Consider the following 53,499-nt stretch of genomic DNA (forward strand, 5'->3'; position numbering starts at 1 on the left):
TCGACTCCCTGGCCGCCGTCGAGCTGCGCAACCGGCTCACCGCCGCCACCGGCGTACGCCTGCCCGCCACCCTCGTGTTCGACCACCCCACCCCGCACGCCCTCGCCGACCTCCTGCTCGCCGAACTGGCGGCCGGCGGGCCGGAGGCGTCGCCGGACGCGCTGCTCGACGAGCTCGACCGGCTCGCCCGAGCCCTAGATGGCGACCCCGACCAGCAGTTGCGCAGCCGGGTCGCGGCCCGCCTGCGCACCCTCGCCGGGGCGTGGGAACCAGCCGGCGGCGTGGCCGTGCTCGACCCCGGCGTCGACCTCGACGCCGCCACCGACCAGGAGCTGTTCGACCTGCTGGACACCGAGTTCGGCCGGCCCGGAACCGCCGCGTGAGCCGAGGAGAAGCCATGTCCACCGATGAGCAGCTGCGCGACTATCTCAAACGCGCCGTCACGGAACTGCGTACCACGCAGGCCCGGCTGCGCGACACCGAGGCCGCGCGTACCGAACCGATCGCGATCGTCGGCATGGCCTGCCGCGCGCCCGGCGGGGTGAGCACCCCGGACGAGCTGTGGGACCTGGTCGCGGGCCGGGTCGACGCGATCACCGAGTTCCCGGCCGACCGCGGCTGGGACACCGCCGCCCTGCACGACCCGGACCCGGACCGGGCGGGGCACACGTACGTCACCCGGGGCGGTTTCCTGCACGACGCCGCCGCGTTCGACGCGGGGTTCTTCGGCATCGCGCCACGCGAGGCGCTGGCCATGAATCCGCAGCAGCGGCTGCTGCTGGAGACCTCGTGGGAGGCGTTCGAGCACGCCGGGATCGACCCGGCGCCGCTGCGCGGGGCGAAGGTCGGCGTGTTCGCCGGGGTGATGTACCACGACTACGCCCCGCACCTGCAGCCTGTGCCCGACGGCGTCGAGGGTTACCTGGGCATCGGCAACTCGGGCAGCGCCACCACCGGCCGGGTCTCGTACACGTTCGGGTTCGAGGGCCCCGCGGTCACCGTCGAGACGGCCTGCTCGTCGTCGCTGGTCGCGCTGCACCTGGCCGTGCAGGCGCTGCGGTCCGGCGAGTGCGAGCTGGCGCTCGCGGGCGGGGTGACGGTGATGGCGCTGCCGTCGGCCTTCGTCGAGTTCTCCCGGCAGCGCGGCCTGGCACCCGACGGCCGGTGCAAGGCGTTCGGGGCCGGGGCCGACGGCACCGCGTGGTCCGAGGGCGCAGGTGTGCTGCTGGTGGAGCGGCTGTCCGACGCGGTCGCGAAGGGACACCGCGTCCTGGCGGTGGTCCGCGGCACGGCGGTGAACCAGGACGGCGCGTCCAACGGGCTGACCGCCCCGAACGGGCCGTCGCAGCAGCGGGTCATCCGCGCGGCGCTCGCCTCCGGCGGGCTGAGCACAGGCGACGTCGACCTCGTCGAAGCGCACGGCACGGGGACCTCGCTGGGTGATCCGATCGAGGCGCAGGCGCTGCTGGCGACGTATGGGCAGGCCCGGTCTGCGGGCGATCCGGTGTGGCTGGGGTCGCTGAAGTCGAACATCGGGCACGCCCAGGCGGCGGCCGGGGTGCTCGGGGTGATCAAGGTGGTGGAGGCGCTGCGGCACGGGGTGCTGCCGGCGACGTTGCACGCGGATGTGCCGACCGGGCATGTGGACTGGTCGGCGGGGCAGGTGGAGTTGCTCCAGCAGGCCCGGCCGTGGCCGGAGCGGGACCGTCCGCGCCGGGGTGCGGTGTCGTCGTTCGGGGTCTCGGGCACCAATGCCCACGTCGTCATCGAGCAGGTCGCGGCAGCCGCCACCGGCCGGGCCGAGCCTGGCGGGCCACTGTCCTCCGCGCGGGTGCCGCTGCCCCTGGTGCTGTCGGCCAGGTCCCCGGAGGCACTGCGGGAGCAGGCCGCCCGGTGGAACCGGTGGCTGCACCGGGAAACGGTCGCCGGCCGGCGGCCCGCGTTGCGCGATGTCGCCTGGTCCGCGCTCGCCACCCGTGGCGCGCTGAGCCACCGTGCCGTGGTGAGCGCCATCGACCTGGGCGAGGTCTCCACCGGCCTGGCGGCGTTGCACGCGGGCGACCCGGGCCTGATCGCCGGGGAGGCGGTGCCCGGCGGCGTGGGTGTGCTGTTCACCGGGCAGGGCGCGCAGCGGGTGGGTATGGGCCGTGGCCTGTACGAGGCGTTTCCGGTGTTCGCGGCGGCGTTCGACGCGGCGGTGTCCGAGCTGGACGGGCACCTGGGCCGGTCGTTGAAGGAGATCGTGTTCGAGGAGTCGGCGGGTCTGCTGGACCGGACGGAGTTCACCCAGCCTGCGCTGTTCGCGATCGAGGTGGCGACGTTCCGGCTGCTGGAGTCGTGGGGTGTGCGGCCGGATGTGGTGGTCGGGCATTCGATCGGTGAGCTGGCGGCTGCGCATGTGGCCGGGGTGCTGTCGCTGGCGGATGCGGCGCGGCTGGTGGTGGCGCGGGGCCGGTTGATGCAGGCGCTGCCCGGGGGCGGGGCGATGGTCGCCGTGCAGGTGGGCGAAGCCGAAGCGCAGGCCGCGATCGACGCCGCGGGCCTGGCGGCGACCGTCGAGGTGGGCGCGGTCAACGCGCCGAACTCGGTGGTGCTGTCCGGTGCCGAGGCCGACGTGGCGGCGGTCGCCGAGAAGCTTGCCGCAGAGGGCCGGCGCACCCGCAGGCTTGCCGTCTCGCACGCGTTCCACTCGCCGCTGATGGAGCCGATCCTCGACGAGTTCGAGCAGGTCGTGCGATCGGTGACCCTGCACGAGCCCCGGTTCGGATTCGTGTCGACGGTGACCGGCGAGCCGGTGCGGCCGGGTGAGCTGAGGGACCCGGCGTACTGGCTGGGCAACGTGCGGCGGCCGGTGCGGTTCGCCGACGCGGTCGCCGCGGCGCACGCGCAGGGCGTGGTGACGTTCGTCGAGGTCGGGCCGGACGGGGTGCTGACCGGGCTCGCTCAGCAGACCATCGACGATCCGGTGGCCGGGTTCGCCGCCGCGCTGCGGCACGACGCCGACGAGGCGCGGACGGTGCTGGAGGCCGCGGCGCGGCTGCACGTACGCGGCCACGACGTGGACTGGTCGCCACTGGTGGCCGGCGGTGAACGGGTGGACCTGCCGACGTACGCCTTCCAGCGGCAGCGGTTCTGGCTGCGCGGCGGCGGGGCCTCCGACGCGTCCGCGCTGGGCCTGACCGGTGCGGGGCATCCGCTGCTGGGCGCGGTGGCGGTGCTGGCCGACGGCGCCGGAGTGCTGCTGACCGGCCGGATCTCGCCCGTGACGCAGCCGTGGCTGGCCGACCACGTGGTCGCCGGACGGGTGATCGTGCCCGGCGCGGCCCTGGTCGAGCTGGCTGTCCGGGCCGGCGACGAGATCGCGGCCGGTGCCCTCGACGAGCTGGTGGTCGAGGCTCCGCTGGCCCTGTCCGCGATCGCGGGGGCCGATGTGCAGGTCACGGTGAGCGCCGCCGAGGGCGGCCGGCGCTCGGTCGACGTGCACGCCCGCCCGGCCGGCAGCGACGCGCCGTGGACCCGCCACGCCAGCGGCTGGCTGGTCCCGGCAGCGAGCGGCACACCCTGGTCACCCGGTGCGGCCTGGCCCCCGCCGGGTGCGGCACCGGTGCCGGTGGACGGGGTCTACGCCGACCTCGCGGAGGCAGGCCTGGCCTACGGTCCGGCGTTCCGAGGGCTGCGCGCCGTGTGGGCACGCGACGGCGAGGTCTTCGCCGAGGTCGCCCTGCCTGACGGCGTACGCGACGAGGCGGGCCGGTTCGGCCTGCACCCGGCGCTGCTCGACGCCGCCCTGCACGCCACCGCGTTCCATCCCGGGGCGGAGCGGGACGGGACGGCGGTGCTGCCGTTCGCGTTCGCGGACGTGGCTCTGCACGCATCCGGTGCCGCCGCGCTGCGGGTAAGGGTGACCACCGGCGGAGGCGGTCTCTCCCTCGACCTGGCCGACGAGACCGGCGCGCCGGTGGCCACGGTCGGTCAGGTCATCCTGCGGCCGCAGGCGGCGGCTGCCCCGGCCACGGGACCGGACGGCCTCTATCACGTCAGCTGGGTCGAGACCGCTTTCGGCGACGCGGCCGGGCCGGCGGCTGAACTGCCAGCCGCGTCGGTCGTACTGGCGGTGACCGACCCGGACGGTGGGCTCGCGCCGCTGGCCGTCCTGGACGCCCCCGGCGAGAGCGGCCCACGCCGGCTTCGCGCGCTGACCGGCCTGACGCTGACCCACCTGCAGCGCTGCCTGGCCGCGTCGCCGCAGGACTCGACGCGGCTGGTGGTGCTGACCACGGCCGCGGTGCCGGCCGAACCGGGCGAGGAGGTGGACCCGGCGGCCGCGGCGGTGTGGGGGCTGGTCCGGGCAGCGCAGCTGGAGCACCCGGACCGGATCGTGCTCGCCGACCGCGCCCCGGCCGGCACGGCGGCGGCCGACCTGGCCGGCGCGATCGCCTCGGGTGAGCCGCAGCTCGCGATCCGCGACGGCCGCCTGCTGGTGCCCCGCCTGGTGGACGGCCGGTCCTCGACCACGACGCGCGATCCCGTGGCCGGCGACGCTCAGGTCCGGCCGCTCGACCCGGCGGGAACGGTGCTGGTCACCGGCGGCACCGGCGCGCTCGGCGGCCTCGTGGCCGAACACCTCGTACGCGCGCACGGGGTGCGCAGCCTGGTGCTCGCGTCCCGCCGCGGCGCCGCGGCCGAGGGTGTGCCGGAGCTGGTGGCGCGCCTGTCGGAGCTGGGTGCCGGGGTGTCGGTCGAGGCGGTCGACGTGTCCGATCGGGATGCCCTCGCCGGGGTGCTGGCGCGGGTTCCCGAGGATGCGCCACTGACAGCGGTGGTGCACGCGGCCGGGGTGCTCGACGACGGTGTGCTCGCAGCGCAGACCGAACAGCGGCTGGCACGGGTCTTCGGGCCGAAGGCGGACGCGGCGTGGCACCTGCACGAGCTGACCGCGGACCTGGACCTGGCCGCGTTCGTGCTGTTCTCGTCCGTGGCGGGCACCCTGGGCAGCGCCGGGCAGGCCAACTACGCGGCGGCGAACGCGTTCCTGGACGGGCTGGCCGCGCACCGGCGGGCCGGGGGACTGCCCGCGACCTCGGCGGCGTGGGGGTTGTGGGGCCAGTCCGGCGGCATGGCCGGCGGGCTCGACTCCGCCGACGCGGGGCGCGCCCGCCGGTCCGGCCTGGTCCCGATCACGCCGCAGGAGGGCCTGGCGCTGCTCGACGCCGCGCTCGGCAGCGGCGACCCGGTCCCGGTGCCGGTGCGGCTGGACCTGTCGGCATTCCGTGCCGTCGACCCGGGCGAGGTGCCGGTGCTGCTCCGGGGGCTGGTCCGCCCGGCGCGGCGGGCCGCACGCGGCGCAGGCCCGGCCGGGTTCGGTTCGCGGCTGGCCGCGGCGCCCGCCGCCGAACGCCGCGCACTGGTCGTGGACCTGGTCCGGGCCGAGGCCGCCGCCGTGCTCGGCGCGGCAGGCGCGAGCGCGGTACGCGCCGACCAGGCGTTCAAGGACCTGGGCTTCGACTCCCTGGCCGCCGTCGAGCTGCGCAACCGGCTCACCGCCGCCACCGGCGTACGCCTGCCCGCCACCCTCGTGTTCGACCACCCCACCCCGCACGCCCTCGCCGACCTCCTGCTCGCCGAACTCGCCCCGCCCGACGCGGCCGACCTCCCCGACGTGCCCGAGGAACGGCTGCGCCAAGCCCTGGCCGAGGTGCCGCTGCAGCGGCTGCGCGAACTGGGCGTGCTCGACTCCCTGCTGACACTCGTCGCCGTGCCGCCTGCGAGTGCGGCCGAGGTGCCACGGCAGCGCGCCGACGAGACCGACCTGATCGCCGGGATGGACGTGGACGACCTGGTCGCCCGCGCCCTCGGCGGCAGCCGGAACTGACCCGGAGGACCGTGATGTCGACATCGGACGTGAAACTGGTCGAGGCGCTGCGTGCGTCGCTGATCGAGAACGAACGGCTGCGCCGGGAACAAGACCGGCTGGTGGCCGTCGCCGCCGAGCCGATCGCGATCGTGGGCATGGCCTGCCGCGCTCCGGGCGGGGTGGCCTCGCCCGGGGCGCTCTGGGACCTGGTCGCGGGAGGCGTGGACGCGATCTCGGACTTCCCCGCGGACCGGGGCTGGGACGTGGACGCGCTGTACGACGCGGACCCGGACGCCGCAGGCCGCACCTACCTGACCCGGGGCGGCTTTCTGCATGAGGCGGGGGAATTCGATGCGGGATTCTTCGGGATCTCGCCGCGGGAGGCCCTGGCGACCGACCCGCAGCAGCGGTTGCTGCTGGAGGTGGCGTGGGAGGCGTTCGAGCACGCCGGGATCGACCCGGCCACGCTGAAGGGCGCGCCCGTCGGAGTCTTCGCCGGAGCGATGTACCACGACTACGCCTCCCGGCTTCCCGTCGCGCCCCGCGACCTCGAAGGGTTCCTCGGTGTCGGCAACTCCGGCAGCGTGCTGTCCGGGCGGCTGGCGTACACGTTCGGGTTCGAGGGCCCTGCGATCACGCTCGATACGGCGTGCTCGTCGTCGCTGGTGGCGCTGCATCTGGCGGTGCAGTCGCTGCGGTCCGGGGAATGTGAGGCGGCGCTCGTCGGCGGGGTCACCGTGATGGCGCTGCCGGCCGCGTTCGTGGAGTTCTCGCGGCAGCGCGGTCTGGCCGCCGACGGGCGGTGCAAGGCGTACGGCGAAGGCGCGGACGGCACCGTGTGGTCGGAGGGAGCCGGCCTGCTCGTGGTCGAGCGGCTGTCCGACGCGGTCGCGAAGGGACACCGGGTCCTGGCCGTGGTCCGCGGCACGGCGGTCAACTCCGACGGCGCGTCCAACGGGCTGACCGCCCCGAACGGGCCGTCCCAGCAGCGCGTCATCCGCGCGGCACTGACTTCGGCCCGGCTGACGGCCGCGGACGTGGACCTGGTGGAGGGGCACGGCACGGGCACGGCACTGGGCGACCCGATCGAGGCGCAGGCGCTCCTGGCGACGTACGGCCGGGCCCGCGTCCCTGGCGATCCGGTGTGGCTCGGCTCGCTGAAGTCGAACATCGGGCACGCCCAGGCGGCGGCCGGGGTCCTCGGCATCATCAAGGTCGTCGAGGCGCTGCGGCACGGGGTGCTGCCGCCGACCCTGCACGCCGACGTGCCCTCCGCGCACGTCGACTGGACGGCCGGGCAGGTGGAGCTGCTCCAGCAGGCGCGCCCGTGGCCGGATCGCGATCGTCCGCGCCGCGCGGCGGTGTCGTCGTTCGGCGTCTCCGGCACCAACGCCCACGTCGTCATCGAGCAGGCCATACCCGCCGAGGGACAGGAAGACCCGGCTCCGGCGGCGGGCACGGCGGTTCCGCTGCTGCTGTCGGCGCGTTCCGAGGCGGCGTTGCGGGCCCAGGCGGGCCGACTGGCGCAGCGGCTGCGGGCCGCCGGACCGGCGTCGGCACCCGGCCTGCGCGACGTGGGCTGGTCGCTGCACACGACGCGGGCGCTGCTGGACCGGCGCGTGGTCGTCACCGCCGCCGACCATGCCGAGGCGGCCGCCGCGCTGGCGGATTTCGCAGCGGGCGGCACGGAAGCGGTCTCGGGCACCGTGGCCTCCGGCAAGGTCGCCGTGCTGTTCACCGGGCAGGGCGCGCAGCGGGTGGGCATGGGCCGCGGCCTGTACGGGGCGTTTCCGGTGTTCGCGGCGGCGTTCGACGCGGCGGTGTCCGAGCTGGACGTGCACCTGGGCCGGTCGTTGAAGGAGATCGTGTTCGAGGAGTCGGCGGGTCTGCTGGACCGCACGGAGTTCACCCAGCCCGCGCTGTTCGCGGTCGAGGTGGCGACGTTCCGGCTGCTGGAGGCCTGGGGTCTGCGTCCCGATCTGGTGATCGGGCATTCGATCGGTGAGCTGGCGGCTGCGCATGTGGCCGGGGTGGTGTCGCTGCCGGACGCGGCGCGGCTGGTGGTGGCGCGGGGCCGGTTGATGCAGGCGCTGCCCGAGGGTGGCGCGATGGTGGCCGTGCAGGTGGGCGAAGCCGAGGCGCTGGCTGCGATCGACGCGGCAGGGGTCGGGGCGACTGTCGAGGTGGGCGCGGTCAACGCGCCGAACTCGGTGGTGCTTTCCGGTGTCGACGCCGACGTGACCGCGGTGGCCGAGAAGCTCGCCGCAGCCGGCAGGCGCACCCGCAGGCTGACCGTCTCGCACGCGTTCCACTCCCCGCTGATGGACCCGATCCTGGACGAGTTCGAGCAGGTCGTGCGCTCGGTGACGCTGCACGGGCCGCAGCTCGGGTTCGTGTCCACGGTCACCGGGCGGCTGGCCACCGCGGCCGAGCTGACCGACCCGGCGTACTGGCTGGGCAACGTCCGGCGGCCGGTGCGGTTCGCCGACGCCGTCACCGCCGCGCACGCCCAGGGCGTGGTGACGTTCGTCGAGGTCGGGCCGGGCGGGGTGCTCACCGCGCTGGCGCAGCAGATCGTCGACCAGCCGTCGGCCGGGTTCGCCGCCGCGCTGCGCCACGACGCCGACGAGCCGCGCACCGCCCTCGAAGCCGCCGCCCGGCTGCACGTACGCGGCCACCACGTCGACTGGTCCCCGCTGCTGGCCGGCGGACAGCGTGTCGACCTGCCCACCTACCCGTTCCAGCGCCGCCGGTACTGGCTGGACGTTTCCCTTCCCACCGCGAGGAGCACCGACGTGACCACCACAGACGAGGCGGCCCTCGCCGAGACCGAACCCCCGGCCGGCGACGGCGGCGTGGCGCTGGCCGCCCGGCTCGACGGCCTCGACGACGCGGCCCGGGAGGAAGCACTGCTCGACCTGATCCGGACCGAGGCGGCAGCCGTGCTCGGCCACGACGACGTGTCCGAGATCGAGGTCGAGGCCGGGTTCTTCGACGTCGGCTTCGACTCGCTGACCTCGGTGCAGCTGCGCAACCGGCTCGCCGCGGCGACCGGCCTGACCCTGCCCGCGATGCTGCTGTTCGACCACCCGTCCCCGGCCCTGCTCGCCGACCAGCTGCGCGTGCTGCTGGCCAAGGCCGCGGCCTGACCTGAGGAGAGACCTCGTGTTCGACGTCGACACCTATTTGGCCAAGCTGGGCCACACCGGCTCCCGTGAACCCACTTTGGATCTACTGCGCGACCTGCACAAACGGCACCTGATCGCGGTGCCGTTCGACAACGCCCTCAACCACGCCCGCGGCCTGGACATCTGGGAACACGTCGACATCGACGTGGACCAGGTGTTCGACGCGGTGATCGTCGGTGGGCGCGGCGGGGTCTGCCACGAGATCAGCGGCCTGTTCCGCAACCTGCTGCGCCGCCTCGGCTTCGACGTGGTGATCATGTCGGCGGGGGTTCGGATGGTCAACGGCGCGTTCGGCCCGACCCGCGAGCACATGTTCCACGTCGTACGCCTGGGCGACGAGCGGTGGATCGTGGACGTGGGCTTCGCCGGGCCGTCGTTCATCGAGCCGATCCGGCTGGCACCGGGCGTGCAGGAGCAGTACGGCTGCGAGTACGAGCTGCACCCCGACGGTCCGGCGTGGATCCTGCACCGCCGTGCCCGCGACGGCCAGTGGCAGTCGATCTACCGCTTCCTGGAGAAGGAGCGCGAGCTGGCGGAGTGGCGCGGCGACCCGGACCTGCGCGAGTACGCCCGGGAGCTGACCCAGGCCGAGACGCTGATCCGCGGCCGGGCCACCGGCGACGGGCAGCTGACCCTGATCGGCCGCCGGTTCACCCGCGTCGCCGACGGGGTGGAGCAGGTGCGGGTGCTGGTGAAGGCCGACGACTACCAGCGGGCCGTCGACGACATCCTGCAACCGGCCGGATGAGGCCGGCGATGGGCGGGCACGGCGCCGACGTGCTGATCGTCGGGTACGGGCCGGTGGGGCAGGTGCTGTCGATCCTGCTGGCGCAGCGCGGGCACCGGGTGACGGTGGTGGAGCGCTGGCCGCAGGCGTATCCGATGCCGCGCGCGGTGGCGTTCGACAGCGAGGCCGGACGCATCCTGGCCGAGGCCGGTGTGGCCGAGCACCTCGACCGGTTCGGCGAGCCGTCGGGCGACTACGTCTGGCAGAACGCGGCCGGGCAGGTGCTGCTGCACATCGCAGCGTCGGCGCTGGGCCGCTGCCACTGGCCGGACTCGACCTCGATGTACCAGCCCGGCCTGGAATCGGCGCTGCAGGAGCGCGCCGCGCGCCTGCCGGGCCTGCGGGTGCTGCGGGGCCGCGAGGCGGTCGGGCTGACCGAGCAGGACGACGGCGTGCGCCTGACCGTGCGCGACGGTGACGGTGAGGAGGAAGAGCTGACCGCCGGCTGGGTGGTCGGCTGCGACGGCGCGAACAGTTTCGTGCGCGGCCGCCTCGGGACCGAGGTCACCGACTTCGGATTCGCGCACGACTGGCTGATCTGCGACGTGGTGCTGCACGACCGGCGGCCGTTCCAGCCGAACAACCTCCAGGTGTGCGACCCGGCGCGTCCGCGGACCGCGGTGTCGGCCGGGCCGGGCCACCGGCGCTGGGAGTTCATGCGGGTGGCCGGGGAGACGCGCGAGGAGCTGGACCGCGAGGACACCGCGTGGCGGCTGCTCGGCCTGTTCGGCATCACGCCCGACCAGGGCGAGCTGCAGCGGCACGCGGTCTACACGTTCCAGGCGAACATGGTGCGCCAGTGGCGGTCCGGCCGGCTGCTGCTGGCCGGGGACGCGGCGCACCTGATGCCGCCGTTCGCCGGGCAGGGCATGTGCTCCGGGTTCCGGGACGCGGCGAACCTGGCCTGGAAACTCGACCTGGTACTGCGCGGCACGGCCGCGCCGGGGCTGCTGGACACGTACGGCGTCGAGCGCGGCGCGCACGTCCAGCACGCGATCACCATGTCGGTGAACCTGGGCAAGGTCATCTGCCTGACCGACGGGACCGCCGCCGCCGAACGCGACCACTCGATGATCACCTCGCGGGAGCGCGGCCTGTCGACCGGGCGGCCGCGCGCGGCGGTGCAGCCGCTGTCGGGCGGCCTGCTGAAACTGACCGAGAAGGGCAGCCGGGTCCCGCCCGCCGGCCAGCTCACGCCTCAGGGGCACGTCGCCAGAGGCGGCAAGCGCGGCCTGTTCGACGAGGTGGTGGGCACGGGGTTCGTGCTGCTGGCGGCCCAGGACCCGGCTGTGCTGCTGGCCGAGGAGCAACGTGCCTTCCTGGCCGGGCTCGGGGCGCGCCTGGTGCACGTGCTGCCGGCGGGCACTCCGCCCGAACAGGCCGGGTTGGGCGCGGTGGTCGACGTCGACGACGTGTACCTGCCCTTCCTGGCCGAGAGCCGGTCGGTGGCGGTGCTGGTGCGGCCGGACTTCTACGCCTTCGGCGGAGCCCGCGACGAGGCCGGGGCGCGAGCGCTGGTCGACGACCTGCGACTGCGGCTGGCGGCCGAGCCGGCAACCGCGGAGGTGTTGAAGCAGAAGGCCCACACTGAGCCGGCGCGGGCCGTGGCCTGAGCGGGGAGAGACACGAGGACGGGGCACCCGCGTCGCGGCGTGGGCACCCCGTCCTCATCCACTCTCGGTCGCGACCAGGGCGGCTGATGACTGCCGCATCACGGGGCGTGCCGTTCCAGCGGCCCGGGGCCGACCTGTCTGTTCGGAAAGGTGGCCTGTCCGTGCGGCAAGAATCTTCTCGCCACCCTGGCAGCGCACTTGCCGAGCTTGCGGGCGAACCCGCCGATGAGCGTTCGCGCCGGTCTCAGCCGTATCGCTCGACGAGCGCGTTGCCGATCGAGGCCAGGTGGTCTCGCACACCCGGAGGGCCGGTCACCTCGAGCCATTCGACCAGCCCGGCGAGCTCGCAGGCGAGCGCGTACTCGCTGTGGCCGCGGATCACGACCTCGATGCGGCCGTCGGTCGTGGAACCTCCGACGTCGAGCCGATCGCCGAGCATCATCCGGAGCGGGCCTATCGCGTGGGGTGCGCACACCGCCTGGATCTCGAGGGGTGTTCGCTTGCGGTCGACCTCGTCGGCGATCTCGCGCCAGCTCGCGGCGAGGTCGAAATTCTCGGGTCGGTGCACGGGCTCGCCGGTCGGGTCGGCGGCCGACACGCGGTCTATCCGGAAGGTCCGCAGGCCGGCTTCGGTGGTGGAGACGAGGTACCACGAGGGACCTTTGGCGACGATGCCCAGCGGGTGGACGGTTCTGTCGGTTTCGGCGCCTTCTCGGTCGACGTAGCCGAGCCGCACCTGGACGCCGCGGATCACCGCGTCCTGGAGTTCGTCGAGGAAGCGAGGTGGCCGGGGCTCGACCCGGCTCGACCCCCATCGTTGCGGGTCCATGACCAGCGACGACGCTGCTGCCTCGGCCTGCACCCGGAAGGGCTGTGGCAGGGCGTGGACGAGCTTGCGCAGAGCTGCTTTCACGGCCGGTGTCGCAGCCGAGGCCTGGCCGGCAACCAGGAACAGGGCGCGGGCCTCACTCGCGGTCAACCCGGACAGGTCGGTGCGGGCGCCGCCCACGAGGCGCCAGCCGCCGCTCCGGCCCTGCATGGAGTACACGGGCACGCCGGCCATGGCCAGGGCGTCGAGGTCGCGGCGGGCGGTGCGCTCGGAAACCTCCAGCTCTCGGGCGACCTCTGCTGCGGTCACCTGCTCGCGCCGTTGCAGCAAGAGGAGGGTGGCCACCAGCCGGTCGGTTCGCATGCCGGCAACACTTCCATCAAAACCGGTCGTGGGGTGACCGGTTTCGCTCGGCAGGATGGCGACATGGCCTCACCGACGAGGCCCACTACCCACGACCGCATCGGCCCCCGGCCTGTCAGGGTGCGCCGACGCCGTCTTCGGGAACCTTCGTCGCCCGATCACCCCGAAAGACAGAGAGGAAGCGCAGTGTTCAATCCCACCGCTTTTCCCGAGCCCACCCTTATTCCGGTCAACGGCGTGGAACTTGAAGTCTTCGAAGCAGGCCGGCAAAATGCGGGAAAGCCCATTGTGCTCTGTCACGGCTGGCCGGAGCATGCCTTTTCTTGGCGCTATCAGGTGCCCGCCCTTGCCGCAGCGGGCTACCACGTCATCGTCCCGAACCAGCGGGGTTACGGCAACTCATCGCGTCCGGCCGAAGTGACAGACTACGACATCGAACACCTGTCGGGTGACCTCGTCGCGCTTCTCGATCACTACGGGTACGAGGACGCCACCTTCGTCGGTCATGACTGGGGTGCAATGGTCGTCTGGGGACTGGCCCTGCTGCATCCGGCCCGGGTGAACAAAGTGATCAACCTGAGCCTGCCTTACCAGGAGCGCGGCGAGAAGCCCTGGATCGAGTTCATGGAAGAGGTGCTTGGCGGCGACTTCTATTTCGTCCACTTCAATCGGCAGCCAGGCGTCGCGGACGCCGTGTTCGAAGAGAACACCGTCCGGTTCCTTCGCAACCTGTACCGGAAGAACCAGCCCCCCAGTGAGCCTCGGCCGGGTATGGCGCTGATCGATCTAGCCAGAGCGGAGACGCCACTCGGTGATCCCGTCATGAGCGACAGCGAACTGGCCGTTCTCGTCTCCTCCTTCGAGTCGACAGGGTTCACGGGCAGTGTGAACTGGTACCGGAACCTTGACCGCAACTGGCGCTTGCTGGCGGATGTGAATCCCGTCGTCCGACAGCCCACCCTCATGATCTATGGCGACCGGGACGTGGTCGCGAAGTCTGCGAGACTGACCGAGTTCGTGCCGGATGTGGAAGTGGTCGATCTGGATTGCGGTCATTGGATCCAGCAGGAAAAGCCTGAAGAGACCAACCAGGCGATTCTGAAGTGGCTGGACCAGCAGGATGTCGACTAGGGTGCTTCCGGACCGGAGGGTTCCCGGTCACCGGCGTATGCCCGCAGACCCGATCACAGGGCCGCTCATGTTGGCCACCGGATACCAGACTCCACGCCACGCCGGGTTGCCCAGTGGGCCGCGCCAGTTCGGGGCGATGGGCGGGTTCCGCAGAGCCCGTCGGAGGGGCGGCAGGGGCTCGCCGGCGCAGTCCTCCAGAAGACGAAGGCAGTCCTGCTCGTCGTAGCCGGTCACGCCTGCGCCCCGTTCGAGGATCCGATACAGGCGCGTACCCCCGTCGAGGCGGACCTCGCCTGGTCCCAGCGGTGGGGGCCGGTGATCGGTGAGGTCGAAGACGAACCAGTAGCGCGTCAGGTCGGGGTTGTCGATCTCCACCGCAGAAGTATCCGCCCACGTTCATGCGAACGCATGTGGGTTTGTGCGGCGCGGGCGCTCGCCGCTGGTTCGTTCGGGTATGGCACGGCCCTCCCGGTGCCCGGTTCCGGGAGGGCCGTTCTTACCACCCCACAGTGAAGGTCAGTGCGCGGCTGCCGGTTCGGGCTCTTCAGCGGCGGTCTGGCCGGATGCCGGGGCGTCGCCGGACTTCGGCGGCGCCGGGATGAGGAACGCCAGGAACGCGCCGAGCACCGCGGCGATGCCGCCGACCAGCGATGCGGTCTGCAGGCCGTCGAGCACGTCGCCGACCGGGTTGACCGCGCCCGCGGTCAGGTCCAGGCCCGCGTTGGCGACCGCGATCAGCGCGGCCAGGCCCATCGCGCCACCGAGCTGCGCCGAGGTCTGCGCCAGCGCCGAGGCGACACCCTGCTCGTTTCCCGGCACGCCGGAGCCGGCGGCGAGGAACATCGCCGGGTAGAGCGTGCCCGCGAACAGGCCCCACAGGAACACGCCGGGCAGCAGCGCCCAGAACGCCGGGTTGGTGGTCATGGTGACCGCCAGCACGATCATGGCCGCGCCGACGCCGAGCATGCCCAGGAACAGCACGGTGCGTACGCCGAACCGGCTGAGCAGGAACGGCAGCAGCTTGTTGGAGCCGAGCATGGCGAACGCGCTCATCGGCAGGAAGGCCAGGCCGGCCTGCAGCGGGGTGTAGTCGAGCACGTTCTGCAGGTGGATGAAGAACAGGTAGTGCAGGGTGTTGATGGCGCCCTGGAACACGAAGATGATCGCCATCGCGGTGGACAGGCTGCGGATGCCGAACAGGCGCGGCGGGGCCAGCGGGTCGCGGGTGAAACGCTCGTACAGGAAGAACGCGAGCAGCAGCACCGCGCCGACGGCGAGCGTGACGATGGTGCGGGTGGACTGCCAGCCGGCCTCGGGGCCGCTGATCAGGCCGAACACGAGCAGCGTCGAGGCGGCGGTGGCCAGCAGCGCGCCGGGCACGTCGAAGCTGCCGGAGTCGCCGGTGCGCACCGGGTCGGCTGCGAGCAGCTTGTAGGCGCCGACGATGGCCAGCACGCAGAGCGGGATGTTGGCGTAGAACACCGACTCCCAGCCGAGGAAGCTGGTGAGCAGGCCGCCGACCATCGCGCCGACGATCGCGCCGGACGCGCCCGCGGTGCCCCACCAGGCGAAGGCCTTGTTGCGTTCGGGCCCCTCGGCGAACGAGGTGCTGATCAGCGACAGGGTCGCCGGGAACAGCAGCGCGCCGCCCAGGCCCTGCACGACACGCGCGCCGACGAGCACGCCGGGGTTCCAGGCCAGTGCGCCGACCAGCGACGCGACCGAGTACAGGACCAGGGCGACCACGAGCATGCGGCGTGCGCCGAGCCGGTCCACGGCGCGGCCGCCGAGCAGGAGAGCGCCGCCGAGGCCGACGGAGTAGGCGCTGACGACCCACTGCAGCGACTGGGCCGAGAAGCCGACCTCTTTGCCGATCTCGGGCAGCGCGACGTAGACGATGTTGTAGTCGACGGAGAAGATGAGCATGCAGAAGGCGAGTAGCGCCATCGCCGACGCGGGTCGCGCCGCCGACGGGCTGGCGGTTGTGGACACTCGACGGTCCTTTCTCGGTGTCGTCCCCTAGGGACACTTCTTGTAACCGGGTCCATCATCTGTAACCATGGCTTATCAAGGGAAGGAGGCACTTCTGTGTCCCAGAGGAACACCGGTGTGACTGTGGACCCGCGCCTGGACGTGTACGACGGCGCCGAATGCCCGGTGCGTGAGGTGCTCGACCGCATCAGCGGCAAATGGAGCATCCAGATCATCATCGCGGCGGCGGCCGGCCCGGTCCGGTTCACCGAGCTGGAGCGCACCATCGAGGGCATCAGCCGGCGCATGCTCACGCTGACCCTGCGCAGCCTGGAACGGGACGGCCTGCTGATCCGGACGGTGTATCCGACCGTTCCGCCGAAGGTCGTCTACACGGTCACCGAGCCGGCCCGGGAGCTGTACGAGTCCTTCCTGACCCTGATGGACTGGGCGCATCGCCACCGGCCGACCATCGCGGCCGCCCGGATGGCCTACGACCTGGCCGCCGCCGCAGCGGAAGAGGCGGCGACCAGGCCGCATGACGATCACCTCGCGGTGATGCTCAGCAGCAGGGGATCGGTGTCGTCGGGCGTGACGGCGAAACCGGCGGCCTCCAGCGCGGCCCGGTAGTCCCCGGCCCGGCCGTCGAGGGAGGCGACCAGCACCGGATCGCCCTCCTCGCCGCTCTCGGCCGCGAAACCGAACTGCTCGTCGGTGAACTCGGTGAAGCCCGCCGCGCGCAGGGCGGCACGTGCCCGCTCGGCGTCGCGGTCACCGGCCGTCCACAGCGGCCGTTCGTGCGCGCCGTAGCCGAACTCGGGGACGGCCCCCGGCTCCGGGTGCACCGACGCGCGTGCGACCTCGGCGACCAGCGACGGCCGCCACAGCGCGGTCGGCGGCGACAGCAGGTGCTGCACCGCCAGCACGACCTTGCGTACCTCGCCGGAGATCTGCGCGGCCAGTTGCACCTTCGTGGAGTAGCGGCCGAACAGGGCTGCCGCGGCCGGGCGCTGCCCGCCGGTCTCCGGGTAGTCGAAGTCGCCGCCGACGGCCGCCTGCCACGGCACGGTGACGATGCCCGCGGCCCGGCGGTAGAAGTCGCGGACCGCGTCGGCGTCGGCCGGGCCGTGCTCGTCGAGCACCTGGCCCAGTGCCTTGGCCTGCTGGGCCGCGACCGTCATGCCCTGCCCGTAGAGCGGGTTGAAGCTGCTGACCGCGTCGCCGATGGCCAGGTAGCCGCCGGGCACGTCGGACAGCTGCTCGAAAAGCCGCCGCCGGTTCGCGGGGAACTGGAACGGCACCGGCTCGGTCAGCGGCTCGGCCTTGCGTACCAGGTCGGCGATGATCGGGTCGGGCAGGCTCTCGGCGTGGGCGAGGAACGCGGCCTCGTCGGCGGGCGGGTAGTCGCCGTGCCAGCCGCCGACCGACACCAGCCAGCGGTCGTCCTCGACGAGCAGGGCCGCGCCGATGCGTTTCTCCTTCGGCGGAGTGGGCTGCACGAACGCGGCCTGCACCGGCAGGTCGCCGGGGGTGTGCCGGTAGTAGCGGCTGACGTAGCCGACCGAGACCTTGACCTCCTCCACCTCGGGCGTCGGATAGCCCAGGGCGGACAGCCAGCGGTCGGAGCGGCTGCCCCGGCCGGTGGCGTCGACGACCAGGTCGGCGGCCAGGTGCTCGGCCCCGTCCAGGACCACACCGGTGACCTGGCCGTCGGCGCCTATCAGCCCTGACACCGCCGCACCTGCACGGATCGTCACCTGCGGCAGCTGCGCGACCTGGCGGCGCATCGTGTGCTCCAGCAGCGGGCGTGACACCGACACGAACGGCAGCCCGGTGTGCACGGGCTGCCAGGCCGCGCCGAGCCGGTACAGGTGCAGGTCCGCGGCGGAGTCGAAGACGACCGCGCCACGCTCGGCCAGGGCCTCGTGCAACCCGGGGAACACGTCCCCGAGCGCCCGCTGCCCGGCCACCAGCAGCACGTGCGAGTGCCAGCCCTGCGGCACGCCGCGCCGGGGCGCGGCGTCGTCGGGCAACTCGTCGCGGTCGACGACGATCACTTCGGCGAAACGGTCGGCGAGCACCCGGGCCGCCGCGAGGCCGGCGATGCCGGCCCCGACGACGACCGCGGTGCCGCGTCCCGTCGGCGCGCTCATCGCGCCGCCTGCGGATGTTGGTTCTGATTGGGGTACACGGTCGCTCCTCGGTGTGCTTGCCCCCGTGCCACGGCGAGGGTCAGGCGGACGGGCTGCCGATGCTGCGCGGATGCCGGAACACGTCATCCGGGTCGTAGCGGCGCTTGACACGCAGCAGCCGGGCGTAGTTCGCGCCGTAGTACTGGCGCGACCAGTCCGGCAGATGGCTGCCCGGGAAGTTGACGTAGGCGCCGGCGCCGATCGGGTCGAGCAGTGCCGACCCGGCCGCCACCACGGCCTCCGCCTGCGCGACCGACTCCGGTGTCGGCGCGTCGAGCTGGGTGGTGAAGCCGACGATGAACTCGGCGTCGCGGTGCACGAAGGCGGTCGCGTCGCGGGCCGGCTGCTTGGCCTTGCCGCCCAGCGTCATCGCGTGCAGGAAGCGGCGCTGGCCGGGCACCCGGTCGGCGTCCCACGCGGCGAGCACCGCGGTGAGCTCCGCCGGGGTGAACGCGCGGTCGAAGAACCGGTAGCCCTCGCGCAGCAGCCCGGTGCGGTGCAGCAGCGCGTCGGGATTGGTGCCCTCGCGGTGGCACTGGTCCTGGGTGAGCTGGTCGCAGCCGTACGCGGTGACCATGCCCTGGTGGTAGGGCAGGTCGGCGACGCTGCGGCTGGTGGGCGTCGCACCGGCCAGGGTGACGAGGCGGTCGAGTTCGGCGTCGAGTTCGGCCTGCCTGCCGTGGTAGCCGCCGGTGACGATGACCAGGGGCTCGTTGCCCGGGGCGGCGTCGGGCAGCATGACGATCGCCGCCGAGCCGAGCTCGCGGGGGCTGGTCAGGTGCCACTGCTGCCAGGCGGCGAACACCTGCTGGGCGGCGGCCCAGGTCCAGATGGTGTTGAAGAAGACCAGGCGGGGCGCGTCGATCGGGCGCACCTCGAAGTCGACGACGATGCCGAAGTTGCCGCCCCCGCCGCCGCGCAGCGCCCAGAACAGGTCCGGGTCCCGGTCGGCGGAGACCCGTACGACGTCGCCGTCGGCGAGCACGATCCGGGCCGAGACGAGCCGGTCGCTGCCGATGCCGAACTTCTTGGTCTGATAGCCGATGCCGCCGCCGGACAGGAAACCGCCGGGGCACACCGTCGGGCAGGTGCCCGCGATGACCTGGCGGCCGGTCGGCGCGAGGGCGTGCAGGGCGTCGATGGACTGCGCGCCCGGCCCGAGGTGCACGGTGTCGCCGGTGACGGTGGCGTGGTTGATCCGGGACAGGTCGATGACCAGGCCGTCGCCGGTGGACCAGCCGCGGTAGTTGTGGCCGCCGCTGCGGGTGCGGATCGGCAGGCCGCGGCGGCGGGCGAAGCGGATCGAGGCGCGCACGTCGTCGGCGTTCTCGGCGAACACGACGCCCTGCGGGTGCGCGGCGTCGAACTCGGCGAACTGGTTCTGCTTGGCGATCGGGTAGTCGCCGTCGGCGGGCAGCACCAGCTGCCCGGTCAACCGGCTGCGCAGCGTCTGCCAGCCGTCGCCGCCGGCGCTCGCCGCCGCGGCGGGCAGGCTGACGGCCGCCGCCGAGGCCACGGCGAGACCGCCGCCGGTGCGGAGCACGGTTCGTCTGGTGGGCAAGGGGATTCCTCCGTGGGGTGATCGGCGGCTGCGGGGCAGCCGGGCCGGATCGACCGTAAGGCGGCGAATTCGGGATAGGACACCCCTGACGCCCCCCTGCGACACCCCTAACCTGCGCGCCGGGCACTCACCAGCCGAAGAAGTCGCGGTACGCGTCGAGCTGGTGGCGCAGCATGTGATGGCCCTGGTGGACGCGGTGGCCGAGGGCGGCCGCGGCGCGCAGCAGCGGGGTGTCGGCGGGATGCATGACGATGTCGGCGACCAGCGCGCCCGGGGGCAGCTCGTGCGGGGCGAAGGGCAACGGGTCGCCGGGGGCCATGCCCAGCGGGGTCGCGTTGACCGCGACGTCGGCGTCGGCGAGCGCGGGGGTGACGGTGGTGTGGACCCGTCCCGGCCGGCTGTCGGCCAGGCGTGACGCGAGGTCGCGGGCACGGGCGGGGTTCGTGTCGGTGAGGGTGAGCCGGTCGGCGCCGGCGTCGAGCAGGGCGGCCGCGATGGCGCTGCCCGCCCCGCCCGCCCCGATCAGGGCGATCGTGCGCCCGGCCGGTTCGTGGCCCTGGGCGCGCAGGCCGCGGATGAAGCCGTCGCCGTCGAAGTTGGCGGCGTACCAGCCGCCACCGGGTTGGCGGCGCAGCGCGTTGGCGGTGCCGGTGATCGCGACGGTGGGGCTGACCGCGCTCGCCAGCCGGGCCACGGCGGCCTTGTGCGGGACGGTGACCAGCAGTCCGTCCAGATTGGCCAGGCGGGCCAGCCCGGCCAGGGCTTCGGCCAGGCCCTCGGGGGTCACGTGCATCGGGACCAGCGCCGCGTCCCGGCCCGCGGCCTGGAACAGCTCGTTGACCAGGGTGGGGGCCTGCACCTGCGCGATGGGGTCGCCGAGCACCGCGTACAGCCGGGTGGTGCCGCTGATCGGCGGGGGTTCAGGCATGCAGCAGCTCCGCGACCAGCTCGGCCAGTTCGAGGGACTGGCTGGTGTTCAGCCGCGGGTCGCAGGCGGTCTCGTACCGGGCGGACAGGTCGGCGTCGGCGAGGCCCTGCGCGCCGCCCAGGCACTCGGTCACGTCGTCGCCGGTGAACTCCAGGTGCAGCCCGCCGGGGTGGGTGCCCAGCGCCCGGTGCACCTCGACGAAACCGCGGACCTCGTCGGCGATGTCGTCGAAGTGGCGGGTCTTGTAGCCGCTGGGGGCCTCGTGGGTGTTGCCGTGCATCGGGTCGCACTGCCACACCACCCGGTGCCCGGCGGCGGCGACCCGTGCGACGAGGGCGGGCAGCACCTCGCGCACCTTGTGGCGGCCCATCCGGCTGATCAGCACGAGCCGGCCGGGGACCCGGTCGGGGTCGAGCCGGGCGGCGTACGCGGCGGCCTGGTCCGGGGTCGTGGACGGGCCGAGTTTCAAGCCGATCGGGTTGGCCAGCAGTTCGGCGAGCGCGAGGTGCGCGCCGTCGGGCTGACGGGTGCGCTCGCCGATCCACAGCTGGTGCGCGGAGCCGCTGTACAGCCGAGGGTTGCCGCCGCCGAGGTCGACGCGCAGCAGCGGCTGCTCGTAGTCCAGCAGCAGCGCCTCGTGGCTGGCGTACACCTCGGTCGGGTGCCCGCGCCCGGCGGCGGCGAAGCGGTGCGCGCTGTTGGCGGCCGCGGCGGGCCGGTCCCCGGCGACGCCTGAGCGGGCCGGCCGGGCCGGGGGACGGTGGCCGCCGTCGAGGTCGGCGAACCCGTCCGCGCCCAGCGCCCGCACCAGGTTCAGCGTGCCGGCGGCGTGGGCCAGCGCGCGGACCAGCCGGTCGGGGTCGGGGTTGCGCGTGGCGGGATGGGGTGGCTCGCCGTTGACGATGTCGCCGCGGTAGGAGGGCAGGCCGAGGGCGTCGACCGCCGCGGACCGGGGCTTGGCGTACTGCCCGGCCAGGCGGCCGACGGTGACCACGGGTGCGCCGGTGGCGCGGGTGAGCACCGCCGCCATCTGCAGCAGCGTCCGCAGGTTGCCACGCAGGTGCTGCTCGGAGTCGGTGAACGTCTCCGCGCAGTCGCCGCCCTGCAGCAGGAACGCCTCGCCGCGGGCGACCGCGGCCAGGCGCTCGCGCAGCCGGTCGACCTCGGTGGGCAGCACCAGCGGCGGTGCGCCCGCGAGGGTGCGCCGGGCGGCGGCCAGCCGGGCCGGGTCGGGCCAGTCGGGTTGCTGCGCGGCGGGCGCGGCCAGCGCGGCGGCGACGCCGGCGGCCAGTTCGGGGTAGGCGGCCAGCGGGCCGGGTTCGGCGGGGCGCAGGGTGGACGTCACGTCGGCTCCCGGGGCGTGGGTTCGGCGGGCAGGATCAGGCGCAGTCCCGGCGGTGTGGGCCGGGCCTGCCATTCGCGGGGATAGCCGACCGACACCTCCTCGAAGCGCACGCCGTCGTGGTGGGTGGTGCGCGGGATGTGCAGGTGTCCGTAGACGACGGTGTGCGCGCGGTGGCGCAGGTGCCAGTCGGCGGTGGCGGTGGTGCCGCACCACTGGGCGAACTCGGGATGGCGCAGGATCCGGGTCGGCTCGCGGACCAGCGGGAAGTGGTTGACCAGCACGGTGCGCGCGGCGGGATCCACGGCGGACAGCAGCGCTTCGGTGTGCGTGAGGCGGGCGGCGCACCACGCCTCGCGGCTCGGGTAGGGGTCGGGGTGCAGCAGGTACTCGTCGGTGCAGACGATGCCGGTGCGGTGGGCCACGGCCAGGCCCTCGGCCTTGGTGGCGCAGCCGGGCGGGCGGAACGTGTAGTCGTAGAGCACGAACAGCGGTGCGATCACGACCGGGCCGTCCGGCCCGTCATGGCGCAGGTATGGATCCTCCGGTGTGTACACGTCCAGGGAGCGGCACATGTCGACGAGGGCGTCATAGCGTTCCTGCCCGCGCAGCCCGACCGGGTCGCCGGGCGGCGTCCACAGCTCGTGGTTGCCCGGCGCCCAGATCACCTGCGCGAACCGGGATCGCAGCCGTTCGAGGCCGGTGCGCACCTCGGCGAAGTGCTCGGCGACGTCACCGGCGACGATGAGCCAGTCGGCGGGTGTGCGCGGGAGCAGGCGGTCGGCGACGGCGCGGTTTTCGGCGTACGCCAGGTGCAGGTCGCTGACCGCCCACACGTTGCCGGATGCGGAGGTCACCGTCTCATGATGGGACAGGCGGCGGGTCCGGGCCACCCCACTGGCACCCCTAACCGTGCTGCGCCGGCGCGCGCCGCGGGCCAGGGTGGGAGGGGCCGGGACGGAACGGGACGGGGCGGAGCCGATGATCGAGCAGATCCTGCCGCAGGGTGTGCGGGTGGCGGAGGCGTATGCGGACGCGGACGCCGTGCTGCCGGCCGTGGAGGCGGCGGCGGTGGCCCGTGCGGTGCCGTCGCGGCGGCGTGAGTTCGCCACCACCCGCGCCCTGGCCCGGCAGGCCCTGGCCGAGCTGGGCCGACCGGTCGCGGCGATCCCGTCCGGGCCGCGCGGGGAGCCGCGCTGGCCGGAGGGCGTGATCGGCAGCCTGACCCACTGCGCCGGTTACCGGGCCGCGGCGGTGGCGCTGCGGGGCGGGCTGCTGTCACTGGGCATCGACGCCGAGCCCGATGCGCCGCTGCCGGACGGGGTGCTGGCCGCAGTGACCGGGCCCGCCGAACGAGCGGCCGTGGCGGCCGGGCCGCCGCACGCCGACCGGATCCTGTTCAGCGCCAAGGAATCGGTCTTCAAAGCCTGGTACCCGCTGGCCGGCGCCATGCTGGACTTCACCGAGGCGCACCTGGACCTGGACCCCGCCGGCGGTTTCACCGCCCACCTGCTCGTGCCGGGACCGGTCGTGGCCGGACGCCGGCTGGCACGATTGCACGGCCGGTGGCGCCGTGCCGGCGGGCTGATCCTCACCGCGGCGGCCGTCCACGCCTGACCGCCCGCACCACGATTCGAGGGAGACCGCATGACCACCGTCACCGGTGACTGGATCCGCACGTTCCACCCCGCCGCGCCCGGCGCGGTCACCCTGGTGTGCCTGCCGCACGCGGGCGGCGCGGCCAGTTTCTGGTTCCCGCTGTCGCGGGCGCTGGCACCCGGGGTGGCCGTGGCCGCGGTGCAGTATCCGGGCCGCCAGGACCGGCACCGCGAGCCGCTGATCAGCGAACTCGGGGTGCTCGCCGACCGGGTCGCCGAGGCCGTGGCCGCATCGGTGCCCGGCCCGCTGGCACTCTTCGGGCACAGCATGGGGGCGGTGGTGGGATACGAGGTGGCGCTGCGGCTGCGGGCGGCGGGCCGGCCCGACCCGGTGATGCTGTTCGCGTCGGGCCGCCGCGCGCCCTCCTGCTACCGGGCCGAGGACGTGCACCGCGGCGACGACAACCGCATCCTGTCGGTGCTGCGCGAGCTCGCCGGCACCCACGCCGACCTGCTGGCGAACGAGGAGGTCACGCGCCTGGTGCTGCCGTCGGTGCGCAGCGACTACCAGGCCGTCGAGACGTACCGGCACGACCCGGCGGCTTCACTGACCTGCCCGGTCACCGTGCTCACCGGGTCGGCGGACCCGTTGACGTCGGCGGCGGAGGCCGTGGGCTGGCAGCGGCACACCACGGGTCCGGTCGAGGTGCTGACCTTCCCGGGCGGGCACTTCTTCCTCGTCGACCACGCGCAGGCGGTGGTCGACGAGGTGCATGCCCGCCTGGACGGGCGCGGGTAGCGGTTCAGGCGACCGAGGTGCCCCGGCGGGACAGGTCGATGGGCAGTTCCCGCCGGTGCTTGACGTTGAGCTTGCGGTAGACGCGGGTCAGGTGCTGCTCGACGGTGCTCGAGGTGATGTACAGCTTCAGGGCGATCTCCCGGTTGGTGTAGCCGATCGCGGCCAGGGCCGCGACCCGGTGCTCCGAACCGGTCAGGCGGGCCGCGCCGTCGCGGTCGCCGTCGTCGTCGCCGCCGACGCCCAGCTCGCTGCCGACCGCGACCAGCTCGCGGTGCAGCGGGTCGGCGGCGCAGGAGCGGGCCAGGTGCAGCGCCCGCCGGAACACCATCCGGGCCCGGCGGTCCTCGTTGACCAGGTGGTATGCCTCGGCCAGGTCGGCCAGGGTGCGGGCCTGCTCGAAGCGGTCACCGCAGCTTTCCAGCAGGTCCAGCGACTCCAGTAGCAGCGGCGGGCGGCGTCCGGCGGGTCCGGCGGCGGCCAGCAGCCGCAGCGCGACGCCGCGGGTGCGAGCCCCGTTGCCGGTGGGCCGGTGCAGCTGCCCGCCGGCCAGGCGACGGGCCTGGTCCTGGTTGCCCAGCCGCAGCCAGGCCGCTGCGGCGCCGCTGCGCCACGGCACGATCTCGGCCACGTCCAGGCCCCAGCCGCGGATCAGCTCGCCGCAGGCGAGGAAGTCGGCCAGGGCGGCATGGTGGTGACGGGTGGCGAGGTGGTGTTCGGCGCGGGCGTAGAGGTGGTGCAGCCCGTACCGGGTGGACAGCAGGCCGTCGGGGATCGGCGGGGCGAGGGTGGCGGCGGCCTGGTCGTCGCGGCCGAGCCGGGCGTACGCCACCACCAGCGTGCCCAGCGCGGGGCCGGCGGCCGCGCCCCACGCCTTGGCTGGTGTCTCGGCCAGCGCCCGGGTGGCGTGTGCCGCGGCGGCGGGCAGGTCGCCCTGGGCGAGGCTGACTTCGGCGAACGCCGCGGCGACGGCCGCCCGCCAGGGTGCGGGCCGGTCGGTGGCGTCGTCGGCGAGCCGGGCGCACCAGGACGCGGCGGTGTCCAGACGGTCGGCGCGGACCAGTGCGGTGACCGCGGCGGCCAGCGCTTCGTCGGACCAGCCGGTGTGCCGGCCCAGGTGCAGGTCGGCGAGCAGGCGCAGGGCGCGGTCGGCGGCCTCGTGGTGCTGCCCGCGCAGCAGCGCGTCGGCGATGCTCGCGCAGGCGTGCAGCCACGGGTCGACCTCGGGGGCGAGCAGCGCGGGCGGGTCCTCGCCGGTGGGAACGGCGCGGCGTTGCGCCAGGGCGGGGTGGGTGTAGGCGAGCCAGGTCTCCAGGTCGCGCAGTGCTGCCGAACCGGTGGCGGCGGCGCGCAGCGCGGCCAGGGCGCGGCCGGCCTCGTCGGTGCGGCCGTGGGCCAGCAGGCGGCGGGTCAGCAGGATGCCTTCGCGGTGGTTCAGGCGCCCGGCGAGCAGGTCGGCCAGCAGCGGGGTGAAGTGATGCAACGCGGCGGCGGGGTGGGTGTCGGTGTCGGCCTGGCACAGCCGGGCGCGGATCGCGGCGGCGGCGTGCGGGTCGGTCTGGGCGCGCAGGGCGAGTTCGAGACAGCGGGCGGCGTCCGGGCTGCCCGCGGGGGCCTGTTCGGCGGCTTCGATCAGCAGCGGGACGGCTTCGGGGCGGGCGGGGCGTCCGGCCTGCAGCAGATGCTCGACGACCTGCCGGGCCGGGGCGGCGGCCCGTTGCAACGCCTCGGCGGCGCGGGTGTGCAGGGCGGCGCGGCGTTCGTGCGGGATGTCGGCGAGCACGGCGGCGCGTGCCGCTTCGGTCCGGAAGCGTCCGTCGTGCAGGAGCCCGGCTGATTCGAGCGTGTCCAGCCCGCGGCGGATGTCGTCGGCGGGCAGGTCGAGCAGTGCCCGCGGGTGGGTGTCGGGGTCGTGGAGGACGGCGCGGGCCTGGGCGATGTGCCGCAGTGCCGGTTCGGCGCGTTGCAGGCAGTCGGCCAGGGCGCGGGCGAGGGCGGGTTCGGGATGGTCGACGTCGGTGAGCACGGCGGTGACCAGCAGCGGGTTGCCGCCGGTGGCGGCGTGCACCTGGGCGGCGCGTCGGGTCAGGTCGGCGGGCGGCACGTGCGGCCGCAGCAGGCGGGCCACGCCCTGCGGGCTGAGCGGGCCGACCCGGATCGGGTGGACGGGCAGGTGGCCCTGCAGTTCGGCGAGGAAGGGGGCGCTGACCGGGTCGGGTTCGGCGCGGTCGGCCAGCACCAGCAGCACGCGGTAGGTGCGCAGCCGGCGGGCGAGCTGCTGCAGGAAGGCCAGCGAGACGTCGTCGGCGTGGCGTACGTCGTCGACGGCGATCACCACGGGGCGAATGCCCGCGATCTCGCGCAGGTGCAGGCAGAGCGTGTGCAGCTGCTGGAGCAGCAGCGGGTCGGCGACGGGCGCGGCGACGGTGGCGGCCTGGGCGGCGATGCGGTCGAGCAGCGTGGTGGCCTGCCGCAGCGGTGCGGCGGGCAGCACAGCGCTGTGCCAGAGCTGGCCGAGGACTCCGCCGGGCAGGCTCCGTTCGGCGGGTGCGCAGGCGGCGTGCAGCACCAGCATCCGTTGCTGGAGCCGTTCGGCGGCCGCCTGCAGCAGCGCGGTGCGCCCGGTGGCCGGTGGTCCGGTGACCACGGCCACCTGTCCGCGGCCGGCGTCGGCCAGCGCCGCCAGCGTGTCCAGTGCGGACAGTTGATCGTCCCTCTCCGCCAGGTACATCGGTGGTTCCCCCTTGCGTTTTCTTCCCGGTCCCCCCGGCCGGGCAGCTACCGCCTGGAAAGCTAGCAACACGTTCGGCGATGGTCGGGGTTGTCGCCGCCCATCGGCCGCCCATCGCGCGCCCATCGGGAGGGGTTCGGAGTGCGCTCTGCCTCGTCCTCGACGGCAAAGCGCGGCGCGCTCTGTCAGGTATGTTGCATAGACCGACGTGAATTAATTTGAATGTGGTGTTGCCGATCTGTGAACGAGTTGCGGCAGGTCGGAAGCGTGGCAGCGGCGACACCGGGTGGCTGCGGCGAGATGGGTTCGCGCTGTCCGTCCGATGGGCGCGCGGCGACCGAAATCTATAAAGCCTATAGGGATAGTAGGAGTTCGGTCAACGAAATCGGCCTCCAAAGTGGGCAAGATGACAAGATGCCCGTCGATCGTTGACGGCGTCGGCGGGACCGGTGCTTCATTAGTGCCATGTCCAGAGAGCTGCGGCTGACGACGCGCTCCTACATCGACTTCGGTCGGGTGTGGTCGAGCTCCTGTCTGAGCTGATCCCACGACCCGTGCCCGGGCCCGCCGCGACAGCGGCGCACCCGCATACCGGCGCACCCGCCTGAACCACGCCGGCTCGACGACGAGCGGCATCCGCGGGCCGCCGCCACCCGACACCTCGCCTTCACCGGCCGGTGCGCCGTGCCGACCCCGCGGTCGGACAGGCGGGCCCGGTCCCGACAGGAGAAGACCTTCATGCGCCGTACCCTTCGCACCACCCGGCGGCTGCTGCTCGCCGGCATCGCCGCCTTCGCGGTGACCGCCTGCACGGCCGCGCCGCCGGTGCCCACCGCCGCCGACGCGGGCACACCGGTCTCCGGGGGCAAGCTCACCTGGGCCGTCGAAACCGAGCCGATCACCTTCAACCCGCACCAGTACGCGCAGGCCAAGGCACGGCTGCTGGTGTGGAACTCATTCGAGGCGCTGCTCACCCACGACGACGAGGGCGGCTTCCTGCCCTGGCTGGCCACCGGCTACGAGGCCGCGGCAGACGGGCTGTCCTACACCGTCAAGCTGCGCACCGACGTGACCTTCCACGACGGCGAGAAGTTCGACGCCGCCGCCGTCAAGGCCAACTTCGACCAGCTGCTCGCGCCGAACTACGCCCCGGCGGTAGCCGCCGTGCAGCTGAAGAACCTCAAGAGCGTCGAGGTCGTCGACCCGGCCACGGTGCGGATCAACCTGACCGCGCCCGACGTGCTGATCCTGGACTTCCTGGCCTCCCCGCAGGGCGCGCAGATCTCGCCCAAGTCGCTGCGCCAGGCCGCCAACCTCAAGGCCGGCGGCGTCGACGTGGTCGGCACCGGGCCGTTCACCCTTTCCGCGTACAGCCCCGGCCAGCAGGTCGTCTACAAGAAGAACCCGGCCTACCGGTGGGCCCCGGCCAACGCCGGGCACACCGGGCCCGCCTACCTCGACGAGGTCGTCTACCGCTTCCTCAAGGAGCCGTCGGTGCGCGTCGGCGCGCTGACCTCGGGCCAGGTGCAGCTCATCGAAGGCGTGCCCGCCACCGACCAGGAGCTGATCGACACCTCGCCGCAGCTGGCCCTGCACAAGCAGCTCAACTCCGGCTCGGCGTACTCCTACTTCCTCAACGTCAGCCACGCCCCGTTCGACGACCCCAAGGTGCGCCAGGCGTTCCGCCACGCCATCGACGTCGACGCGGTGCTGCGGGCGGTGTACCGCGGCACCGCCACCCGCGCCTGGAGCATCGTCGGACCGACCAGCCCGCTGTACGACAAGGGTTTCGAGGGCCGCCACGGCTTCGACGCGGCCAAGGCCAACCAGCTGCTCGACGAGGCCGGCTGGGCGACCCGCGACGGCGAGGGCTTCCGCACCAAGGACGGCAAGCGCCTGACGGTACGGCTGGTGCAGTCAGCCCCGTTCGTCCGCGACCGCCGCGACGTGCTCGCCCAGGCCGTGCAGGCCACGGTCAAGGCCGGCGCGGGCATCGACCTCAACGTGTCGGTCGTCGACCAGGGCACCGCGCTCAAGGCCCTGGAGGACAACCAGTACGAGGTCTTCGACAACTCCCGCGCCGACACCGACGCCGGAGCCGCGCTGAACCTGCTGCTGGCCTCCACCGGCGCGATCAACCGCACCGGCTACCGCGACCCGGCCCTCGACGCGCTGCTGGCCAAGGGCCAGGCCACCGGCGACCAGGCGGCGCGGGTGCAGGTCTACCACGACATCCAGCGCGTCGTGCTGACCGACCAGGCCCTGGTGGTTCCGCTGTACGCGCCCGCGGACCAGATCGCGGCGTCCCGCGGTCTCGGCGGCGTCCGGTTCGAACCGACCGCGGGCGTGCCCGCCGGCGCGTACAACATCTGGATCGCGAAGTGACCGTCGTCCGGGCGGTCGCGCGACGGCTGGCCACGGCGGCGGTGGTCCTCTGGGCCGCCGCCACCGCGGCCTACCTCGCCCTGCTGCTGGCCCCCGGCGACACGGTGGACAGCATCATCGGCGACGGGCCGGACACCCCGCAGATCCGCGCCCAGGTCATCGCGGAGTGGGGCCTCGACCGCCCGGACGTAGTGCAGTACCTCGACTACCTGGCCCGCGCGGCCCGGGGCGACCTGGGCCGCTCCTACCTGCTGCAACGGCCCGTGTCCGACCTGATCGGCGAGCACCTGCCGGCGACCGTCACGCTGGCCGCGGCAGCAGCGGTGACCGGCGTGGTGCTGGCCCTGGCGGTCGCGCTGCTGACGGCGGGGCGGCGTCCGCTGCTGCGCCGCGCCGCGTCGACCACCGAGCTCGTGCTGGTCTCCACGCCCGGGTTCCTGATCGGCATCGTGCTGCTCAACGTGTTCTCGTTCCGGCTGGGCTGGTTCCCGGTGTCCGGCGGGCAAGACTTCAGCGCGCTGGTGCTGCCCGCGCTCACCCTGGCCCTGCCGGTCGCCGGGGTGCTCACCCAGGTGCTGCGCGACGGGCTGGAAAGGGCGTTGGACGAGCCGTTCGTGGTCACCGCGCGCTCACGCGGCATCCGTGAACGCGCGGTGCTGGCCCGCCACGCGCTGCGCCACGCGCTGCTGCCCGCGATCACCCTGGTCGGCTGGCTGTCCGGGATCCTGCTCGGCGGCGCCGTCATCACCGAGCAGGTGTTCGGCCGACCCGGCCTGGGCCAGGTCACCTTGCAGGCGGTCACCGCCAAGGACATGCCGGTGGTGCTGGCCGTGGTGCTGCTGTCGGCGGCGGTGTACGTCGCCGTCAGCACCCTGGCCGACCTGGCGTACCTGCTCGTCGACCCCCGGCTGCGAAGGAGCTGAACCGATGACCGTGCAAGCGACCCCCGTGGCCGGGGCCGGCCTGGCGGCCGTCGCGACCGACACCGCACCGCCGCGGCGACGGCGCACTGCCCGGCCGGGACTGGCCGCCGCGGCCGGATTCCTGCTGCTGGCGGCACTGGCGGTGCTCTGGCCGGGGCTGCTGGCCGGGGATCCGCTGGCCGCCGACCCGCTCAACGTGCTGCGCCCGCCGGACGCGGCACACTGGTTCGGCACCGACCACCTGGGACGCGACGTGTTCGACCGGGTGGTGCACGGGGCGCGGCATTCGCTGACCATCGGCGTCGCGGCGACCCTCATCGCGGTCGGCGCGGGCGTGCTGCTCGGCCTGCTCGCCGGGATGGCACACCGGCTGGCCGGCGAGGCGCTGACCCGGTCCTTCGACGCGCTGTCGGCATTCCCGCTGCTGCTGCTCGCGCTGCTGTTCATCGCGATCACCGGGCCGGGCACGGGCAGCCTCATCATCGCCATCGGGGTGGCCACCATGCCGCACCACGCCCGGGTGGTCCGCGCACAGACCCTGCTGGTACGCCGTGCCGGCTACGTCGAGCAGGCCGTGTCCTTCGGCACCTCCCGGACCCGGCTGGTGCTGCGGCACGTGCTGCCCAACGTGCTCGGCCCGGTGCCGGTGCTGGCGGTCATCGGCCTGGGCGAGGCCATCCTCGCCGCGGCCGGGCTCAGCTTCCTCGGCCTCGGCCCGCAGCCGCCCGCCCCGGAGTGGGGCGCGATGCTCGCCGAGAACCGCAGCTACCTGCGCATCGCCTGGTGGGGTGCGATCCTGCCGGGCGTCGCGGTCACCCTCACCGTGATCTCGCTGACCGTGCTCGGCCGCCACCTGCAGCAGCGCTTCGAAGGGCGGCACGGCTGATGTCCACACCGCTGGTACGGGTCGAGGACCTGCACGTCACCTTCCGTGCTCCGGGCCGCGACGTGGCCGCGGTGCGCGGCATCGGCTTCGAGATCCGCCGCGGAGAGTGCCTGGCGGTGGTCGGGGAGTCCGGGTCCGGCAAGAGCGTCACCGCGCGCACCCTCGTCGGGCTGGCCGGGCCGGGCGCGCACGTGCGTGCAGCGCGGCTGGACCTCGACGGCCGCGACGCGCGGGCGTTCTCGGCACGCCACTGGCGGCAGGTGCGCGGCCGGTTCGCGGGCCTGGTGCTGCAGGACGCGCTGGTGTCCCTGGACCCGCTGCGCACCGTCGGCGACGAGGTCGGCGAGGTGCTCGACGCGCACGGCCTGACGCCACGAAGGCAGCAGCCCGAACAGGTCCGGAGGCTGCTGGAACGGGTGCACGTGCCGGAGCCGGATCGGCGCGCCCGCCAGTATCCGCATCAGCTGTCCGGTGGGCTGCGGCAGCGGGCACTGATCGCCTCGGCGCTGGCCGGCGAACCGTCGCTGATCATCGCCGACGAACCGACCACCGCCCTGGACGTCACCGTGCAGGCGCAGATCCTGCGGCTGCTGGGCGAACTGCGCGACGCGGGCGCGACCCTGCTGCTGATCAGCCATGACCTGTCGGTGGTGGCCCGGCTGGCCGACCGCATCCTGGTGATGCGCGACGGGGTCGTGGTCGAGTCCGGCGTGACCGCGCAGGTGCTGGGGGAGCCGCAGCATCCGTACACCCGGCTGCTGCTGGCTGCGGTGCCGTCGGCGGCCTCGCGGGGACGGCGGCTGTCGGCGCCGGTGACCACGCTGCCGCGCACCCTGCCGCCCGCGCCGGTGGACCCGTCGGTCACCGTGCTGTCCGCGACCGGGCTGCGCAAACGGTACGGCGCGCACGAGGTGGTGCGCGGCGTCGACCTGTCCATCGCCCGCGGCGAGACGCTGGGCCTGGTGGGGGAGTCCGGGTCCGGCAAGACCACGGTCGCCCAGTTGCTGTTCGGCACCGTCGCGGCCACCGAAGGGCAGGTCGGCTTCGAAGGCGTGCCGTGGGCGGGCGTGCCCGAGCGGGTACGCCGCCCGCTGCGCCGCCGCATGCAGCTGATCTCGCAGGACCCGCTCGGCTCGTTCGACCCGCGCTACCCGGTGGAGCGGATCGTCGGCGAGGCCCTCGAACCGGGCCTGGACCGGCGTACCCGCCGGGACCGGGTGGTCGACCTGCTGGACCGGGTAGGGCTGGGCAGCGACCTGCTCGAACGGTATCCACGCCGGCTGTCCGGCGGACAGCGCCAGCGCGTCGCCATCGCCCGCGCCATCGCGCCCCGGCCCAGCCTGCTGATCTGCGACGAACCGGTGTCCGCCCTGGACGTCTCGGTGCAGGCCCAGGTGCTGGACCTGCTGGCCGACATCCGGGCCGCCGACGGCACCGCACTGCTGTTCATCTCACACGACCTGGGAGTGGTGCACCACCTCGCCGACCGGGTCCTGGTCATGCACGACGGGCAGGTCGTCGAGCAGGGCCCGGTCGGCGACGTGTTCCACCACCCGCGCCACGCCTACACCCGCAGCCTCATCGACGCGCTGCCCACCCCGGCCGCCCGGCCCCAGCCGACGGGAGTGTCGTGACCACCGACGAGCAGCGGCCACGCCGCGAGAAGTCCCCGCCCCACGACCCGCCGACGCGGGCCGAGTACGGCATCCGCCGGTCCGAGCCGGAGCCGGAGCCCTACACGCCCGCCGACACGTCGCTGGGCTGGTACGCGCAGACCGACTACCTGCGGTTCCTGGCCGCATGACCTGTCCGCCCCCGGGGGAGACCGCATGAAGTTCCTGCTCATCACACTGATCACGCACCTGCCACACCCGGTGACGGGGGAACTGGCCGACACCACGGCCCGGTTCCGGGAGGTCGTCGACAACGCCGTGCTGGCCGAACAACTCGGCTTCGACGGCTACGGCGTCGGCGAGCGCCACGAGCGGCCGTTCATCTCGTCGTCGCCGCCGGTGGTGCTCAGCCACATCGCCGCGAAGACCAGCACGATCCGGCTGTTCACCGCGGTCACCACGCTGAGCCTGCTGGACCCGGTGCGCGCCTACGAGGACTACGCGACGCTGGACCACCTGTCCGGCGGCCGCCTGGAACTGATCATCGGCAAGGGCAACGGGGCCGCGCAGGCGCAGCTGTTCCACGTCACCGCCGACGACCAGTGGGACCGCAACCGCGAGTCCTACGAGCTGTTCCGGCGCCTGTGGCGCGAGGACAAGGTCACCTGGGAGGGCCGGTTCCGGCCGTCGCTGACCGAGGCCGAGACCTGGCCGCGCCCGCTGCAGCGGCCGATCCGGGTCTGGCACGGCAGCGCCACCAGCCGCGAGTCGGTCGACCTGGCCGCCCGTTACGGCGACCCGCTGTTCTCGGCCAACGTCAGCAACCCGGTCGAGCCGTACGCCGAGCTGATCGCCTACTACCGGCAGCAGTGGGAGCACTACGGACACGACCCGAAGGACGCCCTGGTCGGCGCGGGCACCGCGGGCTACTACGCGGCCCGGCGCTCGCAGGACGCGATCGCGGTGTACCGGCCGATCTTCGAGGCGCGGCAGGCCGCGTTCCAGCGGCTGGGCGTGCCGCTGGTGTTCACCAGCCTGGAGGACGCGATCGAGCGCAGCTCGATCCTGGTCGGCAGCCCGCAGCAGATCATCGACAAGGTCCACCGCTACCACAAGCAGCTCGGCCACGAGGTGATGCATCTGAGTGCCGACCGCGACGGCCTGACCCCCGAGCAGCACCGGGCCAACCTCGAACTGTTCCAGAGCGACATCGCACCGGTGCTGCGCCGCGACATCCCCAGCCGTCCGTTCCCGACCGTCCCGGCGTCCTGAGCGCCACCGTATCCGGAGGAGCCCCTCATGCCCGTTCCGTTGTCCGTGCTCGATCTGTCGCCCGTGCTGTCCGGCGGGGACGTGCCCGCCGCGCTGCGCAACAGCCTCGACCTGGCCAGGCAGGCGGAGAGCTTCGGGTACGCCCGCTACTGGGTCGCCGAGCACCACTTCACCGAGGGCGTCGCCAGCGCGCAGCCGGCGGTGCTGCTGGCCGCGATCGCGGCGGCGACCAGCACGATCCGGGTCGGTTCCGGGGCGGTGCAGACCGGCCACCAGACGCCGCTGTCGGTGGTGGAGCAGTTCGGCATGCTGGATGCGCTGTACCCGGGGCGGGTGGACCTGGGCCTGGGCCGTTCCGGGCAGCGCCGGGTCGAGGCGTTGCAGGAGCTGGCCGATCAGGCGCAGCGCCCGGCCCCGAAGCCCCCTGCGCCGGCGCGGGTCGTCGACGGGCTGCTGATCCCGTCGCCGTTCTCGTTCGCGCACCTGGTGGCTTCGCCGCGGTGGGCGCTGTACGCACGGCTGCTGCAGCAGCCCGGGGCGCAGTCGCCGGGCTTCACCGAGCAGGTGCAGGAGATCGAGGACCTGCTCGGCGAGGGCGTCCGCGACGACGAGGGCACCGTGGCCCGCGCGATTCCCGGTGCGGGGGCGCGGCCGGAGCTGTGGATCCTGGGCAGCAGCGGTGGGGAGAGCGCGCAGGTCGCCGGGGCGCGCGGGCTGCCGTTCGCGGCGAACTACCACGTGAGCCCGTCGGCGGTGCTGGAGGCGGTGGAGGCCTACCGGGCCGCGTTCCGGCCCTCGGCGCGGCTGGCGAAGCCATGGGTGATGGTGTCGGTGGACGTGGTGGTGGCCGAGGACGCCGAGCAGGCCCGCCATCACGCGTCGCCGTACGGGCTGTGGGTGCGCAGCATCCGGGCCGGTGGCGGGGCGATCCCGTTTCCGACGCCGGAGCAGGCGGCCGCGTTCGAGTGGCCCGAACAGGACCGGGCGCTGGTGGCCGACCGGGTCGACACGCAGTTCGTGGGCACCCCGGAGCAGGTGGCGGGGCAGCTGGCGACGCTGCAGCGGGTGACCGGCGCGGACGAGCTGCTCATCACCACGATCACGCACGACCACGCGGTGCGGGTGCGCTCGTTCGAGCTGCTGGCCAAGGAGTGGCTGGGCTAGTTCCTGCGGGGCCGTCTCGCGGGTAGCGGCCCCTTCAGCTGCAATTCCTATTTAGCAGATAGAACTTATAGGAATTCACAAACGAGGCTTATGTTCATGTTCATCCACAATCGTCGGAGGTACTGGTGAGTCTCCTGTCCAGCCCTTCCCGGGAGAGTGCCGATCCTCCGAAAGGCGAGGCGGCCGCTGCCGGACAACCCGCGCTGACCGTGGTGCCCGCCCGGCACCCGTGGCGGTGGGTCGCGACCGCGGCCGCCGCCGTGCTCGCCGCCCAGTTCATCCACGGCCTGGCCACCAACCCGGGCTGGGACTGGCCCACCTTCGCCGGGTACTTCTTCGAGAAGTCCGTGATGGAGGCGCTGCTGGTCACCCTGCAGCTCACCTTCGCCGGAGCAGCCCTGGGCTTCCTCGGCGGCATCGTGCTGGCCGCGATGCGGCTGTCCAAGAGCCCGGTGCTGCAGGCGTTCAGCTGGACCTTCGTCTGGGTGTTCCGGTCGGTGCCGCTGATCGTGCAGCTGCTGTTCTGGGCCAACCTCGGCTACCTCTACCAGACACTGCAGTTCGGCATCCCGTTCGGGCCCGGCTTCGCGCAGGTCGAGACGGTGCACCTGATCAGCTCGCTGGGCGCGGCGCTGCTCGGCCTGGCGCTGCACGAAGCCGCGTACGCCGCCGAGATCGTGCGCTCCGGCATCATCTCGGTGGACCAGGGCCAGCTGGAGGCGGCCGCCGCGCTGGGCATCCCGCGCGGGCGGCAGTTCCGCCGCATCCTGCTGCCGCAGGCGATGCGGGCCATCCTGCCCAGCGCCGCCAACGAGCTGATCAACCTGCTCAAGAGCACCTCGGTGGTGTACGTGCTGGCCATCGGCGAGCTGTTCTACCAGGTGCAGGTCGTGTACGGCCGCAACGGCCGGGTGGTCGCGCTGCTCATGGTCGCCACCGTCTGGTACGTCATCCTCACCGCGCTGCTGTCGGTGCTGCAGTTCTACGTGGAGCGCCACTTCGCCCGCGGCGCGCTGCGCACCCTGCCGCCGACCCCGCTGCAGCGGCTGCGCGCCGCGGTGTCGGGCGGCGTACGCCTGGACAGCGGAGCGTCACGATGAGCGCCCCCATGGTCGAGGTGCGCGGCGTGCACAAGTCGTTCGGCACCCACGAGGTGCTGCACGACGTGGACCTCAGCGTGGAAGCCGGCAGCGTGACCGCGATCCTGGGCCCCTCCGGATCGGGCAAGTCCACGCTGCTGCGTGTGATCAACCACCTGGAGAAGGTGGACCGCGGCCTGGTCAGCGTCGACGGCGAGCTCATCGGCTACCGCCGTGTCGGCGACCGGCTGCACGAGCTGTCCGAGCGGCAGGTGCTGCGTCAGCGGGTGCACCTCGGCTTCGTGTTCCAGAACTTCAACCTGTTCCCGCACCTGACCGCGCTGCAGAACGTCGCCGAGGCGCCGATCTCGGCCCAGCGGCGGCCGAAGGCGCAGGTGTACGAGCAGGCGCAGCGGCTGCTCGACCGGGTCGGCCTGGCCGACAAGACCCACGCCTACCCGCGCCAGCTGTCCGGGGGGCAGCAGCAGCGCGTCGCCATCGCCCGCGCGCTGGCCCTGGAGCCCAAGGTGCTGCTGTTCGACGAACCCACCTCGGCCCTGGACCCCGAGCTGGTCGGCGAGGTGCTCGACGTGGTCCGCGAGCTGGCCCGCACCGGCACCACGATGATCATCGTCACGCACGAGGTCGGCTTCGCCCGCGAGATCGCTGACACCGTCGTCTTCCTCGACGCCGGCCGCGTCGTCGAGCACGGGCCGCCCGCGCAGGTCCTCGACGCTCCGCGGCACGAGCGCACACGCAACTTCCTGTCCCGCGTCCTGCACTGAACCCGCGCCCGGCCCCGGCCGGGCCGGCCTGACCCCTGAAGTCCCCGAGGAGAACGATGAGAAGGACATTTGCCCTCACCGCGGCGGCACTGCTGCTCGGCCTGAGCGCCTGCGCCGCGCCGGAGGAGGCCCCGCGCGGCCCGGCCCCGTCGGGCGCGGCCGCGTCCGCGGCCGCGGGCATCAACGACTCACCGCAACAGAACCGGATTGTGCCGGCCAAGGTGGACCAGATCGCCGGCCTGGTGCCCGAGGCGGTCCGCAAGGACGGCAAGCTGATCATCGGCGTAGGTGCGGCCGCGTCCGGCTTCCCGCCGCTGGCGTTCACCGCCACCGACAACAAGACCCTGATCGGCAGCGAGCCCGACGTCGCCGTCGCCATCGCCGGGGTGCTCGGCCTGGAGCCGGTGCTGGAGAACACCTCCTGGGAGAACCTGTTCATCGGCCTGGACTCCGGCAAGTACCACGTCGGCTCGTCCAACATCACCGTCACCGAGCTGCGCAAGCAGAAGTACGACTTCGCCACCTACCGGCTGGACAACCTCGGATTCGAGGCGAGGAAGGGCTCCGGCCTGACGGTCACCAAGCCGGCCGACGTGGCGGGCAAGCGCGTCGCCGTCAGCTCCGGCACCAACCAGGAGAAGATCCTCGTCGAGTGGAGCAAGGCCGCCGAGCAGCAGGGCCTCAAGCCGGTCGACATCAAGTACTACCAGACCAACCAGGCCGTCTACCTGGCGCTGAGCTCCGGCCAGATCGACCTGTACCTCGGCCCGAACCCCGGTGTGGCGTACCACGTCGCGGTGGCCGGGGAGACCGAGATCGTCGGCACCTACTCCGGGGCGGGCGCGAACCTGCAGGGCAAGATCGCGCTGACCACCAAGAAGGACAGCGGCCTGGTGCAGGCCCTGGCGGCGGCACTCAACGAGCTGATCCGCACCGGCGACTACGCCAAGATCCTCGACCGGTGGAACCTGAAGAACGAGGCCGTGGCCACCTCCGAGGTCAACCCGCCCGGCCTGCCCATCGACGGCAAGTGAACCGCGGCGGCCCCGGCGGACCGCTCGCCGCCGGGGCCGCCGCACCGACCCGACGAACCAAGGAGAAACGGCGATGGCCTCACCCCTCCCGCTGCACCTCGCGGTGGCCCTCGACGGCGCGGGCTGGCACCCGGCCGCCTGGCGGCTGCCCGACGCCCGCCCGTCCGAACTGCTGACCGCCGGGTACTGGACCGACCTGGTCACCGAGGCCGAGCGCGGCCTGCTCGACTTCGTCACCATCGAGGACGGCCTCGGCCTGCAGTCGTCCTACCCCGACCGGCTCGACGGGCGCACCGACCAGGTCCGCGGCCGCCTCGACGCGGTCCTCACCGCCGCCCGCATCGCGCCGCTGACCAGCCACATCGGACTGGTGCCGACCGCCACCACGACGCACACCGAGCCGTTCCACATCGCCAAGGCCCTGGCCACCCTGGACTACGTCAGCCTCGGCCGGGCCGGGTGGCGGGTGCAGGTCTCCGGACGGCCCGACGAGGCCGCGCACTTCGGCCGCCGCCACATCCCGCAGCTGAAGATCGAGGACTTCACCGACCCGGCCGTGCTCGCCTTCGTCAACGAGCTGTTCGACGAGGCCGCCGACTTCGCCGAGGTGGTCCGGCGGCTGTGGGACAGCTGGGAGGACGACGCCGAGATCCGCGACGTGGCCACCGGCCGTTTCATCGACATCGCCAAGCTGCACCACATCGACTTCGAGGGCCCGCGGTTCAGCGTGCGCGGCCCGTCGATCACCCCGCGCCCGCCGCAGGGCCAGCCGCTGGTCACCTCCCTCGCCCACTCGACGATCCCGTACCGGCTGGGCGCCCGCGCGGCCGACGTCGTCTACATCACCCCCGCCGACGCCGACATCGCACGGGCGACCGTCGCCGAGATCCGCGAACTGCAGGCCGAGGCCGGCCGGGCCGAGCAGACCGTGCACGTGTTCGCCGACCTGGTCGTGTTCCTCGGCGACACCGACGCTGCCGCCGCCGCCGGGCGGGCGCGGCTGGAGGAGCTGGCCGGGGCCGCGTACGCCAGCGACGCCCCGATCTTCACCGGCACCCCGCAGAGCCTGGCCGACCAACTGCTGGCCTGGCAGGACGCGGGGCTGACCGGATACCGGCTGCGCCCCGCGACACTGCCCGGCGACCTGCACGCCATCACCCGCGGGCTGGTGCCGGAACTGCAGCGCCGCGGCGCGTTCCGCACCGCCTACCCGGGCGGCACCCTGCGCAGCCTGCTCGGGCTGCCCCGGCCCGCCAACCGCTACGCCACCGTGTGACCACCAGGAGCGCGCCATGACCAAGCCACGCAGGCAGATCCACCTCGGGGCGCACTTCCCCGGGGTGAACAACACGACCGTGTGGAGCGACCCGCAGGCCGGCAGCCAGATCGACTTCGCCTCGTTCACCCACCTGGCGCGCACCGCCGAACGCGCCAAGTTCGACTTCTTCTTCCTCGCCGAAGGGCTGCGCCTGCGCGAGCAGCGCGGCCGCATCCACGACCTCGACGTCGTGGGCCGACCCGACACGTTCACGGTGCTGGCGGCGCTGGCCGGGGTCACCACCCGGCTGGGCCTGGCCGGCACCATCAACTCGACCTTCAACGAGCCCTACGAGGTGGCCCGCCAGTTCGCCAGCCTCGACCACCTGTCGGCCGGCCGGGCCGGCTGGAACGTCGTCACCTCCTGGGACGCCTTCACCGGCGAGAACTTCCGGCGCGGCGGCTTCCTGGCGGCCGAGGACCGCTACCGGCGCGCGGAGCAGTTCCTGCGTACCGCGGGCAAGCTGTTCGACGCGTGGCGCGGCGACGAGATCGTCGCCGACAAGGACAGCGGCACGTTCCTGGCGGACGCCGGTGCGGGCGCGTTCACGCACCGCGACGACCAGTTCGACATCACCGGGCAGTTCAACGTGCCGCGCAGCCCGCAGGGCCGCCCGGTGATCCTGCAGGCCGGCGACTCCGACGCCGGTCGCGAGTTCGCCGCCGCGACCGCCGACGCGATCTTCACCCAGCACAACACCCTGGAAGCCGGCCGGGCGTTCGTCGGCGACGTCAAGGGAAGGCTCGCCCGCTACGGCCGCAGCCACGACGAGCTGCTGGTCCTGCCGTCGGCGACGTTCGCCCTCGGCGACACCGACGCCGAGGCGCAGGAGAAAGCCCTGCTGGTACGCCGCCAGCAGGTCAGCGGCCAGACCGCGCTGCGTTTCGTGGAGCACGTGTGGAACCGCGACCTCAGCGACCACGACCCCGACGGGCCGCTGCCCGAAGGCGACCCGGTGGTGGGGGAGAACACGATCGCCCGCGGCCGGGCCAGCGTCCGGCAGATCCGCGACCCGCTGGCCACCGCCCGCAAGTGGCGCGAGCTGGCCGAGGCGAAGAAGCTCTCGCTGCGCGAGGTGGTCATCGCGGTCACCGGGCGGCAGACGTTCATCGGCACCGCCGCCACGATCGCCGACCAGATCGACGACCTCGTCCAGCAGCGGGCCGCGGACGGCTTCATCCTGGTCCCGCACGTCACCCCGGGCGGCCTGGACGAGTTCGCCGACCAGGTGGTGCCGCTGCTGCAGGAACGCGGCTCGTTCCGCGCCGACTACGAGACCGAGACGCTACGCGACCACCTCGGCCTGCCGCCGGTGCGGAGCCGGCCGTGAGCGCCCCGAGCCGCCCTGACCTGCGGGTGCTCGACAACCCGGCCTGGGCGGCGCTGACCGGCGCGCACCACGTCTTCGCGCAGCGCGTCGGCGACGCGGCCCGCTACCACCCGGACGTCACCCTGTTCGCGGCCCTGGCCGCCGGGCCCGGCCCCGGTGCGTGGGGGGACCTGGACGCGCTGGCCGCGCCCGGGTCGACGTACGCGCTCACCGGCGACTTCGGCGACCCGCCCGCGGGCTGGGAGGTGCTGTTCCGCGACCGGGGCGTGCAGTTCGTCGACAACGGGGTGGTCCCGGCCGAGGACCCGGAGGCGGTCGTGCTGTCAGCCGCCGACGTGCCCGAGATGATCGACCTCGTCGAGCGCACCAAACCGGGTCCGTTCCTGCCCCGCACCGTCGAACTGGGTACCTACCTGGGTATCCGCCGCGGCGGCGCGCTGGTCGCGATGGCGGGAGAGCGGCTGCGCCCGCCCGGCTTCACGGAGATCAGCGCCGTGTGCACCGATCCCGCCCATCGCGGCCAGGGCCTGGCCGAGCGCCTGGTCCGTGCCGTCGCCGCGGGGATCCGGGCGCGGGGCGAGACGCCGTTCCTGCACACCGCGGGCACCAACACCGACGCCATCCGCCTGTACCTGCGGCTGGGTTTCGAGATCCGCCGTCACACCACGTTCGCCGTGGTCAGGTCACCCGCACCCACACTCGAAGGAGGACGTCGATGACGACCGCAGAGGACACCCTCGCCCAGGACTGGCAGCTCTGGCACACCGAGCGGGAGGAGGCGCTGCGCGAACCGCACGGCTGGCTCAGCCTGACCGCACTGCACTGGCTCACCGCCGACGCGACCGAGTACCCGCCGGTGCCGGGCCGCTGGCACGCCGACGACGCGGGCGTGCACATCACCGCCACCGCTGCCGACGGCCTGCACGCCGAGGGCGCGCTGATCGACGGCACGGTGACGCTGACGCCGCGCGAAGGCGCACCCGGGCTGCCGGTGACGTTCGACGACAAGCTGGTCGAGGTCGTGCTGCGCACCGGGCACCACGGCATCCGGCTGCGCGACCCGCAGTCGCCGACCCGCACCGGGTTCACCGGGGTGCCGGCCTTCCCGGTCGACCACCGCTGGGTCGTGCCGGCGGCGTACGAGCAGTACGCCGCGCCGCGCCAGGTGGTCGGGGCAGCCGTGGTGGAAGGGCTGGAGCACCACCACAGCGTCCGGGGCGTGCTGCGGTTCACGGTGGACGGCGCCGCGTACGAGCTGCTGGCCTTCGCCGGCGCGCCCGGTCGGCTGTCGGTGCTGTTCCGGGACGCCACCAGCGGCGTCACCACGCACGGCGGGGTGCGCTCGGTCACGGTCGCCGATCCCGGCGGCAGTGGACCGGTGATCATCGACTTCAACCGGGCGCTCAACCTGCCGTGCGCGTTCACCGACTACGGCACCTGCCCGCTGCCGCCGCACGAGAACGTGCTGCCGCTGGCTGTGGAGGCGGGGGAGCGCAAGCCCCTCCCGGTCTCCGCCTAGCGGTTCCGGGGCGGTGGCGAGGTGGGAGCTGCGCGACCGGCCCGCGGGCCGGCGTCGCCCTGCCTCGGCGCCGGCCCGCTCAGGCCACCGGCTGGTGGTAGCGGCGGCGGATGCTGGTGCCCAGGGTGCGCACGTCGGCGCCGTACACGTGAATGGACACCACCAGGCCGTCGGTGGCGTTGCGAACCTGGTGGATGTCGCCGGGCGGCTGCAGCCAGGTGGCCTGACCCTGCGGGTTCAGCGCCGTCGAGACGGGGGTGAGCAGGCCGCCGTCGAGGCGGTAGGTGGTCTCCTCCTCGGCGCCGCGGTACGTCCCGACGACGCACCACGAGACGTGGTCGTGGATGCAGGTGTCCTGGCCGGGCAGCCAGACCAGCGACACCACGGAGAATCCACCGCCCGGTTCGACGTGCAGCACGTGCTGGCGGTACCCGTCCGGGTCGGGCGCGCACTGGTCGCGGCTGAGCAAGGGCTCGTCGAGGTAGCGGCCCAGGACGCGGGCCACCCGCGCGGGCTCGGGATCGTTGCGGATCTCCTGGACCAGACGTGCCAGCATGTCGCCTCCCGCGGGTAGCGCGCCGTTGCGCTACCGGGAGCTTATCTCTATCAGTTCTGTATGAATAGTAGGATATTGATCGTCCGCATCGGACGGTCGATCGACCACACCCCAGGAGCTGTCTTCGTGTCCATGTCCCGCCGCATCGTGCCGTCCGCGGCGCTCAGCGTGCTGCTCGCACTGACCCTGACCGGCACACCCGTGGCCGCCGCGGACCCCGAGTTCGGCCCCGCTGCCCCGCAGAACCCGGCCACCGCCCCCGCCGGTGGCGCGAGCACGCACGGCGACAGCGCCTCGGCGAAGACCTTCGCCCAGCCCGGCCCGGCCGGCGCACCGCTGACCGTCGGCCGCGCCACCCTGCTCGCGGCCTGCCCGACGCTGCTGCACGGCGGCGACGGGCAGCTGCTCGCACTGTGCACCGACGTGCTCGGCCAGAACCCGGCGGTGCACCTGCTCGATCGCGTCACCGGCAACTCCCTGGCCCGGCTGACCATCGCCAAGGGCAACCTGCTCGGCGGGGTGTACGCCTACCTCGACGACGCGGACCGGGTGGTGGTCGTCGACGGGAACCGTGACCTGCTGCGCATCGAGCACCGCCGCGGCCTGTTCGGCATCTGGACACTGCGCGTGGCCGAGAAGACGTCGCTGGCCACGGCCGTCGCCGCCGACGACTCGGTGGTCGGCGTCCTGGCCGGCTACGACCGGCGGGTATGGTTCGTGACCGCCGCGGGTTCGGTCGGGGTGTACGACCCGGCTACCGGCATGGTGCACGCCTACCGGCTGCCGGCCGGCGAGCGCATCGCCAACAGCCTGTCGACCGTGCCCGGCGGCGTCGCGGTCACCAGCGACCACGCCCTGTACCTGTTCGACGCCGCGACCCCGGGCATCCCGGCGTTGCGCTGGCGGCACGGGTACGACCGTGGACCGGCACGCAAGCCGGGCCAGCTCAGCTGGGGCAGCGGCGCCACCCCGGTCTTCTTCGGACCCGCCACCGGCACCGAGTACGTCGTCGTCACCGACAACGCCGTGCCGCACATGAATCTGCTGGTGCTGCGCTCGGCCGACGGCGGGCTGGTGTGCTCGCGCCCGCTGTTCACCGGCCGGCCGGCCAGCGGCACCGAGAACGCCCCGGTCGCCGCCGGGCGCAGCGTCTTCCTGACCAACACCTACGGCTACGACTACCCGGCGCTGCCGCCGGACGCGGGCCCGAGCGTGCCGGACAACGCCGACTTCACCGGCGGCCTGGTCCGCGTCGACGTGCGTGCCGACGGCAGCGGCTGCGACCCGGTCTGGGAGACGGCTACCCGGTCGGCGGCCCTGCCCCGGCTGTCCACCGCCGACGGCAAGCTCTACACCGCGGTGCAGGAAGGCCTGCTGGGCGAGCTGGACCCGTACTTCTTCGCCGCCGTCGACGCCCGCACCGGCGTGGTGTCGGACCAGGCGCTGCTCGGCTCGGTGCTGGTCAACCCGATCCAGACCGCGGGCACGGCCCTGAACCGGGTCTACTACCAGGGGACCGTCACCGGCGTGCTGCGCATCGCCCGGTCCTGAGGCGCGGTGCCGGCGGCGGGTCCCTAAAGGCGGCCCGCCGCCAGCACCCGCTCCAGGAACTGCCGCGTACGCGGCTCCCGAGGGTCGCCGAGCACCTGCTCCGGCGGGCCCTGCTCGACGATGCGCCCGCCGTCGAGGAAGCACACCCGGTCGGCTACCTCGCGGGCGAAACCCATCTCGTGCGTGGCGATCACCATGGTCATGCCGTCGGCCCGCAGCTCGCGGACCAGGCTCAGCACCTCGCCGACCAGCTCCGGGTCGAGCGCGGAGGTCACCTCGTCGAGCAGCATCAGCCGTGGCGCGCAGGCCAGCGACCGCACGATCGCGACCCGTTGCTGCTGCCCGCCGGACAGGCGGTCGGGATACTCGCGGGCCTTGCCGGCCAGCCCGACCCGTTCCAGCAGCCGCATCGCCTCCGCCTCGGCGCGCGCCCGGCTGACCGCGTGCACCCGCCGTGGCGCGAGGGTCACGTTGTCGAGCACGTTCAGGTGCGGGAAGAGGTTGTACGACTGGAACACCATGCCGATGCGGCGGCGTACCCGGTCGGGGTCGGTGCGCGGGTCGGTGATGTGCTCGCCGTCGAGGTGGATGCTGCCGTCGTCGAGCGGTTCCAGCAGGTTGACGCAGCGCAGCAGGGTGGACTTGCCCGAACCGGAGGCGCCGATGAGCACCACGGCCTCGTGTTCGGCCACGGTGAGGTCCAGTTCGTGCAGCACGACCTCGCCCCGGAACACCTTGCGCAGCCCGCGGCAGTCCAGCACCGGTGTGCTCATGCCGCCGCCTCCGCGGACTGGCGGCGCGCGGCGCGCAGGGTCACCCAGTCGGTCACCGCGATGAGCGGGATCGCCATCAGCACGAACAGCGCCCCGGCGACCAGGTAGGGGGTGTAGTTGTAGTGCTCGGCGGTCTGGATCTGGGCCATCCGGATGGCGTCGATCGGGCCCGCCAGCGAGATGAGCCCGACGTCCTTCTGCAGCGCGACCAGGTCGTTGAGCATGGGCGGCGCGACCCGCCGCAGCGCCTGCGGCAGGACCACGTGCCGCATCGTCTGGCCGTGGGTCAGGCCGAGCGAGCGGGCGGCGGCGCGCTGCGACGGGTGCACCGACTCGATGCCGGCGCGGAACACTTCGGCCAGGTAGGCGGCGTACACGATGGTCAGCGCGATGCCGCCGAGCACCAGCAGCGACGGCGTGCCCTGCAGGCGCAGGCCGGGCACGCCGAAGGTGAGCAGGTACAGCACGATCAGCAGCGGGGTGCCGCGGAACAGGTAGGTGTAGGAGGCGGCCAGCGCCCGCAGCGGGAAGAACACCGCCGGGCGCAGGGTGCGCAGCAGCGCGATCGCGAGCCCCAGCAGCAGCGCCCCGACGGCGCAGAACACCAGCAGCCGCACGTTGAGCCACAGCCCGTGCAGGACCAGCGGCAGCGATTCCCGGGCGATCGCCGGATCCAGGAACGACTCGCGCACCCGCTGCCAGCCGGGCGCGCCGGTGACCGCCACCACCGCCAGCACGCCGACCACCGCGGTGGAGGCGGCCGCGACGACGACCGACAGCACGGTCTGCCGCCGCCGGTGCGCGATCCGGGCCCGTTGCAGCGGACTCGGCCGGTAGCCGGGTTCGGCGTCGCGGCCGGTGTCGGAGATGACGGTCACCGGCGCACGCTAACCCAGCGTCGGCGCGCCGGCGACCCCGGCGAGCCACTGCTTCTGCAGCGCGTCGAGGGTGCCCGCGGTGCGCAGCGCGTCGACGGCCTGGCTCACGCAGGAGGTCAGCGCCGATCCCTTGTCGAGCACCAGCCCGAACTGCTCCGGGGTGCCGGTGGGCTGCGGCAGCTGTCCGACGATCAGGCCGCCGTCGAGTTCGGCGGCGGTCATGTAGAACGCGGTCGGCAGGTCCACCACGATGCCGTCGACGGTGCCGTTCTGCAGCTGCTTCTTGGCGTCGTCGTTGTTGTTGAACACGGCCGGCTCCACGCTGGGCTTGATCACCTCGGTGACGGCCCGGAAGCTGGTGGTGCCGACCTGCGCGCCGAGCTTGGCGTTCTTCAGGTCGGCCAGCGTCTTCGCCGCCGCGATCTTGCTGCCCTTGACGGTGATGACCGTCTGCGTGACGTCGTAGTACGGCGACGAGAAGTCGACCGCCTGGCGGCGCTGCTCGGTGATGGAGAACTGGTTGACGTCGAAGTCGAAGGTCTTCGGTCCGGGCGCGATGGCGCTGTTGAACGTGATCCGGGTCCAGACGACCTGGTCCTTGGCGTAGCCGAGCTTCTCGGCGACGGCGTAGGCGACCGCGGACTCGAATCCCTGCCCGCTGTCGGGCTTGTTGTCGGCGAACCACGGCGGGTACGCCGGGTCGTCGGTGGCGACGGTGAGCTTGCCGGACGTGACGGTCTTGAGGGTGGCGGGGGAGCAGGCGGCCGGGCCGGCCGACGCCGTGGCGGCGGTGCCCGGTTCCTCCTGCGGGGCGCAGGCGGCGGCCAGCGCCAGGGCAGCGAGCGCGAGCGCACCCGCCAAAGTGGACCGGAGGGGAGGCGTACTCATGCCCGGCAGCATACCCTACTCCATAAGTAGGAATTACCGTCCGATGTCGACCGATGCGCTACTGGCGCGGCCGGCGAACCCCCTGCGGCGCGTCGGCGGTGGATGCCAGCTGACCGGCGACGAGACCCTCCAGGGCGCGCAGCAGGGCCTCACGCTGTGCTGCGGGAAGCGAGGACAGGGCCTCTTCGTGTACCCGGTCGGCGATCTCCTGGCTGCGGGCGGCCACCTTCGCCCCCTCGGCGGTGACGGCGATGATCCGGGCCCGCCGGTCGGTGCTCGACGGGCGGCGCTCGGCCAGGCCCGCCTTCTCCAGCGCGTCGACGGTGACCACCATCGTGGTCTTGTCCATGTCCCCGAGCGCGGCCAGCTGGATCTGCGTCCGCTCCTGCTCCAGCGCGTGCACCAGCACGCAGTGCATCCGCGCGGTCAGCCCGATCTCGCCCAGCGCCGCGGCCATCCTGGTCCGCAGCACGTGACTGGTGTGGTCCAGCAGGAACGACAGATCGGGGCCGGTGCGGGTGGGCGCCATCGCGGTCATACCCGACAGTGTACGCGGAATCGATCCGTAGCGGATCATCTGGCAAGCTGCGAGAGTCTGATCAAGCGACGTACATTCGGCGGGTGACCGAACTCGACGAGCCGCACGTGGAGATCGACGGACGCCCGGCCGACGCGGACGCGCTGGCGCTGCTCGAGCACCGCGCCTGGGGCCACTTCACCGCGATGCAGGTGCGCGACGGCCGCACCCGCGGCCTGGACCTGCACCTGGCCCGCCTGCAGGCCGCACACCGCGCGACGTACGGCGCCGAACTCGACGGCCCGCTGATCCGCGACCGCATCCGGCACGCGCTGAACGGCGACCAGGACGCGTCGGTACGCGTCTACGGCTACTGGGACGGGCTCATCGTCACGGTGCGCCGTCCCGAGGCCATGCCGTCCCGGCCGCACGCGCTGAGCTCGCAGCGTTTCCAGCGCGCGCTCGCCGGGCTGAAGCATCCGGGCAGCGGGGCGGCGCAGGGTTACTTCCTCGACCGGGCGCTCGCCGAAGGATTCGACGAAGCCCTGCTCGTCGGCGCGGACGGGATCATCGCCGAAGGTGCGATCACCAACGTCGGGTTCTGGCGGGCCGGCACGATCGTCTGGCCCGACGCGCCCGCCCTGCCCGGCATCACCATGCTCGTGCTGCGCCGCGAGCTCGCGGCACACGGTGTGGCACAGGGCGGGGAGTCGGTCCGCCTAGCGGACCTGTCCGGATACGGCGGCATGTTCCTGTGCAACTCGCGTGGATGGGCGCCCGTGGACCGGGTCGACGACCTTCAGGTGCCGGTCCCGGACGCGATGACGGCCGCGCTCGCGACGGCTTACGACGCCGCCCCGTGGGACGCGATCTGAGCACTGCCCGGCTGGTCAGCCAGCGGTCGAGTCGTAGCGGCGGCGCGCCCCGGCGATGTCGTCGGCGTGCGTCTGCGCCCATTCGATCAGCTCCCACGCCGTCTTGAGCAGCGTCTGGCCCATCGGCGTGAGCGCGTAGTCGACCCGTGGCGGCACGACCGGATGGACCGTGCGTGCCACGAGGCCGTCGCGTTCCAGCGCCCGCAGCGTGACGGTGAGCATGCGCTGGCTGATGCCGTCGATGCCGCGTTTGAGATCGGTGAACCGCCGCGTGCCGTGGCGCAGCTGGTGGACGACGTTGAGGGTCCACTTGTCACCGACCCGATCGAGCACGTCGCGGACCTGGCAGGTCATCTCGTCGTGCACGTTCAGATCCATCGGTTACCTTCACCTCACTGAGGCAGTAAATAGTGCCTTCTTCCCCGGTCACCCCATGGTTCCTGATGATGGGCTCAGTTACCAGAAGGAACCGGAAGGAAGACGATGACCCAGCAAGCCCCTGCTCTCGACGAGAGCTTCGCGGCCCCGGTCTCCGCCGCAGTGCTCGACCGGACCGTGGCGGCGCTGCGCGCCAACAACTTCACCGTCCACGTCGTGGACACCGTCGACGAGGCGCGCAAGCTCGTCGTCGACGACATCCTGCCGCGCGACGCGGCGATCTTCACCGCGAGCAGCGAGACGCTGCGGCTGTCCGGCATCCTCGGCGATGTCGACGAGTCCGGCGACTTCCGGTCGGTTCGGGCCGACGCGGGCGACCTCGGCGACGACATGTGGGCCCGCATCCGGCTCGGCGCAGTCCCCGATGTCGTGGTCGGCAGCGTGCACGCCGTGACCGAGCAGGGTCACCTGGTGGTCGGCTCGGCCACCGGCAGCCAGTTCGCGCCGTACGCGGCGGGGGCCGAGAAGGCGGTCTGGGTGGTCGGCGCGCAGAAGATCGTGCCCGATCTGGAGACCGGCCTGCGCCGGCTGCGTACCTACAGCCTGCCCAAGGAGTGGCGGCGGCTCAACGACCTGGCGGGGCAGACCTCGTTCCTGAGCCGCGTCCTGATCATCGAGCAGGAGTGGCTGCCCGATCGCGGTGTGGTGGTCCTCGTCCGGGAGCCGATCGGTTTCTGAGCCGGCCGGCTCCCGGACGCGATGGTGCGGTCATTCCACCAGGAACGGCCGCATCATGTCGTTGTCCTCGTGCTCGAGCAGGTGGCAGTGCCACACGTACCGCCCGGCCAGGTCGAAGGTCGCCTTCACCCGCGTGATCTCGCCCGGGAAGGTGAGCACGGTGTCCTTGGTGCCCCGGTCCCCGGCCCGCGGCGGCTGCCTGCCGTCCTTGCCGCGGCCGAGGACCTCGAACTGCACCACGTGCAGGTGGATGGGGTGGGCATGGGCGCTCCAGTTGTGCAGCTCCCAGATCTCGGTGGCGTTCAGCGCCGGCCGCTCGGTGATCGGGTCGTGCCAGTGCCGCGGGTCGGCGTGCCCGTCCGCGCCGATCGTGTAGAGCATCATCTTGACCGAGTGGTCGTGCCCCAGCTGCTCGTCCAGGGCCAGCCGGCGGGTCGTGCCCGCGTGGCCGAGCGGCCGGATCCGGGGCAGGTCCAGGTCCTCGGGCGCGACGCTGCGGTCCCTGCCCCGCAGGCGTCCGACCGTGAACTTCATGACCTGACCGGTGGTGGCTGGATCCGACGGGTCGAAGTCGTCCGCGCAGAGTTCGTCGGGCCCCTCGTTGATGAGGTACAGCTCGGTGCCCTCGCGCAGGCCGGTGAAGTCCACGATGACGTCGGCCCGCTCGGCCGGGGCGAGCAGCAGCTCCCGCATCGACACCGGCTCGGGCAGGAACCCGCCGTCGTTGCCGATCTGCCAGATCGGCAGCGCCGCGGGCGCCGGGCGCCGGGCCAGCGGATCCGTCGCGATCTTCATGACCAGCACCCGGCTGTTGCAGCCGTTGAGCAGGCGCAGGCGGTAGCGGCGGGGTTCGACCTCCAGCACCGGCCACGTGTTGCCGTTGACCATGATGGTGTTCGCGAGGAAGGCCGGGTTCCAGATCGGGGGGAAGGGGCCGTGCGGGAGGTACGGTCCCGCGCCGTCGGTGAAGGCACGGCTGTCGGGGTAGAACAGCGAGCCGTCGGTGTTGAACGAGCGGTCCTGCACCACCAGCGGGATCTCGTAGTGTCGGGTGCCGGGCTGGTCGCCCGGCCTCGGCGCGGGCCCCGGGAGCACGCCGGGCGGCAGGTCCCCGGAGCCGCCGCGCAGCAGGTAGTACCCGGCCAGGCCGGCGTACACGTTGACGCGGGTCATGCCGAGGGTGTGGTCGTGGTACCACAGTGTCGCCGCGCGCTGGTCGTTGGCGTAGTGGAAGGTCGCCGTGCCGGGCTTCCAGGCGGTGCCGTGGCGCTGGGCGGACTCGTCGCCGAACTCGTCGTGGAAGGTGCCCACGGTGGCGTGCCCGCGCGGGATGTTTCGTGCCTTGGGCAGGTACCAGGCCTCCGGGTAGCCGCAGCTGTCCTGGAGCGAGCGCCCGCCGTGCAGGTGGGTGACGATCGGCACCGGCCCTCGATAGGGGCCGGGTGTCGAGGTGAAGGAGGGCCGGGTGTCCCGGCCGGAGACGCCGCCCGGCGGGTTGGCCCAGTGCAGCGTCGGGTCCACTGCCAGCAGGTGCGGGCGGAAGTCGCCGGAGGCGTCGACGAGGTCGTTGACCCAGGTGACACGTACCGGGCGGTCCACGCTCGCCTCGATGGTGGCCGACGGGGTGCGGAACCTGCCCGGCCTCGACGCGTCCCCGTAGCCCCACACGGTGGTACGCGGCAGGCCCTTCGGCAGGATCTGCTGGCGGAACTGGCGCACGCCGACCCGGTAGTGGTCGGGGCCGCCCTTCTCGGCACGTTCGGGCGACATCACCGACGGCGCCGCCAGCGGTGTGACGTACTTGCGGATCTTCTTCGGATTCAGGGTGCCCGCCTGCCCCCGGCCCATCGCCCAGGCCCAGCCGGCCTGCTGGGAGAGGGCCGTGGCGGCGCCCATGGCCGCCGTCGCCTGAAGAATCCGCCTGCGGTCGACCATGTGCACACCCTCCGCGAGCCGCCCCCGCGGGCGGCGTCTGCCAGGAGGAACGAGCAAGCCGACCTTGGGAAACGAGCCGTCGGCCCGCGATGCGCCGGTGTGCAGGGTCGGCTCAGTCTCCAATGGAGTGAGTCGGGCAGCGCCCCTATGATCACGGGGACTCAACCTTGGGAGGTCATCTTGAAACGTATCCTGGCATCCGCCGCGGTCGGGCTGTTCGCCTTCGCGGGGTCAGCCGCGGCCGCCACGCCCGCGCATGCCGACGTGCTCTGCATGACGAGGGAGAACGCGCCGTTCTACGCCTCGATCGACGGGTACGGCGGGACCGGCTACCTCTTCACGCTCAGTCCGAACCGGGGCTTCCGGGCCGACGGCGCGGGATACAACGACGTGTACGGCCGCAACTGGCTGCGCGGCCACGGCGCTGAGCACCCCAACCGGACGGGCTGGGTGCTGCACAGCCACACGACCTGCTGAAACCCCGATGCCGCGGACTGCGGTCGAGTCCGCGGCATTGTAAAGATGGTGTAATTAATATTTACGACGAAACATGTTCGTGAAGAAATAATGCGGTACGTCGAGCATGTTCGACATGCATCGATACCCCCGCCGCCTCGGCGCGGCCCTCGCCGTCACCGGCCTGCTCGCGCTGGGCGTCTGGCAGTCCGCCCCGGCCGCCGGCAAGACCCTGTCCGCCGAGCCGGCGGCCGCCGCGACGCCGCCCAACGTCGTGCTCGTCCTGACCGACGACCTGGCCTGGAACCTGGTCCAGTACATGCCCGAGGTCAAACGCCTGCAGCAGGACGGGATGACCTTCACGAACTACACCGTCACCGACTCGCTGTGCTGCCCGTCCCGCTCGTCGATCTTCACCGGCAAGTTCCCGCACGACACCGGCGTGTTCACCAACGGCGGCGCCGACGGCGGATTCGCCGTGTTCAAGGGCCTGGGCAACGAGTCGAACACCTTCGCGACCGCGCTGCAGGCAAAGGGCTACGCCACCGCGATGATGGGCAAGTACCTCAACGGCTACCTGCCCGCCGACACCCAGGGCGGCAGCCTGCCGTACGTGCCGCCGGGCTGGTCGGACTGGCGGGTCGCGGGCGCCGGTTACCAGCACTACAACTACGACCTCAACGAGAACCACACCGTCGTGCACTACGGCAGCACACCGGCCGACTACCTGACCGACGTCGTGTCGGGCAAGGGCAGCTCGTTCATCCAGAACTCGGTCGCGGCCGGCAAGCCGTTCCTGCTGGAGATCGCGACGTTCGCCCCGCACGGGCCGTTCACCCCGGCGCCGGAGGACCTGAACGACTTCCCCGGGCTGACCGCGCCGCGCACCCCGGCGTTCAACAAGCTGCCCGCCAACGCGCCGGGCTGGCTCGCCGGCAACGCGCCGCTGACCGCGGCCCAGAAGACGACGATCGACACGAACTTCCGCAAGCGGGCCCAGTCCGTGCAAGCGGTCGACCGCATGATCGGTGACCTGCGGGCGGACCTCGCCGCCAGCGGCGTCGCCGACAACACGTACATCGTGTTCACCTCCGACAACGGCTTCCACATGGGCGAGTACCGGCTGACGTCGGGCAAGCAGACCGCGTTCGACACCGACGTACGCGTGCCGCTCATCGTCGTCGGTCCGGGGGTCGCGGCCGGCAGCACCCGGGCCGAAGTGGTGCAGAACATCGACCTGGCGCCGACCTTCCAGCGCATCGGCGGAGCCGACGTCGCGGCGAACATCAACGGCCGCAGCCTGCTGCCGCTGCTGAACGGGGAACCCGCCGCCAACTGGCGGACCGCGTCGCTGATCGAGCATCACGGGCCGAACCAGGCCGCCGACGATCCCGACTTCCAGACCGCCGCGGCCGGCACACCCACCACGTACTCGGCGCTGCGCACCGCGGTCTACACCTACGTCGAGTACTCCACCGGTGAGCGGGAGTACTACGACCGGGTGGCCGACCCGAACCAGCTCGACAACATCGCGGGCACACTGTCGGCGACCCGGCTGGCGGCGCTGCACGCGGCTCTGGACGCCCTGGTGAACTGCCATTCCCAGAGCGCCTGCTGGACCGCGGGGCACGTCACCGCCTGACCCGTGCGTGCCGCGCGGTGGTGGCGGGGGCCGGGGGGCGGGGGGGGGGGGCCCGGGGGGGGGGGGGGGGGGGGGGGGGGGGGGCGGGGGGGGGGGGGGGGGGGGGGGGGGGGGGGGGGG

41 protein-coding genes and 3 pseudogenes are annotated in these 53,499 nt (G+C 73.1%); 28 read left to right on the forward strand and 16 right to left on the reverse strand.

The features are described from left to right. From F6W97_RS41605 to mhpA, 5 genes and pseudogenes are all read left to right on the forward strand, one after another. Positions 1-383 (forward strand): acyl carrier protein (locus tag F6W97_RS41605; RefSeq protein WP_230686683.1); only part of this gene is annotated, 383 nt, incomplete at its 5' end. Continuing rightward, positions 380-5,650 (forward strand): annotated as a pseudogene (locus F6W97_RS14665) (type I polyketide synthase); the annotation flags it as partial. The gene F6W97_RS41605 and the pseudogene F6W97_RS14665, both read left to right, overlap by 4 nt. Before the next feature lie 236 nt (positions 5,651-5,886). After that, a pseudogene (locus F6W97_RS14670) lies at positions 5,887-8,958 on the forward strand (type I polyketide synthase); the annotation flags it as partial. Positions 8,959-9,019: 61 nt separating this feature from the next. Continuing rightward, entirely contained in the window at positions 9,020-9,790 is a 771-nt protein-coding gene (locus F6W97_RS14675) for an arylamine N-acetyltransferase family protein (RefSeq protein WP_155370882.1), read from the forward strand. Positions 9,791-9,798: 8 nt separating this feature from the next. Further along, positions 9,799-11,442 carry a bifunctional 3-(3-hydroxy-phenyl)propionate/3-hydroxycinnamic acid hydroxylase MhpA gene (gene mhpA / locus F6W97_RS14680; RefSeq protein ID WP_155370883.1) on the forward strand — a complete coding sequence of 548 codons (1,644 nt, stop codon included), beginning with the start codon at positions 9,799-9,801 and terminating at the stop codon, positions 11,440-11,442. A 244-nt stretch (positions 11,443-11,686) separates the two neighbouring features. On the opposite strand, the gene F6W97_RS14685 is transcribed toward mhpA, so the two are convergent. Next, on the reverse strand, positions 11,687-12,634 hold the full coding sequence (locus F6W97_RS14685; RefSeq protein ID WP_155370884.1) for a helix-turn-helix transcriptional regulator: 948 nt from the start codon (positions 12,632-12,634) through the stop codon (positions 11,687-11,689). A 186-nt stretch (positions 12,635-12,820) separates the two neighbouring features. Between F6W97_RS14685 and F6W97_RS14690 the strand changes: the two genes are divergently transcribed. Continuing rightward, a complete protein-coding gene (locus F6W97_RS14690; RefSeq protein WP_155370885.1) occupies positions 12,821-13,765 on the forward strand; it encodes an alpha/beta fold hydrolase in 945 nt (314 codons plus the stop codon). A 27-nt stretch (positions 13,766-13,792) separates the two neighbouring features. Here F6W97_RS14690 and F6W97_RS14695 read toward each other — a convergent pair whose 3' ends face one another. Then, positions 13,793-14,140 (reverse strand): hypothetical protein, encoded by a 348-nt coding sequence (locus F6W97_RS14695; RefSeq protein WP_155370886.1) that lies wholly within the window; start codon positions 14,138-14,140, stop codon positions 13,793-13,795. A gap of 141 nt (positions 14,141-14,281) precedes the next feature. Then, the gene (locus tag F6W97_RS14700; RefSeq protein ID WP_155370887.1) at positions 14,282-15,757 is read right to left on the reverse strand and encodes an MFS transporter; all 1,476 of its coding nucleotides are present in this window, start codon (positions 15,755-15,757) and stop codon (positions 14,282-14,284) included. Positions 15,758-15,874: 117 nt separating this feature from the next. Between F6W97_RS14700 and F6W97_RS14705 the strand changes: the two are divergent. Continuing rightward, positions 15,875-16,240: pseudogene (locus F6W97_RS14705) on the forward strand (winged helix-turn-helix transcriptional regulator); the annotation flags it as partial. Between the two features lie 41 nt (positions 16,241-16,281). Here the strand turns inward: F6W97_RS14705 and F6W97_RS14710 are convergent. From F6W97_RS14710 to F6W97_RS14730, 5 genes are all read right to left on the reverse strand, one after another. Next, a complete protein-coding gene (locus F6W97_RS14710) occupies positions 16,282-17,889 on the reverse strand; it encodes an NAD(P)/FAD-dependent oxidoreductase (RefSeq protein ID WP_155370889.1) in 1,608 nt (535 codons plus the stop codon). Positions 17,890-17,968: 79 nt separating this feature from the next. Then, entirely contained in the window at positions 17,969-19,489 is a 1,521-nt protein-coding gene (locus tag F6W97_RS14715) for an FAD-binding oxidoreductase (protein ID WP_196279153.1), read from the reverse strand. 127 nt (positions 19,490-19,616) lie between these two features. Then, complete coding sequence (locus F6W97_RS14720) at positions 19,617-20,417, reverse strand: shikimate dehydrogenase family protein (RefSeq protein WP_155370890.1); 801 nt, start codon at positions 20,415-20,417, stop codon at positions 19,617-19,619. Continuing rightward, on the reverse strand, positions 20,410-21,762 hold the full coding sequence (locus tag F6W97_RS14725; RefSeq protein ID WP_330164972.1) for a 3-deoxy-7-phosphoheptulonate synthase class II: 1,353 nt from the start codon (positions 21,760-21,762) through the stop codon (positions 20,410-20,412). The genes F6W97_RS14720 and F6W97_RS14725 overlap by 8 nt, the downstream gene beginning before the upstream one ends. Continuing rightward, positions 21,759-22,616 carry a metallophosphoesterase family protein gene (locus tag F6W97_RS14730; protein WP_155370892.1) on the reverse strand — a complete coding sequence of 286 codons (858 nt, stop codon included), beginning with the start codon at positions 22,614-22,616 and terminating at the stop codon, positions 21,759-21,761. The genes F6W97_RS14725 and F6W97_RS14730 overlap by 4 nt, the downstream gene beginning before the upstream one ends. Positions 22,617-22,740: 124 nt before the next feature. Between F6W97_RS14730 and F6W97_RS14735 the strand changes: the two genes are divergently transcribed. Then, positions 22,741-23,376, forward strand: coding sequence for a 4'-phosphopantetheinyl transferase family protein (locus F6W97_RS14735; RefSeq protein WP_155370893.1), 636 nt, complete (start codon positions 22,741-22,743; stop codon positions 23,374-23,376). Positions 23,377-23,406: 30 nt separating this feature from the next. Beyond that, entirely contained in the window at positions 23,407-24,156 is a 750-nt protein-coding gene (locus tag F6W97_RS14740) for a thioesterase II family protein (RefSeq protein WP_155370894.1), read from the forward strand. Between the two features lie 4 nt (positions 24,157-24,160). Here the strand turns inward: F6W97_RS14740 and F6W97_RS41250 are convergent, their stop codons facing one another. Next, a complete protein-coding gene (locus F6W97_RS41250; RefSeq protein WP_196279154.1) occupies positions 24,161-26,884 on the reverse strand; it encodes a helix-turn-helix transcriptional regulator in 2,724 nt (907 codons plus the stop codon). A 738-nt stretch (positions 26,885-27,622) separates the two neighbouring features. On the opposite strand from F6W97_RS41250, the gene F6W97_RS14750 reads away from it, so the two are divergent. The 14 genes from F6W97_RS14750 to F6W97_RS14815 all read left to right on the forward strand — a co-directional run bounded on the left by F6W97_RS14750 (position 27,623) and on the right by F6W97_RS14815 (position 42,192). After that, a complete protein-coding gene (locus tag F6W97_RS14750) occupies positions 27,623-29,269 on the forward strand; it encodes an ABC transporter substrate-binding protein (protein WP_155370896.1) in 1,647 nt (548 codons plus the stop codon). After that, entirely contained in the window at positions 29,266-30,192 is a 927-nt protein-coding gene (locus tag F6W97_RS14755) for an ABC transporter permease (protein WP_155370897.1), read from the forward strand. The genes F6W97_RS14750 and F6W97_RS14755 overlap by 4 nt, the downstream gene beginning before the upstream one ends. Positions 30,193-30,196: 4 nt before the next feature. After that, on the forward strand, positions 30,197-31,078 hold the full coding sequence (locus tag F6W97_RS14760; protein ID WP_155370898.1) for an ABC transporter permease: 882 nt from the start codon (positions 30,197-30,199) through the stop codon (positions 31,076-31,078). Next, positions 31,078-32,712 carry a dipeptide ABC transporter ATP-binding protein gene (locus tag F6W97_RS14765; protein WP_155370899.1) on the forward strand — a complete coding sequence of 545 codons (1,635 nt, stop codon included), beginning with the start codon at positions 31,078-31,080 and terminating at the stop codon, positions 32,710-32,712. The genes F6W97_RS14760 and F6W97_RS14765 overlap by 1 nt, the downstream gene beginning before the upstream one ends. After that, on the forward strand, positions 32,709-32,882 hold the full coding sequence (locus F6W97_RS14770; RefSeq protein WP_155370900.1) for a hypothetical protein: 174 nt from the start codon (positions 32,709-32,711) through the stop codon (positions 32,880-32,882). Before F6W97_RS14765 ends, F6W97_RS14770 begins: the two co-directional genes overlap by 4 nt. Positions 32,883-32,907: 25 nt before the next feature. Further along, complete coding sequence (locus tag F6W97_RS14775; protein ID WP_155370901.1) at positions 32,908-33,963, forward strand: LLM class flavin-dependent oxidoreductase; 1,056 nt, start codon at positions 32,908-32,910, stop codon at positions 33,961-33,963. Between the two features lie 27 nt (positions 33,964-33,990). After that, positions 33,991-35,127: an MsnO8 family LLM class oxidoreductase gene (locus F6W97_RS14780; RefSeq protein ID WP_155370902.1), complete on the forward strand. Its 1,137-nt coding sequence runs from the start codon at positions 33,991-33,993 to the stop codon at positions 35,125-35,127. A 125-nt stretch (positions 35,128-35,252) separates the two neighbouring features. Then, entirely contained in the window at positions 35,253-36,227 is a 975-nt protein-coding gene (locus F6W97_RS14785; RefSeq protein WP_155370903.1) for an amino acid ABC transporter permease, read from the forward strand. Then, positions 36,224-36,991, forward strand: coding sequence for an amino acid ABC transporter ATP-binding protein (locus F6W97_RS14790; protein WP_155370904.1), 768 nt, complete (start codon positions 36,224-36,226; stop codon positions 36,989-36,991). Before F6W97_RS14785 ends, F6W97_RS14790 begins: the two co-directional genes overlap by 4 nt. A gap of 56 nt (positions 36,992-37,047) precedes the next feature. Beyond that, on the forward strand, positions 37,048-38,025 hold the full coding sequence (locus F6W97_RS14795) for an ABC transporter substrate-binding protein (protein WP_155370905.1): 978 nt from the start codon (positions 37,048-37,050) through the stop codon (positions 38,023-38,025). Positions 38,026-38,098: 73 nt separating this feature from the next. Beyond that, on the forward strand, positions 38,099-39,301 hold the full coding sequence (locus F6W97_RS14800; protein ID WP_155370906.1) for an LLM class flavin-dependent oxidoreductase: 1,203 nt from the start codon (positions 38,099-38,101) through the stop codon (positions 39,299-39,301). Between the two features lie 16 nt (positions 39,302-39,317). Continuing rightward, positions 39,318-40,673, forward strand: coding sequence for an NtaA/DmoA family FMN-dependent monooxygenase (locus tag F6W97_RS14805; RefSeq protein WP_155370907.1), 1,356 nt, complete (start codon positions 39,318-39,320; stop codon positions 40,671-40,673). Continuing rightward, entirely contained in the window at positions 40,670-41,392 is a 723-nt protein-coding gene (locus F6W97_RS14810) for a GNAT family N-acetyltransferase (RefSeq protein WP_155370908.1), read from the forward strand. The genes F6W97_RS14805 and F6W97_RS14810 overlap by 4 nt, the downstream gene beginning before the upstream one ends. Further along, entirely contained in the window at positions 41,389-42,192 is an 804-nt protein-coding gene (locus F6W97_RS14815) for a DUF1684 domain-containing protein (RefSeq protein ID WP_155370909.1), read from the forward strand. Before F6W97_RS14810 ends, F6W97_RS14815 begins: the two co-directional genes overlap by 4 nt. Positions 42,193-42,271: 79 nt before the next feature. On the opposite strand, the gene F6W97_RS14820 is transcribed toward F6W97_RS14815, so the two are convergent. Continuing rightward, on the reverse strand, positions 42,272-42,748 hold the full coding sequence (locus F6W97_RS14820; protein ID WP_155370910.1) for a cysteine dioxygenase family protein: 477 nt from the start codon (positions 42,746-42,748) through the stop codon (positions 42,272-42,274). A 126-nt stretch (positions 42,749-42,874) separates the two neighbouring features. Between F6W97_RS14820 and F6W97_RS14825 the strand changes: the two genes are divergently transcribed. Next, positions 42,875-44,299, forward strand: coding sequence for an NHL repeat-containing protein (locus F6W97_RS14825; RefSeq protein ID WP_269059691.1), 1,425 nt, complete (start codon positions 42,875-42,877; stop codon positions 44,297-44,299). 23 nt (positions 44,300-44,322) lie between these two features. Here F6W97_RS14825 and F6W97_RS14830 read toward each other — a convergent pair whose 3' ends face one another. The 4 genes from F6W97_RS14830 to F6W97_RS14845 are packed head-to-tail and all read right to left on the reverse strand — an operon-like array spanning position 44,323 to position 47,376. Continuing rightward, complete coding sequence (locus F6W97_RS14830) at positions 44,323-45,072, reverse strand: amino acid ABC transporter ATP-binding protein (protein ID WP_155370911.1); 750 nt, start codon at positions 45,070-45,072, stop codon at positions 44,323-44,325. After that, on the reverse strand, positions 45,069-45,950 hold the full coding sequence (locus F6W97_RS14835; protein ID WP_407924577.1) for an amino acid ABC transporter permease: 882 nt from the start codon (positions 45,948-45,950) through the stop codon (positions 45,069-45,071). The genes F6W97_RS14830 and F6W97_RS14835 overlap by 4 nt, the downstream gene beginning before the upstream one ends. 9 nt (positions 45,951-45,959) lie before the next feature. Next, positions 45,960-46,838 (reverse strand): ABC transporter substrate-binding protein, encoded by an 879-nt coding sequence (locus F6W97_RS14840; RefSeq protein WP_155370912.1) that lies wholly within the window; start codon positions 46,836-46,838, stop codon positions 45,960-45,962. A 58-nt stretch (positions 46,839-46,896) separates the two neighbouring features. Continuing rightward, entirely contained in the window at positions 46,897-47,376 is a 480-nt protein-coding gene (locus tag F6W97_RS14845) for a MarR family winged helix-turn-helix transcriptional regulator (protein WP_155370913.1), read from the reverse strand. Between the two features lie 83 nt (positions 47,377-47,459). Between F6W97_RS14845 and F6W97_RS14850 the strand changes: the two genes are divergently transcribed. After that, the gene (locus tag F6W97_RS14850) at positions 47,460-48,230 is read left to right on the forward strand and encodes an aminotransferase class IV (RefSeq protein ID WP_155370914.1); all 771 of its coding nucleotides are present in this window, start codon (positions 47,460-47,462) and stop codon (positions 48,228-48,230) included. A 15-nt stretch (positions 48,231-48,245) separates the two neighbouring features. On the opposite strand, the gene F6W97_RS14855 is transcribed toward F6W97_RS14850, so the two are convergent. After that, a complete protein-coding gene (locus tag F6W97_RS14855) occupies positions 48,246-48,608 on the reverse strand; it encodes a winged helix-turn-helix transcriptional regulator (RefSeq protein ID WP_155370915.1) in 363 nt (120 codons plus the stop codon). 105 nt (positions 48,609-48,713) lie between these two features. Between F6W97_RS14855 and F6W97_RS14860 the strand changes: the two genes are divergently transcribed. After that, complete coding sequence (locus tag F6W97_RS14860; RefSeq protein WP_155370916.1) at positions 48,714-49,346, forward strand: LUD domain-containing protein; 633 nt, start codon at positions 48,714-48,716, stop codon at positions 49,344-49,346. 30 nt (positions 49,347-49,376) lie between these two features. Here F6W97_RS14860 and F6W97_RS14865 read toward each other — a convergent pair whose 3' ends face one another. Beyond that, positions 49,377-51,281, reverse strand: coding sequence for a multicopper oxidase family protein (locus F6W97_RS14865; RefSeq protein ID WP_155370917.1), 1,905 nt, complete (start codon positions 51,279-51,281; stop codon positions 49,377-49,379). Positions 51,282-51,461: 180 nt separating this feature from the next. On the opposite strand from F6W97_RS14865, the gene F6W97_RS14870 reads away from it, so the two are divergent. Next, positions 51,462-51,758, forward strand: coding sequence for a hypothetical protein (locus F6W97_RS14870; RefSeq protein ID WP_155370918.1), 297 nt, complete (start codon positions 51,462-51,464; stop codon positions 51,756-51,758). A gap of 115 nt (positions 51,759-51,873) precedes the next feature. Beyond that, a complete protein-coding gene (locus F6W97_RS14875) occupies positions 51,874-53,379 on the forward strand; it encodes a sulfatase family protein (RefSeq protein ID WP_230686684.1) in 1,506 nt (501 codons plus the stop codon). The last annotated feature ends 120 nt before the right edge of the window (positions 53,380-53,499 follow it).

Source organism: Catellatospora vulcania, from assembly GCF_009720385.1.
Lineage (GTDB): Bacteria > Actinomycetota > Actinomycetes > Mycobacteriales > Micromonosporaceae > Catellatospora > Catellatospora vulcania.

What these genes read in the sequence shown, in the direction of transcription:
- mhpA (WP_155370883.1), top strand. Translation starts at nt 9,799, where the DNA reads ATGGGCGGGCACGGCGCCGACGTGCTGATCGTCGGGTACGGGCCGGTG.
- F6W97_RS14685 (WP_155370884.1), bottom strand. Translation starts at nt 12,634, where the DNA reads ATGCGAACCGACCGGCTGGTGGCCACCCTCCTCTTGCTGCAACGGCGC.
- F6W97_RS14710 (WP_155370889.1), bottom strand. Translation starts at nt 17,889, where the DNA reads ATGAGCGCGCCGACGGGACGCGGCACCGCGGTCGTCGTCGGGGCCGGC.
- F6W97_RS14720 (WP_155370890.1), bottom strand. Translation starts at nt 20,417, where the DNA reads ATGCCTGAACCCCCGCCGATCAGCGGCACCACCCGGCTGTACGCGGTG.
- F6W97_RS14735 (WP_155370893.1), top strand. Translation starts at nt 22,741, where the DNA reads ATGATCGAGCAGATCCTGCCGCAGGGTGTGCGGGTGGCGGAGGCGTAT.
- F6W97_RS14740 (WP_155370894.1), top strand. Translation starts at nt 23,407, where the DNA reads ATGACCACCGTCACCGGTGACTGGATCCGCACGTTCCACCCCGCCGCG.
- F6W97_RS41250 (WP_196279154.1), bottom strand. Translation starts at nt 26,884, where the DNA reads ATGTACCTGGCGGAGAGGGACGATCAACTGTCCGCACTGGACACGCTG.
- F6W97_RS14750 (WP_155370896.1), top strand. Translation starts at nt 27,623, where the DNA reads ATGCGCCGTACCCTTCGCACCACCCGGCGGCTGCTGCTCGCCGGCATC.
- F6W97_RS14760 (WP_155370898.1), top strand. Translation starts at nt 30,197, where the DNA reads ATGACCGTGCAAGCGACCCCCGTGGCCGGGGCCGGCCTGGCGGCCGTC.
- F6W97_RS14765 (WP_155370899.1), top strand. Translation starts at nt 31,078, where the DNA reads ATGTCCACACCGCTGGTACGGGTCGAGGACCTGCACGTCACCTTCCGT.
- F6W97_RS14775 (WP_155370901.1), top strand. Translation starts at nt 32,908, where the DNA reads ATGAAGTTCCTGCTCATCACACTGATCACGCACCTGCCACACCCGGTG.
- F6W97_RS14780 (WP_155370902.1), top strand. Translation starts at nt 33,991, where the DNA reads ATGCCCGTTCCGTTGTCCGTGCTCGATCTGTCGCCCGTGCTGTCCGGC.
- F6W97_RS14790 (WP_155370904.1), top strand. Translation starts at nt 36,224, where the DNA reads ATGAGCGCCCCCATGGTCGAGGTGCGCGGCGTGCACAAGTCGTTCGGC.
- F6W97_RS14795 (WP_155370905.1), top strand. Translation starts at nt 37,048, where the DNA reads ATGAGAAGGACATTTGCCCTCACCGCGGCGGCACTGCTGCTCGGCCTG.
- F6W97_RS14800 (WP_155370906.1), top strand. Translation starts at nt 38,099, where the DNA reads ATGGCCTCACCCCTCCCGCTGCACCTCGCGGTGGCCCTCGACGGCGCG.
- F6W97_RS14805 (WP_155370907.1), top strand. Translation starts at nt 39,318, where the DNA reads ATGACCAAGCCACGCAGGCAGATCCACCTCGGGGCGCACTTCCCCGGG.
- F6W97_RS14815 (WP_155370909.1), top strand. Translation starts at nt 41,389, where the DNA reads ATGACGACCGCAGAGGACACCCTCGCCCAGGACTGGCAGCTCTGGCAC.
- F6W97_RS14820 (WP_155370910.1), bottom strand. Translation starts at nt 42,748, where the DNA reads ATGCTGGCACGTCTGGTCCAGGAGATCCGCAACGATCCCGAGCCCGCG.
- F6W97_RS14830 (WP_155370911.1), bottom strand. Translation starts at nt 45,072, where the DNA reads ATGAGCACACCGGTGCTGGACTGCCGCGGGCTGCGCAAGGTGTTCCGG.
- F6W97_RS14840 (WP_155370912.1), bottom strand. Translation starts at nt 46,838, where the DNA reads ATGAGTACGCCTCCCCTCCGGTCCACTTTGGCGGGTGCGCTCGCGCTC.
- F6W97_RS14845 (WP_155370913.1), bottom strand. Translation starts at nt 47,376, where the DNA reads ATGACCGCGATGGCGCCCACCCGCACCGGCCCCGATCTGTCGTTCCTG.
- F6W97_RS14855 (WP_155370915.1), bottom strand. Translation starts at nt 48,608, where the DNA reads ATGGATCTGAACGTGCACGACGAGATGACCTGCCAGGTCCGCGACGTG.
- F6W97_RS14860 (WP_155370916.1), top strand. Translation starts at nt 48,714, where the DNA reads ATGACCCAGCAAGCCCCTGCTCTCGACGAGAGCTTCGCGGCCCCGGTC.
- F6W97_RS14865 (WP_155370917.1), bottom strand. Translation starts at nt 51,281, where the DNA reads ATGGTCGACCGCAGGCGGATTCTTCAGGCGACGGCGGCCATGGGCGCC.
- F6W97_RS14875 (WP_230686684.1), top strand. Translation starts at nt 51,874, where the DNA reads ATGCATCGATACCCCCGCCGCCTCGGCGCGGCCCTCGCCGTCACCGGC.